The sequence below is a fragment of the Actinomyces sp. HPA0247 genome (assembly GCA_000411415.1).
Lineage (GTDB): Bacteria > Actinomycetota > Actinomycetes > Actinomycetales > Actinomycetaceae > Pauljensenia.
In genome coordinates this window covers 150,775-208,445 of record KE150452.1, presented here as the reverse complement: position 1 = coordinate 208,445, position 57,671 = coordinate 150,775, and the positions used below count along the sequence as shown (strand labels likewise).

Annotated in this window: 51 protein-coding genes and 1 tRNA gene (2 of these 52 only partly in view); 47 read left to right on the top strand and 5 right to left on the bottom strand. The window is 63.5% G+C overall.

Features of this window, described 5'->3' with window-relative positions:
• The 18 genes from HMPREF1478_RS09015 to HMPREF1478_RS08930 all read left to right on the top strand — a co-directional run.
• Window positions 1-262, top strand: the 3' portion of a protein-coding gene (locus tag HMPREF1478_RS09015; protein ID WP_016461763.1) for a SixA phosphatase family protein. Its footprint begins 221 nt before the window's first position; the window shows 262 of its 483 coding nt (coding positions 222-483); its start codon lies off the left edge, out of view; it ends in the stop codon at window positions 260-262.
• Window positions 263-408: 146 nt separating this feature from the next.
• On the top strand, window positions 409-1,170 hold the full coding sequence (locus HMPREF1478_RS09010) for a YebC/PmpR family DNA-binding transcriptional regulator (protein ID WP_016461762.1): 762 nt from the start codon (window positions 409-411) through the stop codon (window positions 1,168-1,170).
• A gap of 2 nt (window positions 1,171-1,172) precedes the next feature.
• Window positions 1,173-2,075 (top strand): pyridoxal 5'-phosphate synthase lyase subunit PdxS, encoded by a 903-nt coding sequence (gene pdxS, locus HMPREF1478_RS09005; RefSeq protein ID WP_016461761.1) that lies wholly within the window; start codon window positions 1,173-1,175, stop codon window positions 2,073-2,075.
• Window positions 2,069-2,662, top strand: a complete 594-nt coding sequence (gene pdxT, locus HMPREF1478_RS09000; protein ID WP_016461760.1) for a pyridoxal 5'-phosphate synthase glutaminase subunit PdxT — start codon at window positions 2,069-2,071, stop codon at window positions 2,660-2,662. Before pdxS ends, pdxT begins: the two co-directional genes overlap by 7 nt.
• Window positions 2,662-3,291 (top strand): crossover junction endodeoxyribonuclease RuvC, encoded by a 630-nt coding sequence (gene ruvC / locus HMPREF1478_RS08995; RefSeq protein WP_016461759.1) that lies wholly within the window; start codon window positions 2,662-2,664, stop codon window positions 3,289-3,291. Before pdxT ends, ruvC begins: the two co-directional genes overlap by 1 nt.
• Before the next feature lie 53 nt (window positions 3,292-3,344).
• Window positions 3,345-3,950, top strand: a complete 606-nt coding sequence (gene ruvA / locus HMPREF1478_RS08990) for a Holliday junction branch migration protein RuvA (RefSeq protein WP_016461758.1) — start codon at window positions 3,345-3,347, stop codon at window positions 3,948-3,950.
• A 4-nt stretch (window positions 3,951-3,954) separates the two neighbouring features.
• Window positions 3,955-4,995: a Holliday junction branch migration DNA helicase RuvB gene (gene ruvB / locus HMPREF1478_RS08985; RefSeq protein ID WP_193393968.1), complete on the top strand. Its 1,041-nt coding sequence runs from the start codon at window positions 3,955-3,957 to the stop codon at window positions 4,993-4,995.
• A 179-nt stretch (window positions 4,996-5,174) separates the two neighbouring features.
• The gene (locus HMPREF1478_RS08980; protein WP_034475673.1) at window positions 5,175-5,588 is read left to right on the top strand and encodes a preprotein translocase subunit YajC; all 414 of its coding nucleotides are present in this window, start codon (window positions 5,175-5,177) and stop codon (window positions 5,586-5,588) included.
• Between the two features lie 26 nt (window positions 5,589-5,614).
• Window positions 5,615-7,567, top strand: a complete 1,953-nt coding sequence (gene secD, locus HMPREF1478_RS08975) for a protein translocase subunit SecD (protein ID WP_016461755.1) — start codon at window positions 5,615-5,617, stop codon at window positions 7,565-7,567.
• 1 nt (window position 7,568) lies between these two features.
• Complete coding sequence (gene secF, locus HMPREF1478_RS08970) at window positions 7,569-8,657, top strand: protein translocase subunit SecF (protein WP_016461754.1); 1,089 nt, start codon at window positions 7,569-7,571, stop codon at window positions 8,655-8,657.
• On the top strand, window positions 8,654-9,193 hold the full coding sequence (locus HMPREF1478_RS08965) for an adenine phosphoribosyltransferase (protein ID WP_016461753.1): 540 nt from the start codon (window positions 8,654-8,656) through the stop codon (window positions 9,191-9,193). Before secF ends, HMPREF1478_RS08965 begins: the two co-directional genes overlap by 4 nt.
• 77 nt (window positions 9,194-9,270) lie before the next feature.
• Window positions 9,271-11,571, top strand: a complete 2,301-nt coding sequence (locus HMPREF1478_RS08960) for a RelA/SpoT family protein (RefSeq protein WP_232207464.1) — start codon at window positions 9,271-9,273, stop codon at window positions 11,569-11,571.
• A gap of 166 nt (window positions 11,572-11,737) precedes the next feature.
• A complete protein-coding gene (locus tag HMPREF1478_RS08955) occupies window positions 11,738-13,072 on the top strand; it encodes a DUF349 domain-containing protein (RefSeq protein ID WP_016461751.1) in 1,335 nt (444 codons plus the stop codon).
• Window position 13,073: 1 nt separating this feature from the next.
• The gene (locus HMPREF1478_RS08950) at window positions 13,074-13,793 is read left to right on the top strand and encodes an MBL fold metallo-hydrolase (protein ID WP_016461750.1); all 720 of its coding nucleotides are present in this window, start codon (window positions 13,074-13,076) and stop codon (window positions 13,791-13,793) included.
• Between the two features lie 29 nt (window positions 13,794-13,822).
• A complete protein-coding gene (gene hisS, locus HMPREF1478_RS08945; protein WP_016461749.1) occupies window positions 13,823-15,175 on the top strand; it encodes a histidine--tRNA ligase in 1,353 nt (450 codons plus the stop codon).
• Entirely contained in the window at window positions 15,176-16,828 is a 1,653-nt protein-coding gene (locus tag HMPREF1478_RS08940) for a dynamin family protein (protein WP_034475608.1), read from the top strand.
• On the top strand, window positions 16,825-18,414 hold the full coding sequence (locus tag HMPREF1478_RS08935) for a GTPase (protein ID WP_016461747.1): 1,590 nt from the start codon (window positions 16,825-16,827) through the stop codon (window positions 18,412-18,414). The genes HMPREF1478_RS08940 and HMPREF1478_RS08935 overlap by 4 nt, the downstream gene beginning before the upstream one ends.
• Window positions 18,415-18,645: 231 nt before the next feature.
• Window positions 18,646-20,826, top strand: coding sequence for a DEAD/DEAH box helicase (locus HMPREF1478_RS08930; RefSeq protein ID WP_016461746.1), 2,181 nt, complete (start codon window positions 18,646-18,648; stop codon window positions 20,824-20,826).
• Here HMPREF1478_RS08930 and HMPREF1478_RS08925 read toward each other — a convergent pair.
• Window positions 20,814-22,229: an MFS transporter gene (locus HMPREF1478_RS08925; protein ID WP_016461745.1), complete on the bottom strand. Its 1,416-nt coding sequence runs from the start codon at window positions 22,227-22,229 to the stop codon at window positions 20,814-20,816. The two genes, HMPREF1478_RS08930 and HMPREF1478_RS08925, sit on opposite strands and share 13 nt — an antisense overlap.
• Before the next feature lie 102 nt (window positions 22,230-22,331).
• On the opposite strand from HMPREF1478_RS08925, the gene aspS reads away from it, so the two are divergent.
• The 7 genes from aspS to HMPREF1478_RS08890 all read left to right on the top strand — a co-directional run bounded on the left by aspS (window position 22,332) and on the right by HMPREF1478_RS08890 (window position 30,012).
• Window positions 22,332-24,137, top strand: a complete 1,806-nt coding sequence (gene aspS, locus HMPREF1478_RS08920) for an aspartate--tRNA ligase (protein ID WP_016461744.1) — start codon at window positions 22,332-22,334, stop codon at window positions 24,135-24,137.
• 74 nt (window positions 24,138-24,211) lie between these two features.
• Entirely contained in the window at window positions 24,212-24,829 is a 618-nt protein-coding gene (locus HMPREF1478_RS08915) for an L-threonylcarbamoyladenylate synthase (RefSeq protein WP_016461743.1), read from the top strand.
• A 4-nt stretch (window positions 24,830-24,833) separates the two neighbouring features.
• A complete protein-coding gene (locus HMPREF1478_RS08910) occupies window positions 24,834-26,018 on the top strand; it encodes an enterobactin/ferric enterobactin family esterase (protein WP_034475606.1) in 1,185 nt (394 codons plus the stop codon).
• 87 nt (window positions 26,019-26,105) lie between these two features.
• The gene (locus HMPREF1478_RS08905; protein WP_016461741.1) at window positions 26,106-27,143 is read left to right on the top strand and encodes an ABC transporter substrate-binding protein; all 1,038 of its coding nucleotides are present in this window, start codon (window positions 26,106-26,108) and stop codon (window positions 27,141-27,143) included.
• 36 nt (window positions 27,144-27,179) lie between these two features.
• Window positions 27,180-28,175 carry a FecCD family ABC transporter permease gene (locus HMPREF1478_RS08900; RefSeq protein ID WP_016461740.1) on the top strand — a complete coding sequence of 332 codons (996 nt, stop codon included), beginning with the start codon at window positions 27,180-27,182 and terminating at the stop codon, window positions 28,173-28,175.
• Complete coding sequence (locus HMPREF1478_RS08895; protein ID WP_016461739.1) at window positions 28,172-29,221, top strand: FecCD family ABC transporter permease; 1,050 nt, start codon at window positions 28,172-28,174, stop codon at window positions 29,219-29,221. The genes HMPREF1478_RS08900 and HMPREF1478_RS08895 overlap by 4 nt, the downstream gene beginning before the upstream one ends.
• Window positions 29,218-30,012, top strand: coding sequence for an ABC transporter ATP-binding protein (locus HMPREF1478_RS08890; protein ID WP_016461738.1), 795 nt, complete (start codon window positions 29,218-29,220; stop codon window positions 30,010-30,012). The genes HMPREF1478_RS08895 and HMPREF1478_RS08890 overlap by 4 nt, the downstream gene beginning before the upstream one ends.
• Here HMPREF1478_RS08890 and HMPREF1478_RS10655 read toward each other — a convergent pair.
• Window positions 29,996-30,151, bottom strand: coding sequence for a hypothetical protein (locus HMPREF1478_RS10655; protein WP_156824705.1), 156 nt, complete (start codon window positions 30,149-30,151; stop codon window positions 29,996-29,998). The genes HMPREF1478_RS08890 and HMPREF1478_RS10655 overlap by 17 nt on opposite strands.
• Before the next feature lie 150 nt (window positions 30,152-30,301).
• On the opposite strand from HMPREF1478_RS10655, the gene HMPREF1478_RS08885 reads away from it, so the two are divergent.
• The 16 genes from HMPREF1478_RS08885 (at window position 30,302) to HMPREF1478_RS08810 (ending at window position 48,889) form a co-directional block, all read left to right on the top strand.
• Window positions 30,302-31,348, top strand: a complete 1,047-nt coding sequence (locus HMPREF1478_RS08885; protein ID WP_016461737.1) for a hypothetical protein — start codon at window positions 30,302-30,304, stop codon at window positions 31,346-31,348.
• Window positions 31,349-31,490: 142 nt separating this feature from the next.
• Window positions 31,491-32,819 (top strand): hypothetical protein, encoded by a 1,329-nt coding sequence (locus HMPREF1478_RS08880; RefSeq protein WP_016461736.1) that lies wholly within the window; start codon window positions 31,491-31,493, stop codon window positions 32,817-32,819.
• 10 nt (window positions 32,820-32,829) lie between these two features.
• Window positions 32,830-34,173, top strand: coding sequence for a replication-associated recombination protein A (locus tag HMPREF1478_RS08875; protein WP_016461735.1), 1,344 nt, complete (start codon window positions 32,830-32,832; stop codon window positions 34,171-34,173).
• 119 nt (window positions 34,174-34,292) lie between these two features.
• Window positions 34,293-34,916: a 30S ribosomal protein S4 gene (rpsD, locus tag HMPREF1478_RS08870; RefSeq protein WP_016461734.1), complete on the top strand. Its 624-nt coding sequence runs from the start codon at window positions 34,293-34,295 to the stop codon at window positions 34,914-34,916.
• A gap of 119 nt (window positions 34,917-35,035) precedes the next feature.
• Window positions 35,036-37,744 (top strand): alanine--tRNA ligase, encoded by a 2,709-nt coding sequence (gene alaS, locus HMPREF1478_RS08865; protein WP_016461733.1) that lies wholly within the window; start codon window positions 35,036-35,038, stop codon window positions 37,742-37,744.
• Window positions 37,741-38,229 (top strand): Holliday junction resolvase RuvX, encoded by a 489-nt coding sequence (gene ruvX, locus HMPREF1478_RS08860; protein ID WP_016461732.1) that lies wholly within the window; start codon window positions 37,741-37,743, stop codon window positions 38,227-38,229. Before alaS ends, ruvX begins: the two co-directional genes overlap by 4 nt.
• The gene (gene mltG, locus HMPREF1478_RS08855; protein ID WP_016461731.1) at window positions 38,226-39,686 is read left to right on the top strand and encodes an endolytic transglycosylase MltG; all 1,461 of its coding nucleotides are present in this window, start codon (window positions 38,226-38,228) and stop codon (window positions 39,684-39,686) included. Before ruvX ends, mltG begins: the two co-directional genes overlap by 4 nt.
• Window positions 39,683-40,543, top strand: a complete 861-nt coding sequence (locus tag HMPREF1478_RS08850; protein ID WP_016461730.1) for a shikimate dehydrogenase — start codon at window positions 39,683-39,685, stop codon at window positions 40,541-40,543. Before mltG ends, HMPREF1478_RS08850 begins: the two co-directional genes overlap by 4 nt.
• Window positions 40,540-41,232, top strand: coding sequence for a prepilin peptidase (locus HMPREF1478_RS08845; protein ID WP_016461729.1), 693 nt, complete (start codon window positions 40,540-40,542; stop codon window positions 41,230-41,232). The genes HMPREF1478_RS08850 and HMPREF1478_RS08845 overlap by 4 nt, the downstream gene beginning before the upstream one ends.
• Before the next feature lie 103 nt (window positions 41,233-41,335).
• Window positions 41,336-42,865, top strand: coding sequence for a chorismate-binding protein (locus HMPREF1478_RS08840; protein ID WP_034475605.1), 1,530 nt, complete (start codon window positions 41,336-41,338; stop codon window positions 42,863-42,865).
• A gap of 88 nt (window positions 42,866-42,953) precedes the next feature.
• Window positions 42,954-43,802: an indole-3-glycerol phosphate synthase TrpC gene (trpC, locus tag HMPREF1478_RS08835; RefSeq protein WP_016461727.1), complete on the top strand. Its 849-nt coding sequence runs from the start codon at window positions 42,954-42,956 to the stop codon at window positions 43,800-43,802.
• Window positions 43,802-45,097, top strand: coding sequence for a tryptophan synthase subunit beta (gene trpB / locus HMPREF1478_RS08830; RefSeq protein WP_016461726.1), 1,296 nt, complete (start codon window positions 43,802-43,804; stop codon window positions 45,095-45,097). The genes trpC and trpB overlap by 1 nt, the downstream gene beginning before the upstream one ends.
• A gap of 1 nt (window position 45,098) precedes the next feature.
• Complete coding sequence (gene trpA, locus HMPREF1478_RS08825) at window positions 45,099-45,908, top strand: tryptophan synthase subunit alpha (protein WP_016461725.1); 810 nt, start codon at window positions 45,099-45,101, stop codon at window positions 45,906-45,908.
• On the top strand, window positions 45,905-46,864 hold the full coding sequence (lgt, locus tag HMPREF1478_RS08820) for a prolipoprotein diacylglyceryl transferase (RefSeq protein ID WP_016461724.1): 960 nt from the start codon (window positions 45,905-45,907) through the stop codon (window positions 46,862-46,864). The genes trpA and lgt overlap by 4 nt, the downstream gene beginning before the upstream one ends.
• Window positions 46,865-46,988: 124 nt before the next feature.
• Window positions 46,989-48,434: a pyruvate kinase gene (gene pyk, locus HMPREF1478_RS08815; protein WP_082157768.1), complete on the top strand. Its 1,446-nt coding sequence runs from the start codon at window positions 46,989-46,991 to the stop codon at window positions 48,432-48,434.
• Between the two features lie 239 nt (window positions 48,435-48,673).
• Window positions 48,674-48,889: a hypothetical protein gene (locus HMPREF1478_RS08810; RefSeq protein WP_016461722.1), complete on the top strand. Its 216-nt coding sequence runs from the start codon at window positions 48,674-48,676 to the stop codon at window positions 48,887-48,889.
• Between the two features lie 131 nt (window positions 48,890-49,020).
• Here the strand turns inward: HMPREF1478_RS08810 and HMPREF1478_RS08805 are convergent.
• Window positions 49,021-49,094, bottom strand: a tRNA-Leu gene (locus HMPREF1478_RS08805).
• Window positions 49,095-49,157: 63 nt separating this feature from the next.
• Here HMPREF1478_RS08805 and HMPREF1478_RS08800 point away from each other — a divergent pair.
• Window positions 49,158-49,748, top strand: coding sequence for an ANTAR domain-containing response regulator (locus tag HMPREF1478_RS08800; RefSeq protein ID WP_007588074.1), 591 nt, complete (start codon window positions 49,158-49,160; stop codon window positions 49,746-49,748).
• Window positions 49,749-49,805: 57 nt separating this feature from the next.
• Here HMPREF1478_RS08800 and HMPREF1478_RS08795 read toward each other — a convergent pair whose 3' ends face one another.
• On the bottom strand, window positions 49,806-50,282 hold the full coding sequence (locus tag HMPREF1478_RS08795) for a hotdog fold thioesterase (RefSeq protein ID WP_016461721.1): 477 nt from the start codon (window positions 50,280-50,282) through the stop codon (window positions 49,806-49,808).
• Here HMPREF1478_RS08795 and polA point away from each other — a divergent pair.
• The 3 genes from polA to HMPREF1478_RS10650 all read left to right on the top strand — a co-directional run bounded on the left by polA (window position 50,281) and on the right by HMPREF1478_RS10650 (window position 54,922).
• Window positions 50,281-53,007, top strand: a complete 2,727-nt coding sequence (gene polA, locus HMPREF1478_RS08790) for a DNA polymerase I (protein WP_198008393.1) — start codon at window positions 50,281-50,283, stop codon at window positions 53,005-53,007. The genes HMPREF1478_RS08795 and polA overlap by 2 nt on opposite strands.
• Before the next feature lie 171 nt (window positions 53,008-53,178).
• Entirely contained in the window at window positions 53,179-54,615 is a 1,437-nt protein-coding gene (gene rpsA, locus HMPREF1478_RS08785; RefSeq protein ID WP_016461719.1) for a 30S ribosomal protein S1, read from the top strand.
• A 91-nt stretch (window positions 54,616-54,706) separates the two neighbouring features.
• On the top strand, window positions 54,707-54,922 hold the full coding sequence (locus tag HMPREF1478_RS10650) for a hypothetical protein (RefSeq protein WP_148332994.1): 216 nt from the start codon (window positions 54,707-54,709) through the stop codon (window positions 54,920-54,922).
• Window positions 54,923-55,138: 216 nt separating this feature from the next.
• Here the strand turns inward: HMPREF1478_RS10650 and brnQ are convergent, their stop codons facing one another.
• On the bottom strand, window positions 55,139-56,488 hold the full coding sequence (gene brnQ, locus HMPREF1478_RS08780; RefSeq protein ID WP_016461718.1) for a branched-chain amino acid transport system II carrier protein: 1,350 nt from the start codon (window positions 56,486-56,488) through the stop codon (window positions 55,139-55,141).
• 91 nt (window positions 56,489-56,579) lie between these two features.
• On the opposite strand from brnQ, the gene coaE reads away from it, so the two are divergent.
• Both coaE and uvrB read left to right on the top strand, forming a co-directional pair.
• Window positions 56,580-57,272 carry a dephospho-CoA kinase gene (gene coaE / locus HMPREF1478_RS08775; protein ID WP_016461717.1) on the top strand — a complete coding sequence of 231 codons (693 nt, stop codon included), beginning with the start codon at window positions 56,580-56,582 and terminating at the stop codon, window positions 57,270-57,272.
• A gap of 82 nt (window positions 57,273-57,354) precedes the next feature.
• Window positions 57,355-57,671 carry the 5' end (the start) of an excinuclease ABC subunit UvrB gene (gene uvrB, locus HMPREF1478_RS08770; protein WP_016461716.1) on the top strand. Its footprint extends 1,768 nt past the window's final position, so only the first 317 of its 2,085 coding nucleotides appear in the window; the start codon lies at window positions 57,355-57,357; its stop codon lies beyond the right edge, outside the window.

The following is a 57,671-nucleotide window of genomic DNA, read 5'->3' as shown; positions in this document are numbered from 1 at the left end:
CGACCGCGGTGTCTACAACGCCGACGAGGAAGACATCCTGACCCTGGCGCGTACTTTCGAGGGGGACAGCGCCCTCATCGTCGGCCACGAGCCCACCATCTCTGGCGCCGGTTACGTGCTGGCCCGCGAGAACGATCGGGGAGAGGTCGCTCAAGGTGTTCCCACCGCGACCGCGGTCATCCTTACGTTCGACGGAAGCTGGGAGAACCTGACCCCCTCGAGCTGTGCCCTGCGTGTCCTGCTGACGCCGCCTACCCGGTAGGTCCAGGCCCGCGCACGTGCCCCGGCCTCGTCCATTGTCCCTGTGACTGTGTTTACGTTTGTCCACGTGGGGCCCGCCCGGATGCGGATGGGGGCCGCAGACGCGTTAGAATGTGGCGGTATCTATCCACCCAACAGGGAGAAGTGATGTCGGGACACTCTAAGTGGGCGACCACCAAGCACAAGAAGGCCGCCATTGACGCCAAGCGCGGCAAGCTCTTCGCGCGCCTCATCAAGAACATTGAGGTTGCAGCTCGCACGGGCGGCGGCGACCCCGCTGGCAACCCGACCCTGTACGACGCCATTCAGAAGGCGAAGAAGAACTCCGTCCCCGCCGACAACATCGACCGCGCCGTCAAGCGTGGCTCCGGTGCCGAAGCCGGTGGCGCTAACTACGAGACCATCATGTACGAGGGTTACGGCCCGGGCGGTGTCGCTTTCCTGGTGGAGTGTCTGACGGATAACCGTAACCGTGCGGCTTCCGACGTTCGCCTGGGCTTCACCCGTCACGGCGGCTCGCTGGCCGACCCGGGTTCGGTGTCCTACCTGTTCTCGCGTCGTGGCATCGTCGAGGTGCCCGCTGCCGACGGTGTGGATGAGGAATCCATCATGATGGCCGTCCTGGACGCGGGTGCTGAAGAAGTCGAGGACGCCGGCGAGCTCTTCGTCATCGAGTCCGACCCCAAGGACGTCGTCGCCGTGCGTACCGCCCTGCAGGAAGCCGGCATCGATTACGACTCCGCCGAAGTCCAGTTCGTCGCCTCCACCGAGGTCGAGCTCGATCTCGAGGGTGCCCTCAAGGTCAACAAGCTCATCGACGCCCTCGAGGACTCCGACGATGTGCAGAACATCTACACGAACATGTCCCTGTCGGACGAGGTTCGTGCCCAGCTGGAAGAGCAGGAGTGAACATGAGCGATTCGACCGCTAAGCGCGAGGTCGGCACCCCGCAGGTCAAGCGCGGTATGGCCCAGATGCTCAAGGGTGGCGTCATCATGGACGTCGTCACCCCCGAGCAGGCGAAGATCGCCGAGGACGCGGGCGCCGTGGCCGTTATGGCTCTCGAGCGCGTCCCCGCCGACATCCGCGCGCAGGGTGGCGTGGCCCGCATGTCTGACCCGGATCTGATCGAAGGCATCATCGACGCCGTGTCGATCCCGGTGATGGCCAAGGCCCGCATCGGTCACTTCGTCGAGGCGCAGGTCCTGCAGTCCCTCGGCGTCGACTACATCGACGAGTCCGAGGTCCTCACCCCCGCCGACTACAGCCACCACATCGACAAGTGGAACTTCACCGTCCCCTTCGTGTGCGGTGCGACCAACCTCGGTGAGGCGCTGCGCCGCATCAACGAGGGCGCGGCTATGATCCGCTCCAAGGGCGAGGCCGGCACCGGCGACGTCTCCAACGCGACCACGCACATGCGTAAGATTCGCGACGAGATCCGCCACCTGACCTCCCTGCCCGAGGACGAGCTGTACGTCGCGGCCAAGGAACTGCAGGCCCCCTACGAGCTCGTCGCCGAGGTCGCCCGCGAGGGGCGCCTCCCCGTCGTGCTGTTCACGGCCGGTGGCATCGCCACCCCCGCCGATGCTGCCATGATGATGCAGCTCGGCGCCGAGGGCGTGTTCGTCGGCTCGGGCATCTTCAAGTCTGGTGACCCCGCCAAGCGCGCGGCCGCCATCGTCAAGGCCACGACCTTCTACGACGATCCGTCCGTCATCGCCGAGGTCTCCCGCGGTCTGGGCGAGGCCATGGTCGGCATTAACGTCGACGACCTTCCCGTCGATCACCGTCTCGCGGAGCGCGGATGGTGACCATCGGCGTTCTCGCCCTTCAGGGCGACGTCGCAGAGCATGTGCGGGCGCTGGAAAACTCCGGCGCCCGCGCGCTGCTTGTGCGAAGGGTTTGCGAACTGGAGCAGGTTGACGGCCTGGTCATCCCGGGCGGTGAGTCGACGACCATGTCGAATCTCCTCCTGTCTTTTGGGCTGTTTGACACGTTGAATGAACGCATCGGCTCCGGCATGCCCGTGTACGGGACGTGTGCGGGCATGATCATGCTCGCCTCGTCGATCCTGGACGGTCGAGCGGACCAGCGTTCTTTCGGTGCGCTCGACATGGTTGTGCGCCGCAATGCCTTCGGTCGCCAGGTCGACTCCTACGAGGAAGACCTGGATGTCGTCGGCCTTGAGGGCGGTCCTTTCCACGCCGTCTTTATCCGCGCTCCGTGGGTTGAGTCTGTGGGTGAGGGCGTCGAGGTGATCGCGCGTGCCGGTAACAGCGCTGACGGTCCAATCGTCGCGGTGCGACGCGGCAACGTGATGGCGACGTCTTTCCATCCCGAGGTGGGTGGGGACGACCGTATTCACGCGATGTTCGTCGATATGGTGAAGCGCGCCTGATGCGCGTCATGGGCATCGACCCGGGCCTGACGCGGTGCGGCCTCGGCGTCGTCGACGTCGATGCGTCGCGGCGCGCCTCGCTCGTGTACGTCGGGGTTGCCCGCACCGATAAGGACTTGGCGACGCACTTTCGCCTCCGTACCATCGCGGACGCGATCGATAGCGTCATCGAACGCTACGAGCCGGAGGTCGTTGCTATTGAGCGCGTCTTTGCACAGGATAACTTGCAGTCGGTCACGACCACGATGCAGGTCATGGGGGCAGCGATGACCTGCGTCGGTCGCGCCGGACTGCCGATGGCAGTGCATACGCCCTCCGAGGTGAAGTCTGCTGTTTCGGGAAATGGCAACGCTGATAAAGCGCAGGTGCAGGCGATGGTCGCGCGCATCCTCGGGCTCGCGAAAGCTCCCAAACCTGCCGACGCCGCCGATGCGCTGGCCATTGCGATTACGCACGCGTGGCGGGGGACAGGGCTCCTCGGTGCTCCCGAGGACTCGTCGGTGGCCGTTTCGATCTCGGGTCGCCTGACTGCTCGTGGATCGATGACGCCCGCTCAACGGGCGTGGGCCGAGGCCCAGGCCGCGCAACGCCGAACGGGTGCCGTCGATCCGAGGCGTAGGCGCGGCTAGAATCGTACATATGTTCGCCCGTGTGTGGGCGATCCATGAACGAAAGGAACGCAGTGATCTCCATTCTGCGCGGCACTGTCGCGAGCGTCGGCCTCGACCACATCGATATCCTCGTCGGTGGCATTGGTTTCCGCGTGCATGTGACGCCGGCTTTCGCGCAGGGTGCTTCCCGCGACGCGGAGATGACGGTGTTTACGTCCATGATCGTGCGCGAGGACTCAATGACCCTGTACGGCTTCGAGTCCGCGGATGAGCGCGACGTGTTCACGAAGCTCCTGTCGGTCTCGGGTATCGGCCCGAAGATCGCGCTGGCAGCCCTGGCGGTCTTGCGTCCCGATGACCTGCGCCGCGCCGTGCGTGACCAGGATCTGGCGGCTCTCCAGCGTATTCCCGGTGTGGGCAAGAAATCGGCCCAGCGCATGGCGCTCGAGATCGGCGATAAGCTTGGAACCCCTGCGGCCCTGCCGGGCGGAGAAACCGCCGCTGCTCCCGCGCCCACTGAGGATGCGGTGGCCTCCGAAGTGAGCGCCGCCCTGGTTGGTCTCGGATGGTCCGAGGCTCAGGCCGCCAAGGCGATCGAGAAGCTGGCGGGCAGTGGCCTCGGTGCTTCGGACATGCTGCGCGCCGCTCTCGTGAGCTTGGGAGGCGGACGTGGCTGATCAGATGGATTCGGGTTTCGACGTCGATGCGATGCGCATCGTCGCTCCCGACGCGGGGGAGCTGGAACGTGCGGCCGAGGCCGCGCTGCGCCCCAAGAAGCTCTCAGAGTTCGTGGGGCAGCGGGTCGTGCGAGGACAGCTCCAGCTCGTTCTCGATGCCGCGCGTATGCGTTCAGCCAGCCCCGACCATGTCCTGCTTGCGGGCCCTCCGGGGCTGGGCAAAACGACGCTCGCCATGATCATCGCCGCCGAAATGGGAACCTCCCTGCGCCTGACCTCCGGACCGGCGATCCAGCATGCGGGCGACTTGGCGGCGATCCTGTCTGGCCTCCAAGAAGGCGACATCCTGTTCATCGATGAGATCCACCGTCTCGCGCGCACAGCCGAGGAAATGCTCTACCTCGCAATGGAAGACTTCCGCGTCGATGTCGTCGTGGGCAAGGGGCCCGGAGCGACGTCGATTCCGCTGACGCTCCCGCCCTTCACGGTCGTCGGTGCGACAACGCGCTCTGGCCTGTTGCCCGCCCCGCTGCGTGACCGCTTTGGCTTTACGGCCCACCTTGAGTTCTACGAGACCGACGAGCTTCAGTCCGTCGTGACCCGTTCCGCTTCGCTGCTCGGATCGCCCATCGATGCGCAAGCCGCGCACGAGATCGCGTCGCGTTCGCGCGGCACCCCCCGTATCGCGAACCGTCTCCTGCGTCGCGTCGTTGACTACGCCCAGGTGCACGGTGACGGGCAGCTGACCCTCGAGGCCGCGCGTGGCGCTCTTGAGCTTTTCGAGGTCGATCCGTCAGGCCTTGATCGCCTCGACCGAGCCGTCCTCGACGCGATCTGCCGCCGTTTTGCGGGAGGCCCAGTTGGCCTCACGACCCTGTCCGTCACGATCGGCGAGGAAGCAGAAACGGTCGAAACGGTCGCAGAACCCTACCTCGTACGCGAAGGGTTCCTCGTCCGTACCAACCGAGGACGCATGGCAACCCCCAAGGCGTGGGCGCACCTCGGGCTCAACCCGCCCGCGCCGGACGGGGCGCTCTTCGACTAGGGGAGTGGGCCTCGTACTCATCGTGGCTGGCCACAGCCGCACCTGGCGGTGTCAAAGAGGCTCGGGTGATACGCGCGCCGCGCCACTCCTTGATCACTTAGGCTAAAACCCTCCTCGGGCATTAGACTGGCAAGGTGCGCTTCAAGCGCCTGACCGTCATCGAAAGTGAATCAGCCTTTATGAACAACTACACCCTCGTGATCCTGATCGTCGTCATGGTCGCTTTTATGTGGTGGACATCTTCCTCCCGCAAGAAGCAGATGGCGAAGATGGAGCAGGAAAAGCGCGACCAGCTTGCCGCCGTGAAGCCCGGAGAATGGGTTCGTACCCGCGTCGGCTTCTGGGGTCGTTTTGTTGACCTTGACGGCGACATCATCGTCCTGGAGACCACCGACGGGCACGAGATGTACTGGGAGCGTGAAATGATCGCCGAAATCGGCGGTCAGCCACCCCTCGCCGACACAGAGCAGAAGGACACGCTCGAGACCGCTGGCACGGACGAGACGACGGACGAGGACGAGACGGTCCTTGGCCTCGACGAGCCGACCAACGATGATTTCTTCAACAACGAGCCCGACGAGCAGCAGAAGTAAGTCAAGGCTGAACGGAAAGTAGAACCGTGGCATCACATAAGCGACGCCCCGTGCGCGCGCTCGTGACCCTCACCGTCTCCATCGTGGCGGCGTGTGCGGCACTTGCGATCGGGCACTTCACTGAGGGCGTGTCTCCGTATCCCGATCTCGCCCTCGATCTGAAGGGCGGTACTCAGCTCATCCTGACCCCGACCGTGACGGGCGACGGACAGCGCGAGATTACCGAAGAGGACATCACCCAGGCGATCTCGATTATTCGTAACCGTATCGACGCCTCCGGCGTGTCCGAGTCCGAGATTACCTCGATGGGTAACTCGAACATCATGGTGTCGATCCCCGGCACGCCCTCTCAGGAGCAGCTGGACCTGATTCGTTCGTCCTCGCAGATGAACTTCCGTCCTGTCCTGCGCATCGGCGCAGCCCAGGGCGTCATCCAGAACCAGCAGCCATCGCAGACGGGCACGCCGCAGTCCGGCGAACAGTCGGGTGCTCAGTCCGGTGAGCAGTCGGGTGCCCAGTCTGGTGCCCCGGCGACCGAAGCAGCCCAGTCTGGCGTGCAGTCCACCGCCCTGGATGCGTCGACCGCGATGGGCATTGCTGACACCAACCATGACGGTGTCCTGTCCGATACTCCTGCGACGACCCCGGAGAACGCGTCCGATCTGGCGTGGATCACCGAACAGGTCATGTACGACTTCCTGACGCTTGACTGCTCGGCTGCGGCCGACGTGAAGCACGTCGAGGGAGCATCCGACAAGCCCTATGCCGCCTGCGACGAGTCCGGCCAGATCAAGTACATCCTGGGCCCCGTGGCGGTGCCGGGTTCGGATCTGAAGACTGCGACGGCCGGCCTCGCGCGCAACAGCAACGGACAGACCACCGGCCAGTGGGCGGTCTCCTTGCAGTTCAACGACGCGGGCACGGAGAAGTTCAAGGACACCTCCACCATCCTCTACGGATTCCACGAGTCTGACCCCTCGGGTTCCTCGTTCTACCAGGGCCGTCCCGACCGTAACTCCTTCGCGGTCGTCCTCGACGGTACGGTCATCACGGCCCCCTCGATGAACGCGATCATCCCCAACGGACAGGCTGAGATCACCGGTAACTTCACCGCTCAGTCGGCGTCCACCCTCGCGAATCAGCTGAGTTTCGGTTCGCTGCCGCTGAACTTCGAGGTCGAGTCCGAACAGCAGATCTCGGCGACAATCGGTACCGATCACCTGACGGTTGGCCTGTGGGCAGCCCTCATCGGCTTCCTTCTCGTCATCCTCTACCTGATTTGGCAGTACCGCGGCCTGGCAATCATCTCGGCGGGCTCCCTGGTGGTGGCCTCGGTTATCACCTACCTGGTGATTACGCTGCTGTCGTGGGCGATGGGCTATCGCCTGTCGCTGGCGGGTGTCGCTGGTCTGATTATGGCAATCGGCGTGACGACTGACTCCTTTATTGTGTACTTCGAACGTGTTCGCGATGAAGTGCGTGATGGCCGACCGCTGCAGGCTGCTGTCGAAGAGGGTTGGGATCGCGCCAAGCGCACCATCCTCGTCTCCGACGCTGTCAACCTGGTCGCTGCCGTGGTCCTCTACCTGCTTGCTGTGGGTGGCGTTCAGGGCTTCGCCTTCACGCTCGGTGTCACGACGATCATCGATATTGCGGTGATCTTCCTGTTCACTCACCCGATGATGGAGCTGCTGATCCGCACTCGCTTCTTCGGCGAAGGTCACAAGTTCTCTGGCCTGGACCCCGAACACCTGGGTGCGAAGAGCTCCCTCGTGTACGCGGGCCGTGGGCGCGTCGTCGCTCGTGGCGATTCCGCCTCCAAGAACAAGGATGACGAGGCCGGGGACGGGCTGTCCATCGCCGAGCGCCGCCGTGCGGCGCGCCTTGCTGCCGCGAAGGCACAGGAAGAGGCAGAGGTGGCCTCGTCGAGTGAATCGACAGATGACACGACGGTCGCGACCGAGGAAGAGGAGAACTGACATGATGAGTTTTGCTCAGTGGGGCAACGCCCTGTACTCGGGCGACAAGTCCTACGCTGTCATTCCCAAGCGCAAGATCTTCGTTGGTCTGGCCGCGGGCGTGATCGTCGTGGGTTTCGCGCTCGTCGCGATCCTTGGCCTCAACCGTTCGATCGAGTTCACCGGTGGCTCCCAGTTCGATGTCGCTCACGTGAGCGACCAGAGCGAGTCCTTCGCACTGCGTGCGGTCAGCTCGAGCGGCCTCGTTGAGGGCAGCCCGAAGGTGACGCGCGTGGGTTCTGACTCCGTGCGCATCCAGACCACGTCTCTCGACTCCGCGCAGACCGCGCAGATGCGTGAGGCCCTGGCCGGCGCCTACGGCGTCGATGCCTCCGAGGTACAGTCCTCCTCGATCGGTCCCTCCTGGGGCTCGTCGGTCACCACCAAGGCCGCGCAGTCGCTCGCGATCTTCATGGCCCTCGTTGCCCTGCTGATGACCGTCTACTTCCGTTCGTGGCGCATGGCTGCCTCTGCGCTCCTGGCGCTGCTGCACGATATCGCTGTCACCGTGGGTGTCTTCGCGATCCTCCAGGTTGAGGTTTCGCCCGCGACTGTCATCGGCTTCCTGACGATTCTGGGCTACTCGCTCTATGACACCGTCGTCGTCTTCGACAAGGTGCGCGAGCTGACCTCGGACGTTTACCACCAGAAGCACTACACCTTCGCCGAGTACGTGAACCTTGCGGTCAACCAGACGATGGTTCGCTCGATCAACACCTCGGTTGTGGCGCTTCTCCCCGTCGGCGCGATCCTTATTATCGGTTCCGTGGCCCTGGGCCCCGGTACCCTGGTGGATATCTCGTTGGCTCTGTTCGTCGGCATGATCGCCGGTACCTACTCGTCGATCTTCATCGCGTCGCCGCTCCTGGTGACTTTCCAGGAGCTCTCGAACAAGACCCGCGAGCACAACGCGGCGGTCGCACATGAGCGCGACTACCGCACCGCCGCCGGCGAGGCTTCCACTCCGAAGTCCGTCAAGGTGGCTCCGATCAAGCCCGGACAGCGTCTGGGTAATGAGAACCAGCCCCACAGGAAGAAGAATCATCGATGATCGGTGAGCTTGGCGACCGCGTCGCCGCCCTGGTGCGTAGTAACCTTCTGGAGATTCCGGACTTCCCAGAGCCCGGTGTCCTGTTCCGTGACATTACCGAGCTGTTCGCGAACGGTCCGGCATTCAAGGAACTGGTCGAGCTGATCGGTGCGCGCTACGAGGGCCGTATCGACGCCGTCGCGGGCCTGGAATCGCGCGGTTTCATCCTCGGCGCCCCCGTGGCAGCCGAACTCGGACTCGGCATGCTGACGATCCGTAAGGCCGGCAAGCTGCCCGGCCACGTAATCGGCGTCGATTATGAGCTCGAGTACGGCACGGCCCGCATGGAAATGCATCCGGAGTCCGTCCACGAGGGCCAGCGTGTCCTCATTATTGACGACGTGCTCGCCACTGGTGGTACCGCAAACGCAGCGGTCAGGCTGCTGCGTCAGTGCGGTGCGTCCGTCGAGGCCGTCGCCGTTCTGCTGGAACTCGACGCGCTGGGCGGTCGCTCGGTGCTGTCGGACGTGACGGTGGAGAGCGCGCTTCACCTCTGAGTGTCGCTTCTTGACAATGAGCGGGTCCGGGGATCGTCTGATCCCCGGACCCGCTCGTTCGTCGCTATCATGGGGCCATGAGCAGCGACGACATGACAACAGGCTCCGCGCTTCCGGCGGCTGGTTCCCGGGTGCGCTCCGGCCTCGTGTGGTTTGGCTCGCGAGGGCGTGCCACGATCCCTGAGATTGAGCCGCTTGTGCGTGCGCTGCGCGCAAATCATCCGAAGGCGGATATCAGCGTCGTTGAGCGTGCGTACCGCACCGCTGAGGAACATCATCGCGGACAGATGCGCAAGTCTGGCGAGCCTTATATCACCCATCCGGTTGCTGTCGCGACCATCCTCGCAGAGATGGGTATGACGACGCCGACGCTCGTCGCCGCGCTGCTGCATGACACAGTCGAGGATACGGACTACACCCTCGAACAGCTGGCTGCCGAGTACGGAGAAGCCATTGCCAACCTCGTGGACGGTGTCACCAAGCTCGACAAGGTGCACTACGGGGCTGCTGCACAGTCCGAGACCCTGCGCAAGATGCTTGTAGCGATGAGTCGCGACATCCGTGTCCTCCTCATCAAGTTGGCGGACCGCCTGCACAACGCCCGGACGTGGCGCTTCGTACCTGCGAAGTCGGCGGCGAAGAAGGCCCAGGAGACCCTCGAAATTTACGCGCCGCTCGCTCACCGGCTCGGCATGAACATGGTGAAGTGGGAGCTTGAGGAGCTGTCCTTTAAGACACTGTATCCGGAGATTTACGAGGAGATCGACCGCCTTGTCACCGAGCGCGCTCCGCAGCGTGAGGAGTACTTGCGCGACATCATCGACCAGATCGAGGAGGATCTGCGGCGCTCGGGTACGAAGGGGACGGTGAGTGGTCGCCCGAAGAGCCACTACTCGATCTACCAGAAGATGATCGTGCGTGGGAAGGCATTCGACGAGGTCTTTGACCTGGTTGCGGTCCGGGTCCTCGTAGAGTCGATCAAGGACTGCTATGGAGTCCTGGGGTCGTTGCATGGGCGCTGGAATCCGATCCCGGGTCGCTTTAAAGACTACATCGCGATGCCGAAGTTCAATCTGTACCAGTCCCTGCATACGACGGTGATCGGTCCGGGTGGCAAGCCTGTGGAGATCCAGATCCGCACGTTCGACATGCACGAGCGCGCCGAGCATGGCGTAGCGGCGCACTGGAAGTACAAGCAGAACCCGAATGCTACCGGTGGCGATTCCGATCGGATGAGCTCGGACGAGCAGGCGAACTGGTTGCGTGCTCTGGTGGAGATGGAACGCGAGACGGGTGACCCCGAAGAGTTCCTGGATTCGCTGCGCTATGAGATTGCCGGCGACGAGGTGTACGTCTTTACGCCGAAGGGACAGGTCATCGTCCTGCCCGTGCGCGCGACTCCCGTTGATTTTGCCTACGCCGTGCACACGGAGGTCGGGCACCGCACCGTGGGCGCGAAGGTGAACGGACGTCTTGTCTCGCTCGATACGCGCCTGGAGTCGGGTGAGACGGTCGAGGTCGTGACGTCGAAGTCGGACAAGTCGGGTCCGTCTCGCGATTGGCTTGCTTTCGTTGCATCCCCGCGTGCGCGTTCCAAGATCAAGGCGTGGTTCTCGAAGGAGCGCCGCGAGGAAGCCATCGAGGCGGGCAAGGAAGCGTTGGCTCGCACGATGCGCAAGCAGAACCTGCCTCTTCAGCGCCTGATGAATCACGACTCGATTCTGTCGGTAGCGACGTCGTTCGGATATCCGGACGTATCCGGACTGTACGCGGCTGTCGGGGAAGGACATATTTCCGCGCAAAACGTTGTGACCCGCCTCGTCGACAACCTGGGTGGGGGAGACGGTACGGAGGAGACGCTTGCCGAGGGAGTGACGCCGGGCACGCAGAAGCCTCGCTCGGAGCATAGCGGCGATGCGGCGATTACGGTCGCCGGACTGAGTCCTAACGACATCTGGGTGAAGCTCGCCAAGTGCTGCACTCCTGTTCCCGGGGATGACATCGTCGGCTTCATCACCCGCGGCCAGGGCGTGTCGGTGCACCGCTCCACGTGCGCGAACGCGGTGCGTTTGGGCCAGCTGCAGCCTGAGCGTTTCGTTGATGTGTCGTGGAACGAGAAGGGGCTCGGGGCTCCTTTCCGCGTTCAGATCGAGGTACGTGCGCTCGATCGCGGCGGCCTGCTGTCGGATCTGACGCGCGTCCTGTCCGACTATCGCGTCAATATCCTCGCGGCCGCACTCAAGACCGACGGGGATCAGGTTGCTTCGGGAAACTTCTCCTTCGAGCTGGCTGATCTCGGTCATCTCAATGCAGTCCTCTCCGCCCTGCGTCGGGTCGACGGCGTCTTCGAGGCGGTGCGCATCGGCGCCGACTCATAGACGAGGCGGGGGTGGCCTGCGCCGGTCAGCGGGAAAAGGGTGTTACATCCGTCCCCTTTTCGGGTGATGCACTTTCCCCTCCTCGTTAGATGTGACACACTAGAAGCGTGTGTCACATCGGCACACACCCGCGCCGGGCGTAAGCCCTCGTCTTAGAAGGAATATCGTGACCACGACGCCGATTCCGAATAACGAAACTGCTCCCGAAGCTGCTCCCTCGACGCCTGAGGATGTTGCCTCCTCGACGACGATCGCAGCGTCCGAGGTGCCCGATCATCCCTTCGCCCGTATTGGCGAGGATGGGACCGTCTATGTCAAGGATGGAGACGAGGAGCGCGTCATCGGCGGCTTCCCCGAGGGCATTCCCGCTTCTCCCTACGCTCTCTACGAGCGCCGTTACGCCGACCTTGCAGCGACGATCAAGCTTTTCGAGGATCGGCTGGCGAGCCTGAGCCCGCGCGACATCGACCAGACCCTCGCGACGCTGCGCGAGCAGGTCGCCTCTCCGAACGTCATCGGTGATATCCAGGCGCTGCGCGAGCGCGTTGCGGCCGTCGAGAAGGCTGCCGAGGAGCGCAAGGAGGTGGCCCGCGAGGAACGTAAGGCTGCCAAGGCCCAGGCTCTTGCCGAACGCACCGCGGTGGTTGAGCGTGCCGAGGCGATTGTTGCGCAGGATCCCGCGAAGACGCACTGGAAGCAGTCCGGCCAGACGCTGCGTGACCTCCTTGAAGAGTGGAAGACCCTTCAGCGCCGCGGCCCCCGCCTGGAGAAGGCCGTGGAGGACGAGCTCTGGAAGCGCTTCTCCTCTGCGCGTACCCAGTTTGACCGTCACCGCCGTCAGTTCTTCTCCCAGCTTGACCAGGCTCAGTCTGAAGCAAAGCGTGTGAAGGAGGCTCTGATCGCCGAGGCCGAGGCCCTGTCTTCCTCCGAGGATTGGTCGCGTACCTCCGGCGCCTACCGCGAGCTGATGAACCGTTGGAAGGCTGCCCCGCGCGCCTCCCGCAAGGAAGACGATGCGCTGTGGGCCCGCTTCCGCGCCGCTCAGCAGGTTTTCTTCGACGCCCGTCGCGCCAAGGATGAGGCCACGGATGCTGAGTACCGCGAGAACCTCGTGGCCAAGGAAGCCATCCTCGTGGACGCAGAGGCGATCCTGCCGGTGACCGACATTGAACGAGCCAAGGCACAGCTGCGCCAGATTCAGGACCGTTGGGAAGAGGTGGGTCGCGTGCCTTCCTCCGACCTGCACCGCGTCGAGGGTCGCCTGCGCGCTGTCGAGGCCGCCGTGCGCGAAGCGGAAGAAAAGGAATGGCGTCGCACGAACCCGGAGACCCGCGCCCGTGCCGCCGGCATGGTTGGTCAGCTTGAGGAACAGATCGCTCAGCTCGAGCGGTCCCTCGCCGATGCCGAGTCCAAGGGTGATGAGAAGGCCGCGCAGAGCGTTCGTGAAGCCCTTGAGACCAAGCGGTCGTGGCTCGCGCAAATCTCCTCGTCCATGGAGTGACATGCGTCTTCACGTTATTCCGTCGCCCTTCTACGCGGCGAATGGGCTTGTGCTCGTCCCTTCCGGGGCGGGCACAGCCCTTGTCGTCGATCCGTCGGCCGGTATCCAGCACCTGATTCGTGAGGTCCTTGAGCGTGAGGGTGTGAGCGTGGGCGCGGTTCTGCTCACCCACGGCCATCCCGACCACGTCTGGGATGCCGCTGCGGTGTCCTCGTGGGGCCCTGATTGTTCGAGCGTGCCGGTCTACCTGCCGGGCCCCGACATGTACCGCATGGATGACCCGGCCTCGTTCCTGCCGATGCCCCTGCCCGACTTCGTGGGGGAGTGGGTTAAGCCCGCCGACCTGCGTGAGGTGCCCTCAGATTCGTTCGAGGTGTGCCCCGGCGTGTGGCTACGCATGGTTCCCGCGCCCGGTCACACTGAGGGATCGGCCGTCTTCCTGGGGGAGAGCCCGCTCGATATCCGGGTCAACAACCAGTCCTTCTACGCATCCGATGAGGCCATACCGTGGGCGCTGAGCGCGGACGTCCTCTTCAAAGACAGCGTCGGACGTACCGATCTGCCCGGTGGTGATGAAACGCAAATGCGTCATTCGCTGCGTACGATTTCCAACGCTCTTGATCCACGCACGGTCCTTGTGCCCGGACATGGTCCGGCCACGACGCTGGCGGATGAGATAACCTCGAATCAATATCTGATTCGCGCACGCCGTATCGGCTAACGCCTCCTCCCTCACAGAAAGAAAGCTTCATGGCTCGCACGTCCCTGTCAGGTTTCCCCGAATGGCTCCCGGAGGGCCGCATCATCGAGATGCACGTCCTTGACGAGCTGCGGCGCGTGTTTGAATTGCACGGGTTTGCGGGTATCGAAACCCGGGCGGTTGAGACCTTGGAGCAGCTGGAAGCCAAAGGTGAGACCTCCAAGGAGATCTATGTTCTGGATCGACTGCAGGCGCTGAAGGCCGCGGATTCGGGTGCGCGCGCTCCCAAGGATAAGGGAATGGGTCTGCACTTCGACCTGACCGTTCCTTTCGCCCGCTACGTGATTGAGAATGCGAACGAACTGGACTTCCCGTTCAAGCGCTACCAGATCCAGAAGGTGTGGCGCGGCGAGCGTCCTCAGGATGGTCGCTTCCGTGAATTCACGCAGGCGGATATCGACGTCGTAGGTAACGGTGAGCTGCCCTTCCACTTCGAGGTCGATCTGCCGCTCGTGATGGCCGAGGCCCTCAACAATCTGCCGATCCCGCCGGTGCGCGTGCTCGTCAACAACCGCAAGGTCGTCCAGGGCGTGTGCGAGTCCCTCGGCGTGACGGACGTTGAGGCTGCCCTGCGTGGCCTGGACAAGATCGACAAGATCGGTCCGGAGGGTGTGGCTGCCGGGCTCGCTGAATCCGGTATTGACGGCGATCAGGCGAACGTGCTGCTGCAGATGGCGCAGATTCGTACGTCCGATTCTGCTGAGATTCGGGATCGCTTGGCTGGCCTCGGCGTGAATGGGGAACTGCTCGAAGAGGGCCTGCGTGAGCTCACCGAGCTGCTCGACACTGCGAATAAGCGGATGCCCGGCGCAGTTGTTGCCGACCTGAAGATCGCGCGTGGCCTCGACTACTACACGGGTAGCGTCTATGAGTCGGAGATTGAGGGCCATGAGGACCTTGGCTCGATCTGCTCGGGCGGACGCTATGACTCCCTAGCAAAGGACGGAAAGCGCACCTACCCGGGCGTCGGTCTGTCGATTGGTGTCTCACGCCTCGTGTCTCGCATGATTTCTGCGCCGATGGTCAAGGCATCCCGTAAGGTGCCGACGGCGGTCGTCGTTGCGGTCATTGCGGAGGAACAGCGTGAGCGTTCGGAGGCGATCGCCGCCGTGCTGCGTTCGCGCGGTATCTCGACGGATGTCGCTCCCAGCGCCGCGAAGTTTGGCAAGCAGATTAAGTTTGCCGATAAGCGCGGCATCCCCTTCGTCTGGTTCCCGGGCGACGAGGGCGTGTCCGATACGGTGAAGGACATTCGCAGCGGCGAGCAGGTGGAAGCTGATCCCGCGACCTGGACGATCCCGGCGGCGGATGCGGTTCCCTCGGTCGAGAAAGTGATGGACTGAGTGCCGCTCACGTCGGTGGAGGCAGCCCGCGTGTGGGCGGGTGCCCTCGAACAGTCCTTGGAGGCTATGCCCCAGGGGAGCCGTGGTGACGCGCAGCGTGCACTGCGCCGTCTGCAGGACGTTGTTCTGCCTCGGCTCGAGGACGCCGACGCGCCGCTGCTGATCGTCGTCGGTGGGTCGACTGGGTCGGGTAAATCCACGCTCGTGAATTCGCTGCTGGGCCGCAATGTGAGTCGAGCAGGAGCGGTGCGTCCGACGACGCGTCGCCCCGTGTTGATCTGCTCCCCGCAGCAGCGCGATTGGTTCATGTCGGATCGTGTACTGCCGCGCCTGGCCAAGAGCGAGGGCTCGGGCGGGGACAGCCTCGATGCGATCACAATCGCGGTCGAGGAGACTCTGTGGCCGACCGTGGGCATCGTCGATGCTCCAGATATCGATTCCGTCGAGGACGGAAATCGGCGCTTGGCCTCAGAACTGCTCGATGGCGCCGACCTGTGGGTGTTTGTGACCACTGCGGCTCGTTACGCGGATGCGGTGGCTTGGAAACACTTGGAAGAAGCCGGGAGCCGCGGACTGCGCGTCGCGATCGTACTCAACCGCGTGCCCGTCGGGGCCGCAGAGGAGGTTCGCGAAGACCTGGCGTCCCTGGCGCGCCAGCGTGGCCTGGGCGAGGTCATGATCGTGACGGTCGAGGAGCAGCCGCTGACGGATGGACGCCTTCCTGCTGCAGCAATTGCGCCGATCGGTGCATACCTGGAGTCGATTGGGCGAGACGCGCAAGAGCGTGCGGCCATCGTGCGTCGTTCGCTCTCGGGTGCGGTGTCTTCATCGTTGCAGGAAACGGCTCACGCGCTTGAGGCTGCGAGAGAACGCAACCGTGAGTTTGAGGCTGCGAGTGAGGACGTGCGCCAGCTCATCTCCTCCTACGCTCGGGAAGCGTCCTCCTCGTCGAGTGATGACGTACTGCGTGGGGAGGTTAGTGCTCGCATTGCTGAGGTCCTCGGATCATGGGACATGACCAAGACCGTCTCGCGTGTCTTTTCCGGATTGAGCTCACGCCTCATGGGTGCTATTCGCGGCCAGGCTGCCCCGGACGTGCAGGTTCAGCGTGACCTGACGGGAGGCCTTGCTCAGCGGCTCGCTGATCAGTACCACCGCGCGTGGCAGGAGTCTGTTCGCAGGGCGCGTTCGCTCGTTGATACATCATCGTTCGACGAGTTTCTCGACGTCGATGCGGTGGCTCAGCGTGCGCGTCGCGTCGCTCAAGAGTGGACGAGCGAGGTTACGGAGCTCATTCGCGCGCAGGCGGAGTCCTCGCGTGTCAGCGGGCGCATGCTCGCTGGCGGCATCAACGTTGTCACTGTCTCGCTCATGGTGGCAGCTTTTACGATGACCGGCGGTCTTACTGGTGTTGAGGTTGGTATCGCGGGCGCATCGGCGGCTTTGTCACAGACGGTCCTGGAGGCATATTTCGGTGAGCGAACTGTCCGCTCTATGGCTGAGCAGGCTCGCGATGCGCTGGAGCGGCTCGCGGCCGCGTCCCTGAGTGATGTGGTGGAGCCCGTGTCCGCATTGCTGGATCGCTCCGACGAGGGCGTGCGGTTGGATGCGCTGGAGCAAGCGCTGGGGGATGCTCGGGAGGTCCTGGCATGAGGCGTTCGAAAGGCACTGTTGCGTCGGCGGCCTCAGAGCTTGATCACATTTGTACGCTGGCTTCTCCGGATATTGATGAGGCCACACTCTCCAAGATTCGTCAGTTGATCGACATTACCTCCGAGCGCAGCGAGATCGATCCGACGTGGTGCGTGATCGGTATGCTGGGCGGGACGGGTGCGGGTAAGTCGTCGCTGGTGAATGCTCTGAGCGGGGGAGAGGTCGTGACCGCTGGCGTTCGACGTCCGACGACGAACGAGCCGTGCGCTGTTCTTCCCGTCGGTCGTGCGCCGCAGGAATTGCTCGGGTGGCTGGGAATTGCCCGGCGGGTGGAGGCTCCCCGCGCTCTGCCTGGAGACACGGTTGTTATCGATATGCCCGATATTGATTCGATCGAGACCGGGCATGCGGATATCGCGGAGCGCCTCGCCTTGCGCGTTGATGCGCTCGTGGTTGTCGTGAACCCACAGAAGTATGCGGACGCAAGGCTGCATGACGAGTGGCTCGCCCGGCTGCGCTCCTCCCATGCGTCGGTGACTGTCGTGCTGACGCACATTGATACCGTCGGCGCCCCCGAGCGTGAGGCGATCGAGCGAGACCTGCGGCGTCTCCTCTCCGAGCGGGGAATGGAAGACGCGACGGTCCTGTCCGTTGCGTCAACGACCGGCGAGGGGATGCCTGCGCTCGTGAAGCATCTGTCGAAAGAGACGGAACGCGTGTCGCGCCAGGCCGCTCGGGCACGCCAGGGGCTCCGCGAGGCTGCGGTGCTGATTCGAGACGCTGTGGGGATCGACGGAACCGTCCGCGGCATTGAGACCGATGGCATGGCGTCGGACCTGTGTTCCGCTGCTGCGGACCTGGCGGGTGCGCCGATCATCGCCGAGGCAGTGGCCGCCTCCACGATGCGTGCGGGTCGGCGAGTGGGTGGTTGGCTTCCGCTTCGCTGGATTGCGCGTCTGGGTGCTGATCCGTTGCGTCGCCTCCACCTAGATGAGGACTCTCGTGAAGAGGGGGCGACGACGCCAACACTGCCCACACGTTCCCCGTCGGATGAGGCCGCGTTTGTTAATGCTGTGCGCCGCGAGGTAGGGGAGCGCTCTTCTGGACGCCCCCCGGCATGGCGCGCTCGGCTGGTGGAGCGGGCACTGGAGGGTGCGCGCGATGTTCCGGCTGCTGCTCACCGTGAGGTCGCGGATAACATGCAGGTGGCAACGGGTGCTCCTGCGGCCGCTCGTTTCCTCGGTGGGTTGCAGATGCTGGCCTGGGTCGTGTGTCTCGTTGGCGCCGCCTGGATCGGCCTCGTTCACCTGGGGCGCGCCGTGCTCATCGACTGGCAGGTTCCGGCGCTCGGTCCCGTTCCCGCTCCCACGGCGCTCGTCGGCGTGTCGCTTCTCGTGACCGTGATTCTCGCGGGTATTAATCGAGGAGTGGCTCGCTGGGCTGCGGGTCGCCGCCGACGGGCAGTCATTCGCGATCTGAGGGGACTGTGCCGTGATGAGGTGGAGCGTGCGGTCGTCGCACCGGTGCGCGCCGAAGATAGCCGGCAGGTGATGATCGCTTCCTTTATCGCGCGTTTGCACCTGTGAGTCGCGGGGTGCTCGCTGTCGTCTGACAGCAGTAGAACAGTGAATTGGCCGACCACGCGCTCCGTCGCGCCTGTCTGGCGAGTAAGCTAAACGTAGCGATGAGGCGCTGCCCCTTGTTATGGTGCCCGCGGGATGCGGGATTTGTTGTTATGGGTGAGGCCGCGCTGAGGAGCCGAGATGGCCCGCCCCGATGGTTTTGCTGACACCGATTGCACGACGCAAGGATGAATTATGCCCTCTGACGATTTCAAGGACCGCGCTGACGCCGAGCGCGAAATGACGGAGATTGCCGATCACATCGATGATTTCGATGACGATAGTACTCTCGACGATGACCGTGTTGATGAGCATACGGACGAGGAAGAGAAGAACACCGTGACCTTCGCGAGCCTCGGTCTGCCCGAGGAAATTCTTGCTGCGGTCACCGACATGGGATTCCGCGTCCCCACCCCGATTCAGGCAGCTGCCATCCCGCCGCTGCTGGAGCTGCGTGACGTCGTCGGCATTGCCCAGACGGGTACCGGCAAGACTGCGGCGTTTGGCCTGCCACTGCTGGCAATTGTCGATGCCGACGAGCGCGACGTGCAGGCTCTCGTTCTGGCGCCCACCCGTGAGCTCGCCATGCAGAGCGCCCAGGCGATTGAGGATTTTGCTGCTCGTACTGCCCGCCTCGACGTTGTTCCCGTGTACGGCGGCTCGCCCTACGGCCCCCAGATCGGTGCGCTCAAGCGCGGCGCTCAGGTCGTCGTTGGCACGCCGGGTCGCGTCATCGACCTTATCGAGAAGGGCGCGCTGGATCTGTCGCACGTGCGCATGCTGGTCCTCGACGAGGCCGATGAGATGCTGCGCATGGGCTTTGCCGAGGACGTCGAGACGATCGCGTCGAGTGCCCCGGATGATCGCCTGACCGCGTTGTTTAGCGCGACGATGCCCGCCGCGATTGAGAAGGTTGCGCGTGAGCATCTGAAGGATCCGGTGAAGGTTGCGGTCTCCACCGAGTCCTCCACGGTGGATACGATCCATCAGACGTATGCCGTTGTGCCTTACAAGCACAAGATTGGGGCGCTTTCTCGTGTGCTTGCCACGCGCGCTCAGCACATTAAGGAAGGCCAGGAAGAGGCCGACGCCGCCATCGTGTTCGTGCGCACCCGCGCCGACGTCGAAGAGGTCTCACTGGAGCTCTCGGGTCGCGGATTCCGCGCGGCTGGCATTTCCGGTGACGTCGCCCAGACCGAGCGCGAGCGCATGGTTGAGCGTCTGAAGAACGGTTCCCTTGACGTGCTGGTTGCAACCGACGTGGCTGCCCGAGGTCTCGACGTCGAACGAATCTCACTTGTCGTTAACTTTGATGTTCCTCGCGAGCCCGAGGCCTACGTGCATCGCATCGGCCGCACCGGCCGTGCGGGTCGTGAGGGCCGAGCGCTCACGTTCTTCACGCCGCGAGAGCACGGCCGCCTGCGCCGCATCGAGAAGCTGACGGGTACCGAGATGGAAGAGGTCGAGATTCCTTCGCCCGCGGCCGTCTCCGAATTCCGTGCCAGCCGCCTGCTCGAGGGCCTGTCCGCCCGCATTGAGCGCGGCCGCCTCGACATGTACAAGCGCCTGCTGGCCGAACTCGGCGATGAGGTCTCCGTTGAGGATATCGCTGCGGCGCTGATGGCCACGGCTGTCGGAGACGAGGGCCCGGCTCCGCGTGTCGCGAAGGATCGCCGTGGCAACGGCAAGATCCGCCGCGAGGAACAGCTCGATGAATCCGGTGAATTCGTTGGCGCCACTTTCGAGGCCGGCCGTGATAAGGACCGTCCGATCAAGGGCGGTGCCAATGGCGCTCGTCGTCGCGGAGGCGGCCGCCTGGCACCCGGCTCCGGTACGCGTTACCGCATCGAGGTCGGCAAGAAGGACCGTGTGAAGCCCGGTTCCATCGTCGGAGCGATTGCAGGCGAGGGCGGCATCGATGGCCGCGATATCGGCAATATCGAGATCTACCCAACCTTCTCGCTGGTCGACATCACGGCGGACCTGTCCGGCGAGCAGCTCTCTCGTATCTCCAAGGGATACGTGTCGGGCCGCCAGCTGCGCATCCGCGTGGACGAGGGCCCCGGCGGGCGCTCCCATGGTGATCGTGACGGTTTCGAGCGCCGCGACCGCCGCGACTACGATCGCGATAACCGTGGCCGCGGTGGCTATGGCGACCGCGAGGGACGTTTTGGGGACCGCGACGAGAAACGTCCGCACCGCTTCGAAAAGGGCGACGGGTCGCGTCCTCGTCGCAGCGTTCGCACCGAGCGCTGGGAGAAAGACATCAAGCGTGCCCGCCGTGAACGCGAGGGCGGCCGTGATGGCGGTTGGGACCGCGACGGAGGCCGCGAGGGCGGACGCCGCCACTTCGGCAAGCGTCGTTACGACGACTGAGTGCTAGCTGCCTCATCCGTGGAGCATCCCGGTGCGGGACGCACCCGCGTCACGGCGACCACGGTGAGGATCGCAAGCACAGCAGCAATTACCCAGTAGGGAGCGTAGGCCGCCCCGCCCACCATGGCGGTGGCGGCCCACGCGCTCATGGCTACTGAGACGAGGGCGAGTTCGAGTGCGGGTCCTGCTGAATCCGCGACCTGTAGCCACGATGAGACGCGCCCGTGCTTGGCCTCGGGCGTCACCTCGAGCGCCATGACGGACAGGGGAGCGTGAACGAGACCGACGCCCAGGCCGACGAGAAGCCAGCCGACGAGGGCCACCCACACCGGAATTGACGGAAGAAGCAGAGCACCCACGGGGATCGCTCCGACCGCCATCATTGCGCCGCCGACGACCGGGAGTCGGCGTCGCAGCTGCGGATCGTGAACGCGCGCTTGGCCGACCGCGCCGATGGCCCATGTGATCGATCCGAGGGTAACCCACCAGGCAGAAGAGGCCTCGGACCACCCGTGTACCCGCTGCAGAATCAGCGGAATCATGACTGCGAGACCCACCTGGGAAGCCATCGCGCACAGCCTTGCGAGGATTGCCGACGGCATACCCCGACGGGATCGGAACGTGCCGCGCGGGAGGAGTCGAGGCAGTGCCCACACCGTGATGCACGCGCCGAGGGCGAAGACCGCGAACTGTGCCAATCGCGAGGTAAGCGCACCCGCCAGCTGGAGCGCCATGACGCCGACTCCCACCAAACCGGCGTCACGCGAGAGCGCCGCAAGGACAGGGGAGCGCTGTCCTTGGGCAGTCGGCAGGGAGCGGAGAACGTAGGCGATGGGCACAGCAGCGATCGCAACAAACAGTGGAACGACACCGAACACGTAACGCCAACCCCATACTTCGGTGACGTGTCCTGCGATCGCGGGGCCAACCAGAGAAGGCAGGACCCATGCCAAGGAGAACGACGCGAAGAACGAAGGGCGATGACGGGCAGACGCAACCGCTCCAACAAGAACATAGAGCGGAACGATCAGGAGGCCGCCTCCTAGTCCTTGGAGGGCGCGCCCAATGACGAAAACCGTGACGTGGGAGCTGAACGCGCACACCACAAGACCAACGGCAAAGAGGGCCAGGCCCGCGAGCAACACCGGACGCGGTCCCTTCCAGTCAGCGAGGGCCCCTGCGACGACGGTCGCGCTGAGCTGCGTCGCCAAGGCGGCTCCCGAGGCGATCGGATACCACGCAGCGGCGTCGAAAGAGGCGACGACCGTGGGCATAATCGTTGTGGCTGCGAGTTCCTCGAAAGCAACGAGTGTGATGAGGAGAACCGAGCCGATTGCCAGTCCGATTTCAGCTGGAGTCCAGGTGGCGCGGGTAGTGGAAGGGGAAGAATCGTCGGCGGGCATGGTGACTATCCTACTCGCGGCACGCGCGACTCTTCGGTGGGCAGGCGTACAATAACAATGCCGCCGCCTGTCTCGCGGATGGTAACAACGAAAGGAATCACAGTGCTTCGCACTCACAACATTGGAACCCTCGGCACCGACCTGGTCGGTCAAACCGTGACGCTCACCGGCTGGGTGGATCGTCGTCGTGACCACGGTGGCGTGGCGTTCATCGACCTGCGCGACGCGTCCGGCATCGCCCAGGTTGTCGTCCGCGACGAGCGTGTCGCCCACGAGCTGCGCTCCGAGTTCGTCCTCAAGGTCACCGGCGAGGTCTGCGCTCGCCCCGAGGGCAATGAGAACCCGCACCTGGCCACCGGCGCCATCGAGGTCATGGGTGACGACATCGAAATCCTGAACACCAGTGCGCCTCTGCCGTTCCAGGTGTCCTCCAATGCTGAAGATTCCGGCAACGTCGGCGAGGAAACGCGCCTGAAGTACCGCTACCTCGACCTGCGTCGTGAGCCTGAGCAGTACGCGATCCGTCTGCGCTCGAAGGTTTCCCGCGCCGCCCGCGAGGCACTCTACGCCCGCGATTTCGTCGAGATCGAGACCCCGACCCTGACCCGTTCGACCCCCGAGGGTGCCCGTGACTTCATCGTTCCGGCCCGCCTCTCCCCGGGTTCGTGGTACGCTCTGCCCCAGTCGCCTCAGCTCTTCAAGCAGCTGCTCATGGTGGCCGGCATGGAACGCTACTTCCAGATTGCTCGCTGCTACCGCGACGAGGACTTCCGTGCGGACCGTCAGCCCGAGTTCACCCAGCTCGATATCGAGATGAGCTTCGTGGACCAGGACGACGTTATCGAGGTCGCCGAGGACGTCCTGAAGAACGTGTGGGCCCTGATCGGATACGACCTGACCACACCGATTCCCCGCATGACCTACAAGGATGCGATGGAGCGTTACGGTTCAGACAAGCCTGACCTGCGCTTCGGCCTGGAGCTGACCGAGCTCACCGAGTACTTCAAGGACACGACTTTCCGCGTGTTCCAGGCCCCCTACGTTGGTGCTGTCGTCATGCCCGGTGGTGGCTCGCAGCCGCGCCGTACGTTCGACAAGTGGCAGGAATGGGCCAAGGCGCGCGGCGCCAAGGGCCTGGCCTACGTCACGATCGCCGAGGATGGCACGCTGGGTGGCCCTGTTGCGAAGAACATCACCGAGGCTGAGCGTGAGGGCCTTGCTGCCGCTACCGGTGCCAAGCCTGGTGACTGCATCTTCTTCGCAGCTGGCAAGCCGACCCCGTCGCGTGAGCTGCTCGGCGCTGCTCGCCTTGAGATCGGCAAGCGCTGCAACCTCATCGATCCCGATGCCTGGGCGTTCACCTGGGTTGTCGACGCGCCGCTCTTCAAGCCCACCGGTGATGCCGAGGCCGAGGGCGACGTCGCACTGGGCCACAGTGCCTGGACGGCCGTCCACCACGCGTTCACCTCGCCCAAGCCCGAGTGGATCGACTCTTTCGACAAGGATCCGGGTAACGCGCTGGCCTACGCTTACGACATCGTCTGCAATGGCAACGAGATCGGCGGCGGCTCGATCCGTATCCACCGTCGCGACATCCAGAACCGCGTGTTTAACGTCATGGGTATCGGCGAGGAAGAGGCTCAGGCACAGTTCGGCTTCCTGCTGGATGCCTTCAAGTTCGGTGCTCCGCCGCACGGCGGCGTGGCCTTCGGCTGGGACCGCATCGTCTCGCTGCTGACGAAGTCCGAGTCGATCCGCGACGTCATCGCCTTCCCGAAGTCCGGCGGCGGCTTCGATCCTCTGACTGAGGCTCCGGCGCCGATTACGCCCGCGCAGCGTAAGGAAGCCGGCGTCGATGCGAAGCCGAAGAAGCGCGGTGAGGAAGCGGCCGAGGAATCCGAGAAGTAATTCTCGAGCCGTGACCTTGTCCACGGAACCCCCATTGGTCACCGACCGGTGGGGGTTTCGTGCACAATAGGGGTATGTCGTACGTCGAGATGCACCCGGTTAATCCGCAGGCACGTTTGGTCACCACGGTCGTTGATCTGCTGGAGCGCGGCGGCACGATTGCGCTGCCCACTGACTCCGGTTATGCGATCGCAACAAAGGTCGGCAACAAGGCGGGCATGGATACGATCCGATCGATCCGTAAGCTCGATGACAAGCATAATTTTTCGCTGCTGTGCCACTCGTTTGCGCAGCTGGGCGAGCTCGTGATCATCGACAACCACGAGTTCCGGACCATGAAGGCGCTCACCCCCGGACCCTACACGTTCATCCTGCGGGGGACCAAGGAGGTCCCGCGCATCATGTTGAACAAGAAGAAGCACACGGTGGGCGTGCGAATTCCCGATCATGTCATCACGCAGGCGATCGTCGAGGCGCTGGGCGAACCCCTGGCCTGTTCGACGCTCATCATGCCGGGAGAGGAAGAGCCTCTGACCGACGGTTTCGACGTGGATGATCGCATCGGACACCAGGTTGATCTGGTGGTTGTGGGCCCCGTGGGCGTCGCCGAGCCGACCACGGTGATCGACTTCGCGGGTGGGGATGCCGTCGTCGCTCGTGTCGGCGCCGGCGATATTTCGCTGTTCGACTGATCGCGTGGCTTTCGACCAAACGTCTTTTTCGCGCACCGGATTTTGTCGGCTGCGCTGGGAGGCGTCAGACGGAATTTATCGCTACGCCGACGGGCTCCCGATCGTCGGGCCTCGGCTCGTCGTCGATGGAGTTGACGCCGTACGTGTGACCTTCCAGTGGGGAGCACAGGCTGCAGCTGACTGCTACGTCGTCCTGAACACGATCACGGATCGGGCGCGCGAGCACCTCGACGACTTTTGCATGTCGATGGGGCCTGGGCACGGGGATGCTCGGGCGCTCGTATGCGCACTTCCTTCGGATGCGATCCTCAGCTACCAGAAGGTGATTGTGGGGCCGTGGGGCCTCGACCCCAGCGTGGGTACGGACATGGGGGAGTGGATCCGATTCCTCGACGATGCATCTCCCGATTCGTCGAATCCACTCAGGGTCGTGAATGGGCGCGGTGCCGCAGCCTCACTCTTCATTGGACCCGACGCGCAGGTGGTGTGGCCGTCGCAGGATCTGTCCGCTCCCGAGATGCGTGCGGTGCGTGAACATGACATCGCAGCGGATGTGAGTGCGCGGCTCTCAGTCACGCGCCAGCACGATGTGATCGTTCATGACGGCGAGGCGGATCCGACGTGCATGCTCATCCTCTTCGATGGCGAGATCTGGCGGGGTAACGGCGTCGGCTGGTTGACTCGGCGCTATCCCGGCCTGCGCGTCGTGACAATCGACGTGGGAGATCTGGACGAGCGCGAGGCGGAGTTGACCGACGTGGACAGTGTCGTGGCGCTGCTACGCGCAGTGTGCGACGAGGCTGGGGTGGGGCCTGTGATGGTCGCAGGCCAGTCGTACGGCGGTCTGGCTGTGTTGGAAGCGGCGCTGCGCAGTGATCTTCCCCTCGATTGTGCGGTCGCCCAGTCTCCGTCCCTGTGGTGGGGAGGTGCGCGGCGAGGCATCGGCGAAGGGATGCTGATGGGTGACCTGCGTGCGGGGTCGGTGAGGCCGCGCCAGGATGTGCGGCTACGGCTGCAGGTGGGCACGCTGGAACAGACGATGCGTCCGGTGGTGGACGACTGCGTCGAGCTCCTGCGGAGCCAGGGTGCAGCCGTGGAGCTCGACCATTATTGCAGTGGGCATGACGTGGCATGGTGGCGCGAAGGCCTCGTCCGCGCCCTTGATGGATGGGACCCTCTCACATGCTGACCAGCAGTGAGACAGAGTGAGTCACCAGCTCATCTATAGGTTAGGCTTACCTATGCACCTAACAAGATCGACTGAATTGAGACACCTGTGCACCTGTCGACGCGAATTCGCGCCATCGTCGGCGTCGCTCTGACCGCTCTCGCTCTGGGAGCATGCTCGTCCAACCAGCCCGCCCCGGCCTCGTCCCCCGAGGCATCCGCGACGTCCGAGACGTCTGCGACGCGCACCGTCACCGATGCGTCCGGCCAGGAGGTTACCCTGCCGTCGCACCCCAGCCGCGTTGTCACGCTCTCCGAGCCGACCACTGACAATGCCCTCGCGCTCGGCGTGACCCCGATCGGCGTCGTGTCCGGCCGTGGTCAGCAGACCGTCCCGAACTACCTGATCGATCGTGCCGGAGACATTCCGATCCTTGGATCGATTGGTACCCCGAACCTCGAGGCTATCGGTGCAGCCCATCCCGATCTCATCCTCGTCGACGGTACCTCTGTGAAGAATAACGACACGGAAACCCTGACTGCGCTTTCTCAGATCGCACCCGTCTTCTTCACCACTCAGTCCGGTGGTGACTGGCGGCAGACCTTTACGCTCACCGCGGATGCGCTGGGTCTGGCCGACCAGGCTGAGACCAAGCTTGCGGAGTTCGACCAGCATGTCGCATCGGTGAGCGCCCGCCTGAAGGACGCCGGCTACCTCGATCAGACGTACTCGGTCGTGCGTTGGCAGGGCGATAGCGCTGGCCTGATCCTCAAGGAGCTCCCCGCCGGACAGGCTCTGACCGCACTCGGCATGAAGCGCCCCGCGAACCAGGACCGTGACGGCGAAGGCCACTCCGAGCCCGTCTCCCTGGAGAACATTGACCAGATCGATGCGGACTGGATCTTCTTTGGCACGCTGGGCAAGTCCTCAGTGAACAACCCCTCCGCCGGTGGCAACACGGGCGTCGAGGCCTCTGCCGCAGCCCTCGAAGAGGCGAAGAACACCGTCGGTTTCGACTCGCTCGGCGCCGTCAAGGCGAACCACGTCATCCCCGTCGACGGTTCCCTGTGGACCTCGACCGGTGGCTACCTCCTGATGGACGGCATCGTCTCGAGCATCGAGGCCCAGTTCGTCCCGGCTTCCTGAGCCCGATAGTCGGACGATTCGGGTCGCTGACCTGACATGACGACACGTCGTATCGCCAGCGTCGCCATTGCTTGTGCAGTGGCGACGCTGGTGCTTGTCCTCGTCGCGATGGCCTCGCTCGCCCTGGGTTCCCGTTCCATCGCTCCCGATGTTGTGTGGGATGCTTTGGTTCGTGGTGGGGCGAGTCAGGATGCGCAAGTCGTCACCCAGCTGCGGGTGCCGCGCACGATTGCCGCGCTCATGATCGGCGGGGCGCTCGGTGTGGCTGGCTCCATCATGCAAGCGATGACTCGCAATCCGCTTGCGGATCCGGGTGTGCTTGGCATCAACGCAGGCGCTGCGTTCGTCGTCGTATCCGTCACAGCTGTGTCTGGGGTTGTGACGCGCGCCGGGACGCTCGGCGCTTCGTTCGTTGGCGCGGGGGTGGCTGCCGCTCTCGTATTTGCGATGTCGGGCCGCGGTGGCGGGTCTCGCTCCCGTCTCGCTCTTGCGGGCATTGCCGTGTCCGCTGCTCTCGCGTCCCTCACGCAGGCAGTCCTGGCGGCCAATCAGTTTGCTTTCAACGAGTTCCGTTACTGGGCCTCCGGATCGTTGGAGGGGGTCGATATGGGCTCGGTGGTCGCAGCGGGAATAGTTATCGTCTGCGGGGGTGTCCTCGCTGCTCTCATCTCGTCAGCTCTCGGCGTTCTCGCCATCGGTGAGGATACTGCCGTGAGTCTTGGCGTGCGTGTGCGACTCATTCGGGCTTTGGGAATTCTTGCCGTGACGGCTCTTGCTGGTGGAGCAACAGCGCTGGGTGGTCCGCTGACATTCGTCGGCTTGGCGGTGCCTCTCATGGTGCGACGTATCGTCGGTGCGAAGCAGGGAGCGGTTGCGATCTGGTCGATGGTCGCAGGCGCCGTGTGGGTGTGCATTGCCGATATTGCGTCACGTCTCGTCCTCGCGCCTTCCGAGGTGCCCGTGGGCGTCGTTGTCGCCCTGATCGGCGCCCCCTTCTTCATTATTGCTGCGCGCGGAAGGGGTATGTCATGACGCGAGATGGTCAGCGGTATATCACTGTGTCGCGAGCCGGTTTCTCCGTCCGTATTCATCGACGCAGCGCGGTGGTGGTCGTGTGTGGCCTCCTTCTTGTGCTCGGATTGTCCGTCTATTCGCTGACGCTCGGCGACTATGGGCTCAGTGCCGCGGACTCCTTCCGGCGCCTGCTGGGTGACGGCGGTCCTCGTGACGACTTCCTGGGGGTCTATTTCGTTCAGTCTGTGCGGCTGCCGCGGATGCTGGCCGCTGTTGCGGTCGGGTGCGCGCTCGGCATTTCGGGGCGTATCTTCCAGACGATCTCGGGTAATCCTCTGGGAAGCCCGGACATCGTGGGGCTGTCAACGGGGTGTGCCACCGGCGCGCTGATAGCGATTATTGTGCTGGGGTCGAGTCCGGCGGTGACCGGCCTCGGGGCCTTGGTCGGTGGCCTCGTCTCAGGTGCAGCGATCCTCGCCTGCGCAGGCGGTATGCGCGTGACGGGAATGCGTGTTGTCCTGGTCGGTATTGGTTGCTCTGCTGCGCTGCGCGCTATCAATTCGCTGCTGATTGTCAAGGCGCCGCTGGAGGCAGCGCAGCGAGCGCAACTGTGGAGTGCTGGGTCATTTTCGGGGGTTACGTTCGCTCGACTGACACCTCTCCTGATCGTGCTCGGCGTTGTCGCATGTGCGTGCGTCGCTGCTGCAGTTCCGCTGGGGCTTGTGGCGATGGGGGACGACGTTGCGACCGGGCTCGGCGTGCGCGTGCGCCGCATTCGTCTTCTGTCGATCGCTGTCGCCATCCTGCTCGTTGCCTGCGCCACGGCCGTCGCTGGTCCGGTCGCGTTCGTCGCATTGTCCGCCCCGCATATTGCGCATCGCCTGTGCGGTGGCGGGGGAGTGGGTTTTGCTTCGTCCGCGCTCGTGGGGGCGTTGCTGGTGTTGGCATCTGACGTGTGTGCTCAGCGTTTGATCGCGCCCGCTGAGCTTCCCGTGGGTGTTGTGACGGGTGTCGTGGGAGGCTTGTACCTCCTGTGGTTGTTGATTCGTGAGGTGAGGTCATGACTGGGGTAGGGACGAGGCCGGGGCTGGGTGCCCGCGATATCGTCGTTGGCTACGGGAAGAACGCTCCCATTCTGGATGGGTTGTCGCTGGATGTCCTCAACGGTGAGTTGACCGTCATCGTTGGCCCCAACGCGTGTGGGAAGTCGACCCTCTTGCGGTCGTTGGCTCGCGTGCTTGACGTTCGTAGCGGAGTGGTGGAATTGGACGGGCGCAGCGTTGCCGATATGAATCAGAAGGCGCTTGCACGCAGACTGGGATTGCTCGCGCAGTCGTCTGTGGCTCCGGGCGATATGCTCGTGGAAGATTTGGTTGCGAGGGGGCGTTACCCCTACCAGTCCCTTCTGCGTCAGTGGAGTCGTGAGGACGATGAAGCGCTCGCCCGTGCGATGGAGGATGCGGGTGTCGCGTCCCTTGTCGGTCGGCGTGTTGGTGAGCTTTCCGGTGGTCAGCGTCAGCGTGTCTGGATTGCGATGGCTTTGGCGCAGTCGACTGAGATCTTGCTGCTCGATGAACCGACGACCTATCTCGATCTCAATCATCAGCTGGAGGTGCTTCGTCTTGCCGAGCGGTTGCAGCGCGCGGGTACGACTGTTGTTGCCGTGCTGCACGATCTGCATCTTGCGTTCCGGTATGCCACCCACCTCGTCTTTATGAAGGACGGGCAGATCCTCGCTCAGGGTGAGCCTGCCCAGGTGGTCACGCCTGAGCTTGTGGAGCGCGTATTCGCAGTGCCCTGTCGCATCATCGAGGATCCGGAGACGGGGGCTCCTCTCGTCATCCCGCGTCGTTGACCGACGTTGTCTTTCTCAGCATCTCAAATGCTGACCAGCGGGTCACCAGCAGGTATGATTGCTCGATAATATTGCTCACAGTAATTGTGGCAAAATCGCGTAAATCCAGGTAAAATAAGGTTTTGAGCAGGTGTGCCATGAATTTGCTTGTTGCTCGCAATTACATCTCGCAAGCCAGGCAATAGTATGGTGCTGGTATCGAGTGGTTACTCAGGCACTGACATGCTTATTCTGAGCGTGACAGTGTCGATTGGTTGAGGCTATCCCAGACAGAAGGAAACGAATACGCATGACGACACAGGTGCGCTCGCAGAGCCGGGGCCTTCGCATGTCCCTGCTTGCACTGACCGCGTCTGCCTCCGTCGTCGGTGGAATGTTCGTGTCGGTCGCTCCCGCCTACAGTGCGGATGGCATTGGCGATCAGCCGGGGCAGTGTGTGACCGCTTCTGAAGAAGGGGCGTCGATCATAGCGTCGTCGGTCGTAGCAACCGGGGTGCCGCTGCATCTGGAAGGCTCTGGGTGGGGTCCGTCTTCCGAGGATGCCCTCGGTTTCGTGATTGTGACGCTCGATGATGGCCAGGAAAAGCGCTCTGATGACATGGTCCTCCCCACGTGGGTTCCGTCCTCGGTTGCACGTAATAGGTCTGCATGGGCGGTTGCGAAAGTTGGTGCGGACGGCACTTTCACGGCTGATATTGACCTGCCGGCTTTGTGGACGGCTGGGACGAAGCACCAGGTCATGATCGGTGACGGGGTGACGGGCAACTATGTTCAGGTTGAGGTGACGGTCGTCGAATCGGCAGCCGAGGCGCGCTCCTGTTCGCTGGCACCGACCGAACCGTCAGCGACCGATGGTACTGATCCGGTGACGGATGACAGTGCTGCCCCGACTCACGATCCTGGCTCCGATAGCACCTCCGTGAGCCCTACCGACGCCCCCTCTGTGCCAAGTGAGTCGTCGACCAGTGCGTCTGGACAGAATCGGACGTCCGAACGAACGCAGGCTGATGATGTGACATCTTCTGCGTCGACTCCGTCTCCCAGTTCGTCGTCTGCTAGTGGGGGATCGTCGACACAGTCGTCTACTTCGTCTGGTGGATCAGGTAACAGCGCGGATCCCACTCCGGAGCCTTCGACCTCATCCACTCAGCAAAGCGTGTCCGCATCGCAGATTGGTCCCAAAGCTCACTCGGAGCAGCAGGCCTCGAATCAGGCCGCCCGCGAGGAAGAGTCGCGGCTGAATGGTTGGATTCTCGCTGGTGGCGGTGCTCTTGCGTTGCTCGGTGCCATCGTGACGGTCAGTATTGTCCGCCGCTCCCACGGATTGGCGCGCTAATCACCTTTCATCTGGGCTAGCGCTCTGAGAAAATGTGCATTAACCGATTGGTGTGCGTTGGAATTTAGCATTCGCGCGCCACGCCTGTTACTCTAGTTTCAGAACAAATGCTTCTGAGGATTAAGTCACTAAGGAGAACGGTATGCAGCACGCACGGGCCGCTTCTGCCCTTGCCGCGCGCGGCCTCGGAGGGCGCAGTCGATTGATGAGCCTCCTGATGGCCCTGTGCCTGTTCGCTGCCATCGCGCTTGCGATCCCCGGATTTGCTGCTCGCGCAGACGGTAACGACGGGGCCATCCCCGTCCCGACCACCGCATTCACTGTTCGAATCGAACAGGGCTCCTCTTTTGAGAAGCAGTACGGGGATAAGGGCTACTGGGGCGTGATGCTCGACTCGGGTCGCGTGACGCCTGTTGAGCAGCCGACGTATGAGCGTGATGGCGAAACGGTACCCGTGACCGCTGATGATGTGTGGGTTGCCACCAGTCCGCACAACTACACCCTGAAGGTCCCTGTGCCCAATGGACAGAACAATGTCGAGGGCATCACGTGGGAGCCTGGAACGAAGCACACCGTCACGGTGCTCATGTTCAAGGAAGGGCGAGATCTCGTTGAGGGTGAGCCTGTGACCTACACCGTGAGCGTGTATCAGCCTGTTGGTAACGACGACACGCGCAGACCTGAACCGACGACGGACCCGACGGCCGATCCCGCGCCTCAGCCCACGGCCGAGCCGACGACCGATCCTGCACCGGAACCGACTTCCGATCCCGCGCCCGCACCGACGAGCGAGCCCAGTGCCGATCCCGCGCCTGCTCCCACCACTGAGCAGCCCGCGCCTGCGCCCGATGATCCACAGCTCCCCGCCGTCCGTCCGACCCCGACGCCTTCCGAGGCGCCGAGTCCGACACCATCTGCGAGTGCTTCTGCTGCATCCGCGCAGCCTTCCGACACCCCGGTGTCGCCTATTTCTGACGTGTCGCAGCTGACTGATGCGAACAAGGGTGGCGTGAGCGCAGCTTTCACCGGCGGACAGCTGACGATTAACGTTCCTTCGGATAAGGCCGTTGCTGGCGACTGGGTGAGCGCGAATATCATGCAGACCGGTGAGGCCCGCTGGCTTCAGGTCGAAGACTCCAATCAGGTGTCGATGGAGGTTACGGGCCTTCCGATGGGCGACTACAAGGTCGTCGTCGCGAACCGTCAGCATGAACTGGTCGGTTGGGCTGAGTTCAAGGTCGCTTCGACGGTTGCCGCAGCCGGTGCTGGGTCGTCTGTTGACGCCTCGGGCGGCGTGAAGCTGCACGCTGAAATGCTGTCTTCCTCCCTGTCCGGTAATGAGTCTGAAGGACTGAATGGCTATCTCCTGGGTGCCGGTGCCTGCATGCTGATCCTCGGAGGCCTCGTGGTCGTCCAGGTTCTCTCCGGTCCCAAGATTGGCTCTTCCTCGAATGGAGTCACATTGTCCTAAGCTAGGGCTCATGGATCTGTTTGATTCTGAATCTATCGACGAGTCGGGCGTGCCTGCATTCAATGCGGGCGCGCCCCTCGCCGTTCGTATGCGTCCTACGACACTTGCACAGGTCGTTGGACAGTCGCACCTGCTCGGTGAGGGGGCGCCGTTGCGGCGCCTTCTCTCGCCTGGAGCCAGCGACGGTGTTGCAGTGTCCTCCGTTGTGCTCTGGGGTCCTCCGGGTACTGGTAAGACGACGCTCGCGTATTTGATCGCGCGCGCATCCGGACGGCGGTTTATCGAGCTCTCCGCCGTTTCCTCGGGCGTCAGTGACGTGCGGCGTGTTGTCGATGATGCGCGTCGAACTCTCGCCAGCGGGGGAGAAGAAACCATTCTGTTCGTCGACGAGGTGCATCGCTTCTCGAAGTCGCAGCAGGACTCGCTCCTTCCTGCCGTCGAGAATCGGTGGGTCGTCCTCGTTGCAGCGACGACTGAAAATCCATCGTTCTCGGTGATTTCTCCGCTCCTGTCGCGCTCGCTCCTCTTAACCCTGCGTCCTCTTGACGCGGATGCAATCGAGGGGCTCATTCGCCGTGCGTTGGCGGATGAGCGCGGCCTTGGTGGGCGTTTTTCTATTACGGACGAGGCCGTGGCCGGACTTGTGCGCCTGGCGGGCTCGGATGCTCGTAAGTCTTTGACGCTCCTCGAAGCAGCTGCGGGTGTTGCCAGCGATGATGGATCCGGTGAGATTACGGTCGCGAGCGTTGAGGCGGCGGCCAATCAGGCCCTCGTTCGCTGGAGTAAAGATCAGCACTACGATGTGGCAAGCGCGTTTATTAAGTCGATGCGCGGTTCTGATGTGGACGCAGCTCTTCACTACCTCGCCCGTATGATCGAGGCCGGTGAGGACCCGCGTTTTATCGCGCGACGCATCATGATCGCCGCTTCGGAGGAAGTGGGAATGGCCGCTCCCGAGGTGCTGACGACCTGCGTGAGCGTCGCCCAGGGAGTCGCGCTGATCGGTATGCCCGAGGCGCGTCTGCTCCTCGCTCAGGCAGTCGTTGCCGTGGCGACAGCCCCGAAGTCGAATGCGACGTACCTGGCGATCGATCGTGCGATCGCCGATGTGCGCGCCGGGCGTGGGGGAGCGGTGCCCGAGCATCTGCGCGATGCGCACTATTCCGGCGCCAAGTCTCTGGGACACGGTGACGGGTACCTGTACGCGCACGATCATCCGCACCACGTCGCGGCGCAGCAGTACCTGCCGGACGACCTCGAAGGTACGCATTACTATGAGCCCACGGAAAACGGCCATGAGGCGATGCTCACGAAGCGGCTCGGTGTGATTCGCAATTTGCTGAAAAGACGCTAGGATGGAACAGTTGTCCGCATCAGCGGGCACCTGGGGCCTTAGCCGACGGGTCGATGTGATCCTGGAGTTGGCCCCATGCCGGGATCTCCGGCATGACACGAGAAACAGGAAGAAGAAACATGGCAACGAATCGTTCCCGCAAGCAGGTGCGCGAGTCCCGCGCCCTCGGTCTGGCCCTGACCCCCAAGGCTGTTCGCTACTTCGAGAAGCGTCCCTACGGCCCCGGTGAGCACGGCCGTACCCGCCGCCGCCAGGATTCCGACTACGCCGTTCGTCTGAAGGAAAAGCAGCGTCTGCGCGCCCAGTACGGCATCCGTGAGTCGCAGCTGCGCCGCGCCTTCGAAGAGGCTCGTCGTACCGCTGGCCTGACCGGTGAGAACCTGGTTGAGCTGCTCGAGATGCGTCTGGACGCCCTCGTCCTGCGCGCCGGCTTCGCCCGCACCATCCAGCAGGCTCGTCAGTTCGTCGTTCACCGTCACATCCTCGTTGACGGCAAGATCGTCGATCGCCCCTCGTTCCGCGTGAAGCCCGGCCAGACCCTGCAGGTCAAGCCCAAGTCGCAGACCACGGTTCCCTTCGAGATCGCTGCCGAGGGTATCCACCGCGACGTGCTGCCCGCCGTCCCCGAGTACCTGGACGTTGACCTGGCTCGCCTGAAGGCGACCCTGGTGCGTCGCCCGAAGCGCGCTGAGGTCCCCGTGACCGTCGACGTTCAGATGGTCGTTGAGCACTACTCGCGCTGACACAATTCATTCCCGCGCCCCCGAGCCATGCTCGGGGGCGCGGTTTTTCTTTTATCCCACTGTCCGCTTGCGCGTGCCGACGTGCCGCGACCGGCGCAGAGCGTCTAACATGGGGGACTATGCGTACGTCTGAAATCCGCACCCGCTGGCTCGAATACTTCAAGAAGCAGGGGCATGAGATTCGTCCTTCCGTTTCTCTCGTCTCCCCGGAGCCCTCGATTCTGTTCACGATCGCGGGCATGGTTCCGTTTATCCCCTACATCACGGGTGTTGAGCCCGCGCCGTGGCCTCGTGCCGCGTCGGTGCAGAAGTGTATTCGCACGAACGACATCGATAACGTCGGTAAGACGACCCGTCACGGCACGTTCTTCCAGATGAACGGCAACTTCTCGTTCGGCGACTACTTCAAGGAAGGCGCGATCAACTACGCCTGGGAGCTGCTGACGGGTTCGCGCGACGAGGGAATGTATGGCCTCGACGGTGATCGCTTCTGGGTGACGCTGTGGGACCAGGACGAGGAAGCCTTCAACGTCCTGACCAAGCAGATCGGCATGGATCCCAAGCACATCGTGCGCCTGCCTCGTGAGGAAAACTTCTGGGACACCGGCCAGCCGGGTCCCGCCGGCCCCTGTGCGGAGTGGCACTATGATCGCGGCCCCGAGTACGGTCCCGAGGCCGTGGGCGGCACTGTTGACCCGGGTGGCGACCGCTACCTTGAGGTCTGGAACCTGGTCTTCGACCAGTACATGCGCGGTGAGGGGACGGGTAAGGACTACCCGCTGCTGGGCGAGCTCGACAAGAAGGCGATTGATACGGGCGCAGGCCTCGAACGTCTGGCCTTCGTCATGCAGGACAAGCCCAACATGTACGAGATCGACGAGGTGTTCCCCGTCATCGACGCTGCCATGCAGATGAGTGGCAAGCGCTACGGTCTGGGCGCTGCGGGTCCCGAGGCCGGTGCCGCCTATGACGATGACGTGCGCATGCGTGTCGTGGCCGACCACGTGCGTTCCTCTCTCATGCTGATCGGCGATGGCGTGCGTCCCGGTAACGATGGCCGCGGCTACGTGCTGCGTCGTCTGATCCGTCGTGCTGTTCGCTCCATGCGCCTGCTGGGCGTCGACGAGGCAACCATGCCAACCCTCCTCACCGCTTCCAAGGACGCGATGAAGGCGTCCTACCCCGAGCTCGAGACCAACTGGAAGACGATCTCGGAGGTCGCCTACGCGGAGGAAGACGCCTTCCGTCGCACGCTGAGCGCCGGTACGACGATCCTGGACGCTGCGGTTGCCAGTGCGAAGGAATCGAAGGGCGCCCCCGTTATTTCCGGTGCCTCTGCGTTCTCGCTGCACGACACCTACGGATTCCCGATTGACCTGACCCTCGAGATGGCTGCCGAACAGGGCGTGTCCGTCGACGAGGAGGGCTTCCGCAGCCTCATGGCCGAGCAGAAGGAACGCGCACGCGCCGACGCCCGTTCGAAGAAGACTGGACACACTGACGTCCGTGTCTTCCACGAGATTGAGAAGGCGATGGGTGGTGGCTCGACGTTCCTGGGCTACACGGAGCAGGCCGCCGAGGCCACTGTCGAAGCGCTGCTCGTTGACGGTGTTGCGGCACCCGCGGCAAGCGCGCCCGCCGAGGTCGAGGTGATCCTTGACCGCACGCCCTTCTACGCTGAAATGGGTGGCCAGCTGGCCGACCACGGTACGATCCGTCTCGCTGGCGGTGGCGTTGTTGAGGTTCACGACGTTCAGGCACCGATCCGTGGCCTGAGCGTTCACCGCGGCACTCTCACCGAGGGTGGCATGACGGTGGGCGAGAAGGCATACGCCGAGATTGATGGCGAGCGCCGTCTGGCGATCGCTCGTGCCCACACTGCCACGCACATGGTGTACGCGGGCCTGCGCAACGTCGTGTCGAAGGATGCGACGCAGGCCGGTTCTGAGAACTCGCCGTCGCGACTGCGCTTCGACTTCCGTCACGGTGCGGCGCTTGACGGCTCTCAGATCAATGATATTGAGGCGCTCGTCAACGAGAAGCTCGCCCAGGATCTGGCCGTGACGACCGAGGTGATGAGCCTCGACGAGGCAAAGGCCGCCGGCGCCATCGCGCTGTTCGGAGAAAAGTACGGATCAGAGGTCCGCGTCGTCACGATTGGCGATGGCTTCGACCGTGAGTTGTGCGGTGGCACCCACGTGCCGACGACCGGACACATCGGTCGCATTACGGTGCTCAGCGAAGGCTCCGTTGGGTCCGGCGTACGCCGTATCGACGCGCTCGTCGGCGACGGTGCATACGAGTTCCAGGCCAAGGAGCACGCGCTCGTTGCCCAGCTGTCTCAGCTCGTTGGTGGTCGTGCGGATGAGCTGCCCGATCGCATTGAGTCCCTTCTGTCCAAGCTGCGCGAGTCCGAGAAGGAACTGGAGAAGATGCGCACCGCTCAGGCTCTCAGCCGCGGTGCCGATCTTGCGGCTTCCGCCTCGGCTATTGGCGCCGTCAGCGTCGTGGCTGCCGCCGTTGGCGACATGCCGTCGGCCGACGCCCTGCGTACCCTTGCGCTCGACGTCCGTGACCGCCTCGGTAATGAGCGCGGCGTCGTCGTTGCCCTCGGTGGTCTCGTTGGCGGTAAGCCCTCGCTTGTTGTTGCGACGAACGAGGCCGCGCGTGAGCAGTCCGTGAAGGCAGGCGCCCTTGTTCGCGCCGTTGGCAAGTACATGGGCGGTGGCGGTGGTGGCCGCGATGACATTGCTCAGGGTGGCGGCACGAAGCCCGAGGGCATCGCGGACGCGATCGACGCGATCCGCAAGGAAATCGAGGCTCTGTGAGCATTCGTCGGGGTATTCGCATCGGCGTGGACGTCGGCACCGTGCGTGTCGGCGTCAGCCGGTGCGACCCTGACGGTATTCTCACGATGCCCGTCGAAACCCTGCACAGGGCCCCTGACCTGTCTGATCTCGATCGCCTCGCCGACATTGTCCGTCGTCATGACGCGATCGAAGTGATCGTTGGGCTGCCCCGTCATCTGCGCGGGGGAGAGGGCGTTTCTGCGAAGGGAGCGCGCAAGTATGCGCGCCGCATCAAGAAGCTTGTTCCCGGTGTTCGGGTCGCGATGGTCGATGAGCGCATGACGTCCAACCAGGCGCATGCGCGACTGCGCGCCTCCGGCATCCCGGAAATCGACCATCGCAGTGTCATCGACCAGGTGGCCGCCCAGATCATCTTGGAGCAGGCGCTCGAGCTTGAACGCATGGGCGGTCGAGCCCCCGGTGAGGAGATCATCCTCGAACCCAACGAAGGAGTACACACGTGAGTACGCCTCCCCCTTACCCCTTCCGTTCTCGCCGTGAGATTCACTCCGGCGAACCCAAGGTCTACTCCGACGCTCCACGTGATAACTCCAGCGTCGAGTCCTCGAAGAACTCCGTGTCGACCTCCGCGTCGACCCCGCTTCACGGCACACCTGCGGTGGCCCCGGCCTCGGCCGACACAGAGGCTGTACCTGCGCGTGGTGCGAGTCGTCGTCAGCGCTCGGCGCCGATCCCGTCCTTCGATGAGGTGACTGACAGCGCTGCGGCACCGCGTGTTCCCGCTTCGACCGCCCGCACAAGCAGTGTTGCGACGGTCGTTGAGACGGCGTCTGAAACGACAGGTATGCGCTCGCGCAGGCTCGCCAGCGAACGCCGCGCAGCCCGTAAACGCAAGCGTCGTCGTCGCATTCGTTCGTTCTTCATCATCGTTCTCGTGCTCGGCTTAGTCGCCGGTGCAAGCTACGTTGCCTACGATCAGCTCTTCAACTCATCGACAACCTCGTCGGATGACTATCCGGGCCCCGGTTCCGGCTCGGTCGAGGTGACCATTGATGAGGAGGCCTCGGGCCGTGCGATCGGCCAGACCCTGGTGGAAGCGGGCGTCGTGAAGTCCGTGGGTGCTTTCGTGCGCCAGTTCGAGAAGACTTCGGCGGCAATGTCGATTCGCCCTGGTACGTACCGTTTGAAGCAACAGATGAGCGCCTCTGCAGCGCTCGCCGCTTTGCTGGACGAGACGAATCGTGTGGACTCGACGGTGACTATCGGTTCCGGCCAGAAGCTGTCGGAAGTGAAGCAACGCATCATCGATATCATGGGCGTTTCCGAGGCCGACGTCGATGCGGCATTCGCCGATACCGAGGCTATCGGTCTGCCCTCTGAGGCCGGCGGTAACGCCGAAGGATGGCTCCTTCCCGGCTCCTATGAGGTCGGCGAAACAGACACGCCGACCACCCTTATCGCGCGCATGGTCAAGGGCACGATCGATGAACTCGACCGTCTGGGTGTTGCTCCCGCAGACCGCGAAACCGTCCTCATCAAGGCGTCTATCGTTGATGGTGAGATGAACATCGACAGGTATATGCCGATGGTCGCCCGCGTGATCGATAACCGCCTGGCGGATACAAACGGTGAAACGAAGGGCATGCTGGGCATGGACTCAACGGTCCTGTACGGCGTTGGGAAGACCAGCGGTGTGCCCGATCAGGCGGATCTCGATAATGACAACCCGTATAACACGCGCCTGCACCCGGGACTGCCACCCACTCCGATTGGCCAGCCGAGCGAAAAGGCCATCAAGGCCGTGCTGAATCCGGCCGATGGAACATGGCTGTACTTTGTGACGGTCAACCTGGACACAGGCGAGACCCTGTTCGCCTCCACTCTGGAAGAACAGGAGAAGAACCGCGAGAAGTTCAAGGCGTACTGCGCTGCGAATCCGAAGGTCTGCACGGCATCATGACGTGGGCCGCCGTGATCGGCTCGCCGATCGAGCATTCTCTGTCGCCGGTCATTCACCGCGCGGCATGGGCGCAGCTTGGCATCGAGGGGTGGGAGTACCGTCGGCTTGAGCAAGACCGCGAGTCACTTCCCGGTTTCGTTGGTGGCCTGGGTGCTGACTGCGCGGGCTTGTCGGTGACAATGCCCTGCAAACAGGCGGTGATGCCGCTCCTGGATGCGATTGATCCGTTAGCGAGCGCGGTTGGCGCGGTCAATACGGTTGTTCCGTCCTCGGGCATTCTTGCGGGTTTCAATACCGACGTGACGGGGATCGCGTCGGCTGTCCGCCGCGCATGTTCGATTCAGGGGCGCTCGCTTCCGTCGAGTGCTCTGATCCTCGGTGCCCGCGCCACGGCTTCGTCTGCCCTCGCCGCGCTTGGCGAGCTGGGGATGACGACGTCGACTGTCGCTGCGCGCCGCTTCGGCGGTCCCGGATCGGTTGTTGCTGCTGCCTCGCGTCTGGGCGTGGCCATCGAACAGGTTCTGTGGTCCGACGTCGAGGCCGTGTCGAAGGCGGCGCGCGAGGCTGACCTCATCATCTCAACCCTGCCCGCTGGTGTTGCGGATCCGCTCGCGCAGTGTCTCGATGTGCGCGAGCGGCAGGTCCTCCTCGATGTTGTCTATTCCCCGCGCAATACGGCGTTGCGCGCTGCCTATGAGGCAGGCGGTGGCATTGTTGCTGAGGGCACGGATATGCTGGTCTATCAGGCAGGTGCACAGGTCCAGCTGATGACCGGGCGCAGCCCCGATATCGACGTGATGCGCGGGGCTCTCGAGGAGGAGCTGGAACGGCGCTCACAGGAAGGCCGGGCGTCGTGATCGTCGGTTGGCTTCCCCAGCGCATCAGTGCGGATCTGTCGCTCGTCTCGGGATTTCTCACATGGATCATTGTGCTGGTGTGGCTGTGGAGGTCCGGGTGGAAGATCCAGCGGCGGTATTTTATTGAAGCGACTCGTACCCCGCTGACGCGCAACGCGATTGTGTGGAGTTCTGCGATCGTTGGGGCGATCCTATTCGTGGCGGCGCAGATGCGTCCCGGCATGCCCTCGGTCATGACGGTTGCGATGATCGGGGCGCTGAGCGCCTACGTTGATGCTCAGACTCATCGTCTGCCCAACGCGTATACAGTGGCGATGGGTATCGGCGTGACGGTGGGCGTTGTCGTCGGTGCCATCATTTCGCCCCTGTGGCAGCAGCGCCTCATCGGATGCGTTGCTGGGGCTCTCATCTGGACGATTCCGATCGCACTGCTCAACCGTCTGCCCGGCGGTATGGGTGGGGGAGACGTGAAGCTCGCACCCGTTCTGGGCGCGATGGCAGGATCCGTCGGTATCGAGGCTGCGGTCTCCTCCCTGGCTTTGTCGTTTGTGTTGGCCGGGTTTGCTGCGCTCTGGAAAATCGTGATCGGCTCGGCCGGGACGAAGTCACGTGTGCCGATGGGGCCTTGGATGATCGGATCCGCACTGATGGCTGCGATTGCCTGGGGTGTCGTTCCGGACTGGCTGTAGCACTATTGTTCGGTCTCATTGTGGACCCCACTGGGACGAGTCCGCTTCCGGATGGGACAATGGACTGGTGACTATTTCGACGCCTTCGTATCAGTGTGAGCCTGTGAGCCTCGAGTGGGGCCAGACCTGGCCCCCGCGCGACGTCTTTGTCGATCTTGCAGCCTCACGGCGCGTGATCCCCGTCGTTCGGCGAGTGCTCGCTGATGAGCTGAGTGCGGTGGGCGTCTACCGACAGCTCGCCCATGGCAACTACGGCAGCTTCATTCTTGAGTCTGCGGAGCACGGTGGTTCGTGGGGGCGCTGGTCTTTTGTGGGAGCGTCGAGTGCCGGTGCCATCGTCGCACGCGACGGCCATGCACGATGGATCGGTTCCCACCCGGAAGGTGCTCGTGAGGAGGGAACGTTCCTGGAGGTCGTTCACTCCGCTCTCGAGGAGCTGGCTGCGCCGCCGATTCAAGGCTTGCCTCCGCTGACGGGCGCTCTCGTTGGTTCTCTCGGTTGGGGCATCATTCCTGAGTGGGAGCCGACGCTCGCCGCGACAGCCCCGAAGGAGTCGGATATTCCGGACGCGACGCTCGTGTTGGCGACAGAGGTCGCTGCCCTCGACCATGCGACGGGTTCGGTGTACCTGATGGCGATCGCCTGGAACCTCAACGGTTCGGCGGACGGCGTTGACGGCGCGTACGACCGTGCGATTGAGCGTCTCGATGCGATGACGCAACAGCTCGCAACCCCGATCGCGCCGGCGGTCCTGGGTACCAGCGACGCGACGCCGCCTCAGGTACGTCAACGGACGACCCGTGCTGATTTCGAGTCTTCCGTCCATGCAGCCAAACGCGCCATTGAAGACGGTGATGCGTTCCAGATCGTGGTGTCGCAGCGCCTCGACGTGTCGACGTCGGCCAGTGGTATCGACGTCTACCGCGTCTTGCGTACGGTCAATCCGTCGCCCTACATGTATTTCCTGGACCTACCCGATGAAAAGGGAGGCCATTTCGAGGTTGTCGGTTCGTCTCCGGAGACCCTCGTCAAGAGTGAGCGACGCCGCGTCTGGACGTATCCGATCGCCGGCTCGCGTCCCCGCGGTGCGGATTCTGCCGAGGATCACCGACTGGCGGCTGAGCTGCTCGAGGACCCCAAGGAACTGTCGGAGCACGTGATGCTCGTCGACCTGGCACGCAACGATCTGTCGAAGGTGTGTGATCCCGCGTCAGTTGAGGTTTCGACTCTTATGGAGCTGAAGCGTTTCTCGCACATTCAGCACATTTCGTCCACGGTAACGGGGGTGCTGCGCCCGGATGCTGATGCTCTTGATGCCCTGGTTGCGACGTTCCCCGCGGGTACCCTGTCGGGTGCGCCCAAGCCTCGTGCCATCCAGCTGATCGATGACTTCGAGCCCGCTGCGCGAGGCGTGTACGGTGGCGTCGTCGGCTACTTCGACCTGTCCGGTGACGCTGATCTGGCGATCGCTATTCGTACGGCATCGCTGAAGGATGGTGTTGCCTCGGTGCAGGCGGGTGCGGGACTCGTTGCTGATTCGGTCCCGGCGCTTGAGTACGAGGAGTCCCGTAACAAGGCCGCTGCCGCAGTCGAGTCCGTCGTGCGGGCATCGACCCTGGTCCCCCTGTCCTGACCCGCCCTGCGGGATGCCTCACCCGCCGTCGGCCATTTTTCGCTAGCCTAGGTGAGGAATGATCGTTTCTGCCTGAAAGGGGAGCGTCGTGAGCGTTCTCAATGACATTATCGCCGGGGTCCGGCAGGACCTGAAGGAGCGTGAAGACCGCGTCCCTTTGGCTCGGATCAAGGAGATGGAGACTCAGGTTCCGGAGGCGAAGGATGCGCTTGGTGCTCTGCGGGGCCGAGACGGCGCCGTCAAGATCATCTCCGAGGTGAAGCGCTCGTCGCCGTCGAAGGGCGCGCTGGCGGCGATCCCGGATCCGGCCGCGCTCGCCTCAACGTACGAGGCCGGGGGAGCCTCGGTCATTTCGGTGCTCACTGAGCAGCGTCGCTTTCACGGTTCGCTCGCCGATCTTGATGCGGTACGCGCAGCCGTTGACATTCCGATCCTTCGCAAGGACTTCATCGTGACGCCCTATCAGATTCACGAGGCGCGTGCTCACGGCGCTGATCTCGTGCTCCTGATCGTTGCGGCGCTTGAACAGAACGTGCTCGTGTCCCTGCTGGAGCGTACCCGCTCGCTGGGTATGGAAGCCCTGGTGGAGACGCACTCGCGCCTTGAAGCCCTCCGTGCGATGGAGGCAGGTGCCTCGATTATCGGTGTGAACGCGCGCAATCTGAAGACGCTGGAAGTTGACCGCTCGACCGTTGAGCAGGTCATCGACGTGATTCCCCAGGATGTTGTCGCTGTCGCCGAGTCTGGCGTCGCCAGCGCCCACGACGTCTTTGAATACGCCAAGTGGGGTGCGGATGCGGTGCTCGTTGGCGAGGCCCTCGTGACCTCGGGCGATCCCATGGCGAGCATTCAGGACATGGTGAGTGCCGGACAGCATCCCGCTCTGCGGACGGATCGTAAGGCTCGCGTCGCTGCGGCGCGTCAGGAAGGACAGTGATGGCATCCGATAACTTTGTGGAGGGACCGTACTTCGGTGATTTTGGCGGCCGCTTCGTTGCCGAGTCCCTCATGGGTCCCCTCGAGGAGGTTGAGGCAGCGTGGAAGCGCCTGTGGCGTGACCGGTCGTTCCAGCGCCGCCTGCGCGATCTGTTCCTGAACTACGCGGGACGTCCCTCCTTGTTGACGGAGGCTCCCCGTTTTGCTGCCGACTTGGGTGGCGTGCGTGTCTTCCTCAAGCGCGAGGACCTGAACCATACGGGCTCGCACAAGATTAACAACGTGCTTGGGCAGGCGTTGCTCACCAAGGAGCTGGGAAAGACTCGTGTCATTGCGGAGACCGGCGCGGGACAGCACGGCGTGGCCACGGCGACGGCCGCGGCGCTTCTTGGCCTGGATTGCACGATCTACATGGGCCGCGAGGACACGGAGCGCCAGGCCCTGAACGTCGCACGCATGCAGATGCTTGGCGCCGAGGTCATCGCTGTCACTGCGGGTTCCGCGACCCTCAAGGATGCGATCAACGAGGCTTTCCGTGACTGGGTGACGAACGTCGAGACGACCAACTACATCTTCGGTACCGCCGCGGGTCCGCACCCGTTCCCTGAACTCGTGCGTGACCTCCAGCGTGTTATTGGCGATGAGGCGCGTGCTCAGCTGCTCGCCGCTGAGGGACGCCTGCCCGACGTGGTGGTCGCTTGCGTGGGTGGTGGCTCCAACGCCATTGGCTCGTTCACCGCGTTCATCGATGATCCGAGTGTCGAGCTCCTTGGCTGCGAGGCTGCGGGCGATGGTTTTGAAACGGGGCGTCATGCCGCTTCTATCACGGCCGACGAGGTGGGCGTGCTTCACGGCGCGCGTACGTTCGTCCTCCAGGAGCGCGACGGCCAGACGAAGGCCTCGCACTCGATTTCCGCCGGCCTCGACTACCCGGGTGTCGGCCCGGAGCACGCCTGGTTGGCGCGGACGGGGCGCGCCTCGTACATGCCGATTTCTGACGCCGAGGCGATGGAGGCGTTCCTGCATCTGTCCCGCACCGAGGGCATCATTCCCGCCATCGAGTCCTCCCATGCCCTTGCTGGTGTCCGCAAGTGGGCGTTGGCCAAGGTCGAAGCGGAAGGACCCTTTGAACCGGGGGAGGAGCCAATCGTCATCGTGACCGTGTCTGGGCGCGGCGACAAGGACGTGGATACCGCATCGCGGTGGTTCGGCTACGGACAAGCGAAGCTGCAGGTCATCGACCCCAGTGCCGGGCCGTCGGGCGTCGCCGTCCTGGATCAAAACGAGGAGAAGTGACATGACGCGTGCACCCCATTCAGCCGTTGCCATTGATGCTGCCCGTCAGCGTGGCGACGCGGCTCTCATCGGCTACCTTCCCGTCGGCTTCCCGTCTGTTGAGGATTCGATTCGCGCGGGCAAAGTTCTGGCGGATTGCGGCGTTGACGTCATCGAACTCGGCTTCCCCTACTCGGATCCCGGAATGGATGGCCCGACGATCCAGCGAGCGACCGTTGCTGCTCTCGAGCGTGGTACCCACCTCGAGGACCTCTTCCACGCGGTGGACGAGCTGACCTCGTACGGAATTTCGACCTGCTCGATGACCTACTGGAATCCGGTTGAGTGGTGGGGCGTTGAGCGTTTCGCGAAGGATTTTGCTGCCGTGGGCGGTTCCGGCCTCATTACCCCCGACCTGCCGCCCGAAGAGGGCGCACAGTGGGAGGCCGCGTCGGATAAGTATGACCTGGAACGCATCTACCTGAGCGCCCCCTCCTCTCCCGAGCACCGCCTCAAGCTGATCGCCGAGCATTCGCGTGGCTGGGTGTATGCAGCCTCGTCGATGGGCGTCACGGGCGCGCGTGCGGCTGTTGGCGCGCATGTCGCTGACGTTGTCGCGCGTACTCGCGCCGCTGGCGCCGAGCGCGTGTGTGTGGGCCTGGGCGTCTCCAATGGCGCGCAGGCCCGTGAGATCGGCGCATATGCGGACGGAGTCATCGTCGGTTCCGCGCTGGTGAAGACGCTCTTCGACGACTCGATCGACCGTGGTCTGAAGGCTCTCGGTGAGCTTGCCACCGAACTGAAGGCCGGCGTTAGCGGGGCCCGCGCGTGAACACCCTCGTCGCTGTCGGCATCCCATCGCCTTCGCAGGGCGTCTGGCACCTCGGCCCGATCCCGCTGCGCGCCTACGGCATCATTATTGCCGTCGGCATGATCATCGGCGTCTGGTGGACCGCTCGCCGTTACCGTGCTCGCGGAGGAAATCCTGACACGCTCTACGACGTGGCCCTCTGGGCGATTCCGCTCGGAGTTGTGGGTGCGCGGATTTATCACGTCGTCACGTCCCCGGATGCCTACTTTGGCCCGGGTGGTGATCCGATGCTCGCCTTCCAGATTTGGCGCGGTGGCCTCGGAATTTGGGGTGGCGTCGCCTTCGGTGCGCTGGGTGCATTTATTGCCGTCAAGCGTGCAGGAGTGCGCTTCGGCCCGATTGCTGATTCTTTGGCCCCGGCGCTGCTCGTTGCGCAGGCCATCGGGCGGTGGGGAAACTGGTTTAACCAAGAGCTCTTCGGCGCTCCGACAACAATGCCGTGGGGACTTCAGATCGACGTAGCCCACATGCCCGCCGGGTATCCGGCGGGAACCTTATTCCACCCGACGTTCCTCTACGAGTGCCTGTGGAACCTTGCCGCAGCCGCCATTATCGTGTGGCTCGATCGTCGTCACCGCTTCGCCGGTGGCCAGGTGTTCGGTCTGTACCTGATGGCGTACACAGCGGGACGCAGCTGGATCGAAATGCTGCGCATCGATGATGCGCACCGAGTTCTCGGTCTGCGCCTCAACGTGTGGACGTCCCTGCTCGTGTTCGTGCTCGGTGTGCTTGTGTTCGTCGTCGCTGGTCGGCTGGGACGCCCGACGACCGTCGATGCACACGACGCCGAATCCGCGGCGGATGACGAGCAAGCGGAGGACCAGGCTGCCCCCGAAGACAGTGACGCTGACGATATCGTCGGTGCTGGGGTGAGTGAAGAAAAGTCCGCTAACGAGAGCACTCTCGAGTCGTTCTGATCCCGAGCTTCGTCGTTTTTCTCCGCGCGGAGGTCCTACCACAGGCGGATTCATGGGAATGATCACGTCGACCCGGAGCGGATCCTCCTCGTTTCAACTGTGATTGGGCGGTAAACTCTTATCTATGCGTCGAGCTAAGATTGTCTGCACTATTGGACCTGCTACTGATTCTCCTGAGCAGCTCCAGGCACTGGTGGACGCCGGCATGGATGTCGCGCGTATTAACCGGTCGCATGGAAAGGCTGAGGAACACGAGGCCGTTATTGAGCGCGTGAGGAAGGCGTCTGCGACGTCCGGTCGCGCGGTCGCTGTCCTGGTTGACCTCCAGGGCCCCAAGATCCGCCTGGAAACCTTCCAGGATGGCCCCCAGGAGCTCAAGATCGGTGACACGTTCACCATCACCACCCGTGATGTTCCCGGCACGAAGGAACTGGTCGGGACGACCTTCAAGGGGCTTCCCGGCGACTGCGCTCCCGGTGACCGCTTGCTGATCGACGACGGCAACGTCGCGGTCCGCGTCGTCGAGGTGACGGATACTGACGTCGTGACCCGCGTCGAGGTTCCCGGCATGGTCTCGGACCACAAGGGCCTCAACCTTCCCGGCGTTGCCGTGTCCGTCCCCGCCCTGTCTGAAAAGGATAAGGAAGACCTGCGCTGGGGCATTGAGCAGGATGCCGACTTCATCGCGCTGTCCTTCGTGCGTTCCGCGCAGGACATCAAAGACGTCCACGAGATCATGGACGAGATGGGCAAGCGCATCCCGGTCATCGCCAAGATCGAAAAGCCGCAGGCCGTTGAGGCGCTGGAAGAGATCGTCGAGGCATTTGACGGCATCATGGTCGCCCGCGGTGACCTCGGTGTTGAGATGCCCCTGGAAGCCGTGCCGCTGGTTCAGAAGCGCGCGATTGAGCTTGCTCGTATCGCCGCCAAGCCGGTCATCGTCGCGACGCAGGTTATGGACTCGATGATCAAGAACCCGCGCCCCACGCGTGCCGAGGCCTCCGACTGCGCGAACGCCATCCTTGATGGCGCCGATGCGGTCATGCTGTCCGGTGAGACGTCGGTCGGTGCTTTCCCGATTGAGACCGTCCGTACGATGGCCGCCATCATCGAGTCGACGGAAGAAAACGGTGGTGAGCGCATCGCCTCGATCCCCGGTTTCTACGCTGATCGTGCGGGTGTTATCTGCGAAGCTGCCGCTCGTATCGCCGAGCACCTGGATGCCCGTTACCTGGTGACGTTTAGCCAGTCCGGCACGTCGGCGCGTCTGCTCTCACGCATGCGCCGTCCGATCCCGATGCTGGCGTTCACGCCGCTCGAGTCGACGCGTCGTCGCCTCGCGCTGTCCTGGGGTATTCAGACCTACCGTGTTCCCGAGGTACAACACACGGACGACATGGTGTGGCAGCTCGATCAGGTCGTGCAGTCCTCGCACCTGGCGGACATCGGTGATCAGCTCGTGATCGTTGCCGGTATGCCGCCGGGCATCGCTGGCTCCTCGAACATGCTGCGTATCCACGAAGTCGGAGATGAAGCCGACTATGCGATTGGCGGTCTGCGCCACGCGTGAGATGCGTGAGTAGTGGGGGCCCTGGCGATGAGCCAGGGCCCCCACTGTTTTTGTTTCGTCACGTGGACAAAACGGGATTCGTGGAATAAAGTACACGGATACACGTTGAGACACGTGGACGCCGCACCAACGACGGCGCGGCACACGCAGCAAAGTGCTGCTCGGCGTGCTCAGAAATGCCTGTGCGATCAAAGCATGTTTTCTGGGGCGCCCGAAGAGAAGAAGATGGAGGAAGAAAAATGAATACGAACATCCGGACCGTGTCGGTCCACGACACTCTGTTTGGTCGTGTGGCCAACAACCTGGAGGTCGGCCAGCTCTCGCGCGCCGTTGAGCCCTGGTTTGCTGACTTCCACGATTCGAGGGTCAAGCAGGCTATCGCCGATCTTGACGAGCCGGCCCGCAGGGGCGCGGCTGCCGAATACCTCGGTCTCGAACTGAGCGTCGTGGCCTGAGTCGACAGGGGCCGACAAGCATTGCTTGTCGGCCCCTTTTCCGTCTGCGGTTTTGATGTATCAATTGTGGTGCGCACGTCGCATATGCGCTGAAATGCCGGTACCATTAGGAGCACGTACTCCACTGGCGGTACCCCGAGTGGGATTCGAACCCACAACAAGCCGGGTTTGAGCCGACCGCCTCTGCCAGTTGGGCTATCGGGGCTTCGCGTGTGCGAGACCCACAATAGAGCAGCTGAGCAAACCGATCAAATTGAGGAATATGACAATGAGTGAAGAGCAGGCTGAACCGCGTCGCGTCCTCGTCGCAGAAGACGAGGGGTTGATTCGTCTCGATATTGTTGAGACGCTCACCCAGGCGGGGTTCGAGGTCGTCGGCGAGGCCGCCGACGGTGAGGAAGCTGTCGAGCTGGCACTCGAGCTCGAACCCGATCTGTGTGTGATGGATGTCAAGATGCCGAAGATGGATGGCATCACAGCAGCGGAAAAGATCTTGCAGGAACTGTCGTGCGCCGTCGTCATGCTCACCGCCTTCTCGCAGACGGAGCTTGTCGAGCGCGCGCGTGACGCCGGTGCGATGGCTTACGTCGTGAAGCCGTTTAGCCCGGCCGACCTGATTCCCGCCGTTGAGATTGCTCTGTCGCGTCACGCTGAGATCGAGTCGCTTGAGGACCAAATCGCCGATCTGTCTGATCGCTTCGAGACTCGTAAGCGCGTTGACCGCGCCAAGGGCCTGCTGATGAAGAACATGGGAATGAGCGAGCCTGAGGCCTTCCGCTGGATCCAGAAGACGTCGATGGATCGTCGTCTGTCGATGCGTGAGGTCGCTGACGCGGTCATCAACCAGGTTGACGACTGAGAGTCGCGCATGCGAATGGGGAGGGTCATGACCCTCCCCATTGCTGTTTCTTGACCCTCAGTCGTGGCTAGAGCGCACGAGGATTCGGTTAGTGACGCGTGCGACTGAGATAAGGCGGTCGGCCTCGTCCCTGATCTCCACAGTGTGGACGGTTGACGAGCGCCCCAGGTGGACGGCGGTTGCGGTCGCGGTGATGATCCCTTCCCGTCCAGCGCTGATATGCGATGCGTTGAGTTCGGTGCCGACGGCGTAGGCCTGCTTGCCGGGGTTTGTCTCGCGCGCATGAATCTGGGCCGCGAAGGATGCAGCCGTCTCGGCAAGTGCTGCGGAAGCACCTCCGTGCAGAATGCCAGCGCTCTGGCGGTTTCCGTCGATCGGCATCGAGATGACGGTGCGCACAGCACTGTGCTCGACAACCTCCATGCCGGTGGCTTCCATGAGGGTTCCGGGCCAGTGTGCACCGACCCAGCCACCGCGGGCGAGGGGATCGGGTGAGGAAGACTGCGTGTGTTTCGTCTGGTGATCATGTGTCATGGCATCTAGGGTGGCATGTGTGAGTGACACTGTGCTGATTATTGATGGCCATTCCATGGCGTTTCGCGCCTTCTATGCGCTCCCGCCGGATAACTTTGTGACGGCCACTGGCCAGCACACGAACGCTGTTTATGGCTTCGTTTCAATGCTGACGCGCCTGTTGGAGACCGAGCGGCCGACGCATATCGCGGTCGCTTTCGATGTGTCGAGGCACTCATTCCGTACTGAGGAGTACCCGGAGTACAAGGGCACGCGTGACGCGACGCCCGAAGAATTTAAGGGGCAGGTGGAGCTCATCCGCGAGGTGCTTGATGCGATGGGTATCGTGTCTCTGTCCCGTGAGGGTTTTGAGGCCGACGATATCCTTGCGACTCTCGCGTATCGCGCAGGTCACGAGGGATCGACTGTTCTGGTGGTGTCCGGTGATCGTGACTCGTTCCAGACGGTGACCGACAACGTGACTGTGCTCTATCCCGGTACGGGGCCTGGTGATCTGCGCCGTATGACTCCGCAGGCAGTCGAAGACAAGTACGGCGTACCGCCGCATCGTTACCCCGAGATCGCTGCAATCGTGGGGGAGACGTCGGATAACCTGCCTGGTGTGCCAGGTGTGGGACCGAAGACCGCCGCGCAGTGGATCAACAAGTTTGACGGTCTCGATAACCTGCTGGCGCGTGCCGATGAGATCGGTGGAAAGCGCGGCGCTGCACTGCGTGAACACATGGACGACGTGGCGCGCAATCGTCGTCTCAATCGTCTGCTCACCGACATGGACCTTGAGGTGTCGCTGAGCGATCTCGCGCGTCGTCCAACGGATATTGCCGCCGTCGACCGTCTCTTCGACTCTCTCGAGTTTGGGCGTCTGCGCCAGAAGGTGCGCGAGGTCGCCGGTGTCGGCATGGGGGAGGGGCGCGTCGACGAGGCGCCCGAGGCTGTGGCCGAGGTGGAGATCTCGGTGTCCCTCGCGGATGCTTCCTGCGACATCGCCCAGTGGGCTCGCGCCCACTCGACGCTCGCTGTGCTCGTTGAAGGCGACATGCGGCCGACTCGTGGCGACGTCACCCGTCTTGTCCTCGCCTCTGACAACGAGGCGCTCGTGATCGACCCCGTCGAACTGAGTCCCAAGCAGGAGGAAGCGCTCGGTGACGTTCTTGCCACGGCCTCGTCCCTGATCGTGCATGACGCGAAGGGCACACGTCATGCGCTCGCTTCGCGCGGCTGGACTCTCGGCGGCGTCGCGTTCGATACCATGCTGGCTGCCTATCTCGCGCATCCCGATCAGCGCTCCCACAAGCTCGAAGATGTTCTGTCGCGTGTCCTCGGCGTCGTCATCGACGAGGAGGAGGGTGATTCGGATGCTCTCTTCGGCCTGGGGGACATCGGTGCTGGTCCAAGCGCTGCCGCGTTGCGCGCCGGGAAACTAGCGGCCCACCTGCACCCGCTTGCCTCCACTCTGCGCTCGCGTCTGGAGGAAAGCTCCGAAGCCTCTCTTCTCACCGACATGGAGATGCCCCTGTCGGTCCTGCTCGGTCAGATGGAGGACATCGGCATTGCCGCAGACACGTCCGTGCTCGATGGGCTCTCCGACGAGCTCGGCAAGGCCGTCGATGCCGCGCGCGAGGGAGCGTGGGCCGCGGCGGGACGCGAGGTCAACCTATCGAGCCCCAAGCAGCTCCAGGAGCTACTTTTCGATCACTTCGGTCTGCCCAAGACGAAGAAGACGAAGACCGGGTACACGACGAACGCCGAGGCCTTGGCTGATTTGCACGCGAAGACGGCGGATGAAGGGGGAGCGGGGCATGACTTCCTCGGGTTCCTGCTGACCCACCGCGACCGCATCAAGCTCAAGCAGATGGTGGACTCCCTGTCCGCCACCGTCGCCTCGGATGGACGCATCCACACGACGTTCTCTCAGGTTGCGGCGGCCACGGGTCGCCTGGCGTCCTCCGACCCGAACTTGCAGAACATCCCCGCGCGCAGCGCCGACGGTATGCGTATCCGTGGCGCCTTCGTTGCGGGTGAGGGCTTTGAGTCACTGATGAGCGCGGACTACTCGCAGATCGAAATGCGCCTGATGGCGCACCTATCCGGAGATGAGGCGCTCATTGAGGCGTTCAACTCCGGTGAGGACCTGCATCGGACCATGGCGTCAATGGTGTTCGGCACTCCAGTCGCCGAGGTGACAGGTGAGGAACGCTCGCGAATCAAGGCCACCTCATACGGACTGGCCTATGGTCTATCCTCCTACGGCCTCGCCGCTCAGCTCGGTATTCCCGTGCCCGAGGCCGCCGCCCTGCGTGATCGCTACTTCGAACGCTTCGGGAAAGTCCGCGACTACCTCGAAGGACTCGTTGCGCAGGCGCGAGCTGACGGATACACCCAGACCATGTTTGGCCGGCGCCGCTACCTGCCCGACCTGCGCTCCTCGAACCGCCAGCGTCGTGAGATGGCTGAGCGTGCCGCCCTGAATGCACCCATTCAAGGCAGCGCGGCAGACATCGTGAAGATCGCGATGATGAACGTTGCGACCGCATTGGCCGAGGCGGGACTCGCGTCGCGGCTCCTCGTCCAGATTCACGACGAATTGCTCCTCGAAGTCGCTCCTGGTGAGGCAGCGGACGTCGAGAACATCGTCCGAGACAAGATGGCCACCCCCGTCGAGCTTTCCGTGCCGCTTGATGTCGCTATTGGGATCGGCGCGTCTTGGCAGCTCGCGGCGCACTGACGGTCAAGACGACGCGACGCACGCCACGGAAAGTGTCGCCAAATTCGTCACATTTGCCCGTCAAAGGCTGCTAAACTAAACCCCAGTGTCTGGGGACAGGTGCATCCGCATCGGTCTTCAGGCGCTGGAACTGTCCATCTACTATCCAGTCCGTTTCGGAGAAACTACTACATGACCACCAACACGCCGCAGGTCGCTATCAACGACATTGGTTCGGAAGCAGACCTGATCGCAGCCATCGACGAGACCATCAAGTACTTCAACGATGGTGACATCGTCGAGGGCACTGTCGTCAAGGTCGACCACGACGAGGTCCTCCTCGACATCGGCTACAAGACCGAGGGTGTCATCCTCTCTCGCGAGCTGTCCATCAAGCACGACGTCAACCCCGACGACGTTGTCGCCGTGGGCGACCAGATCGAGGCGCTCGTCCTCCAGAAGGAAGACAAGGAAGGCCGCCTCCTCCTGTCGAAGAAGCGTGCGCAGTACGAGCGCGCGTGGGGCCAGATCGAGAAGATCAAGGAAGAGGACGGCGTCGTTACCGGTACCGTCATCGAGGTCGTCAAGGGCGGCCTGATCCTCGACATCGGCCTGCGCGGCTTCCTGCCCGCCTCCCTCGTCGAGATGCGTCGCGTCCGCGACCTCGCCCCCTACATCGGTCGCGAGATCGAAGCGAAGATCATCGAGCTCGACAAGAACCGCAACAACGTGGTCCTGTCCCGCCGCGCATGGCTCGAGCAGACCCAGTCCGAGGTCCGCACGAACTTCCTGCACACCCTCCAGAAGGGCCAGGTGCGCACCGGCGTCGTCTCCTCCATCGTCAACTTCGGCGCATTCGTCGATCTCGGTGGTGTCGACGGCCTGGTTCACGTCTCCGAGCTGTCTTGGAAGCACATCGACCACCCGTCCGAGGTCGTCGAGGTTGGCCAGGAGGTCACCGTCGAGGTTCTCGACGTCGACATGGATCGCGAGCGCGTCTCCCTGTCGCTCAAGGCCACCCAGGAAGATCCGTGGCAGGCATTTGCCCGCACCCACGCCATCGGCCAGGTTGTGCCCGGCAAGGTCACCAAGCTGGTCCCCTTCGGTGCGTTCGTGCGCGTCGAGGACGGCATCGAGGGCCTCGTCCACATCTCCGAGCTGGCTCAGCGTCACGTCGAGCTGCCCGACCAGGTCGTCAAGGTCGGCGAAGAGGTCTTCGTCAAGGTCATCGACATCGACCTCGAGCGTCGCCGCATCTCCCTGTCCCTCAAGCAGGCCAACGAGGGCGTGGACCCGAACTCTGAAGAGTTCGATCCCTCGCTCTACGGTATGGCCGCCGAGTACGACGAGAACGGCAACTACAAGTACCCCGAGGGCTTCGATCCGGAGACCCAGGAGTGGATGGAAGGCTTCGACGCTCAGCGCGAGGCTTGGGAAGCCCAGTACGCCGAGGCTCAGGCCCGCTGGGAGGCCCACAAGGCTCAGGTCCGCAAGGCCCTCGAAGAGGACGCCGAAGCGGCTCCCTCCATCGAGGAGCAGGCCTCCTACTCGACCCCGGTCGACAACGAGGGCACCCTTGCTTCCGACGAGGCCCTGGCCGCGCTGCGTGAGAAGCTGACGAACAACTGAACCAGTCTTTGTGACTGACCTTCAACTCGTCAGTTCACGTTTGTGAACACATAGGTGGTGGCCCCCGGGTTTTCCTGGGGGCCACCACTTTTTGTCTAATTTTGGCCGCCGCCAGATCTCCGACCGCCGCGAGGCCTGCCCGCCCGCTCGCCGTCCGCGCCGCGAGCTTCGCTCGGCGCGTCGTCTCGAAGCCCGGCCGGGCCCCGCAGTCCTCGCGGCGGCCTCCAATCGGGCGGCGCTAGGCATGCTCTGGCCAGGCCCCGCCGCGGCCCACGTGCGCCGCAGCCAGGCCCCCTCGGTCTTGTGATGACGGGTTACTCAACAATGTCGCACGTAATTCCCTTGCGTGTCTTTCACACGTTGAAGTTGCATCGTTGGAATTGCAACGTTTTGAGAGGGGCTTGAAAACTGACCGTTGGAAATTATGTGCGACTTTTGTTCTGGCTGACGTCGTGGCCTCGTCGCACAGACAACGAGACCCCGCTCAACAATGATGCTGTGCGGGGTCTGACGCTGACAGTGATTAGGTCGCCGAGCGTTTCATCACTGCCAGGTCGACGCACGCGCCGATCATCGCCGCGATGACGGTGGGCGCGATCCAGCCGAGCTGATTTGCTTGGAGCGGGCTCAACATGAGCACGGAGTTGAAAGCGTCTGTCGCTACGCCGACATGTGCCAGCGTCGTTGCCGCAGACCAAGCCGCTGCCATCCATGCGCTCAGACGGAACGTCCACAGTGCCGACGTTGCGAGGCGCATGGGGTGAGTGATGATCGTGACGAACACGACCGTGATCGCGACGGGGTAGAGGAACGTGATGATGGGGACCGCGATTGCGAGTACAGAGCTGAGGCCTGCAGAGGACAGTGCGAAGGAAATAATCGTAAAGACGATCATCCATGCGCGGTAGGAGACCTGCGGGAGGAGGCGGTGGAAGAACTCCGATGTCGCGGCGATCAAGCCGACAGCCGTCGTCATGCAGGCCGTCAGAACGATCAGGCCGAAGACAATCTGCCCGGGCCACCCCATCGTCATCTGGGCAGCATCGGCGAGCAGGGTTGCACCGTCGCTGTAGCTTTGAGCATTCGGGATCACGTGGCCGATGAGGCCCAGCCCCACGTAGACGACGCCGAGCAGCGAACCTGCGATAATCGCCGCCGTCGATGTACGACGAACGACCTTCGCGCCGATGCCTCCACCCGTATGTCCCAGCGACGTGACGACGATGATGCCGAAGGCCAGAGCGGCGATCGAGTCCATCGTCATGTAGCCTTCCAGGAGACCCGCGGCAAGGGGAGACGCCGTGTACTCCCCGGTCGGCGCATCGTGCGAGGCTGGCAGGGAAGCCAGGCAGAGGAACACCAGGAGCACAAGGAGCCCGAGCAGAATCGGTGTGAGCACTTTGCCGAGCGCATCGATGATGTGGCCGGGATTCCAGCACAGATAGAAGGCGATGGCGAAGAAAATAAAACTGAAGATGATTGACGCGGTGAGAGACTTCGTCCCAATAATGGGCGCGACAGCCGTTGAGAAAGACACGGCACCCGTACGGGGCAGCGCGTAGAAAGCGCCGATCGACAGATACACCATGACGGAGAAGACGAGTCCGAAGGGCTTTCCCGCACGACTGACAAGATCGCGGATATCCGTCCCGGACAGGGCAATCGTAATGATCGAGATGACGGGCAGAGCGACTCCGCCGATGAGGAAGCCGATCATCGCGGGGGTTAAGTTGGTGCCGGCCGACGCGCCCATGATCGGCGGGAAGATCAGGTTGCCTGCACCGAAGAACATGGAGAAGAGCGTCAGGGAGGTCGCGATGAGGACCGCGATGCCTGAACGCTCAGTGGAATCGTCGTTGACTGTCTGCGTCACTGCTACTCACTTGATGATGTGGGTTCTCTAACAGCTCCAATTCTTGCATGGGGGCATATAAGCGCAACCGCAGGAGCGATAGGCTGGGCGAGTGAACACTGCTCTTCGCTCCGGGTCTTGTACGGCCGCGCTCATCCGTCCGCCCGCCGCGCCTCGCAGTCAAGGACCACGCCGCATCATCGCGGTCAGTGGTGGCATCGGCTCTGGCAAGTCAACGGTGACGCGCGTCTTCGCGTCCAAGGGAGCTGTCATCGCCGACGCCGATGCCATTGCGCGACAGATACTCGAGCCGGGAGAACCAGCGCTTGCCGAGGTCGCACGGGCTTTTGGGGATGACCTCATCGGGGACGACGGCAGCTTGGACCGGGCGCTCCTGGCAGCTCGGGTATTTGGAGGCGAAGGGGCCGACGAACGGGTCGCCCGGCTGAATGCCATCACGCACCCCGTTATCGAGGCCCGAGCGTGGTCAATCCTGCGTGGAGCCCCTGAGGGCACCCTCGCGGTCTACGACATTCCGCTCCTCATCGAAGGAGACCAGGCGGATCGCTTCGACGCGGTTGTCATTGTGGATGCGCCCATCGAGGCGCGCATCAAGCGACTGGAGGGCAGGGGAGTGGCCCCCGAGGATGCGCGTGCACGTATCCGCGCCCAGGCCTCGTCGCAGGAGCGCCGTGCCATCGCGTCCATCTGGATCGACAACGAGGGCAGCGCCGACGACCTCGAGAAGGTTGCAGGCCTCGTCTACGAGTACTGGCTGACCCCGGACGTTCCCGTCACTGATTGACGAGGCCGGGGCGCTCCACGCTCCTCGCGAACCCATGTGCTTTGTGCGCGCAGCTCCAGTGCCTGGACGGTAGCGTAGGAGGGTGAGCGAAACCCCCGTCATCCGCCAAGACAAGCCTTTCGAGGTCATCTCCCCCTACACGCCGTCGGGTGACCAGCCCAAGGCGATCCGAGAGCTGGCTGCGCGCATTCGCGACGGCGAGCAGGACGTCGTCCTCATGGGTGCGACGGGCACGGGCAAGAGCGCGACCACGGCGTGGCTCATCGAGGAACTGCAACGCCCCGCGCTGGTCCTCGAGCCCAACAAGACCCTCGCCGCCCAGCTCGCCGCCGAGTTCCGCGAGCTGCTGCCCAATAACGCGGTCGAGTACTTTGTGTCCTACTACGACTACTACCAGCC

Bases quoted from the DNA above. Each gene is read 5' to 3' on its own strand.
- HMPREF1478_RS09010 (WP_016461762.1), top strand. From the start codon at position 409: ATGTCGGGACACTCTAAGTGGGCGACCACCAAGCACAAGAAGGCCGCC.
- pdxS (WP_016461761.1), top strand. From the start codon at position 1,173: ATGAGCGATTCGACCGCTAAGCGCGAGGTCGGCACCCCGCAGGTCAAG.
- pdxT (WP_016461760.1), top strand. From the start codon at position 2,069: ATGGTGACCATCGGCGTTCTCGCCCTTCAGGGCGACGTCGCAGAGCAT.
- ruvC (WP_016461759.1), top strand. From the start codon at position 2,662: ATGCGCGTCATGGGCATCGACCCGGGCCTGACGCGGTGCGGCCTCGGC.
- ruvB (WP_193393968.1), top strand. From the start codon at position 3,955: ATGGATTCGGGTTTCGACGTCGATGCGATGCGCATCGTCGCTCCCGAC.
- HMPREF1478_RS08980 (WP_034475673.1), top strand. From the start codon at position 5,175: ATGAACAACTACACCCTCGTGATCCTGATCGTCGTCATGGTCGCTTTT.
- secF (WP_016461754.1), top strand. From the start codon at position 7,569: ATGATGAGTTTTGCTCAGTGGGGCAACGCCCTGTACTCGGGCGACAAG.
- HMPREF1478_RS08965 (WP_016461753.1), top strand. From the start codon at position 8,654: ATGATCGGTGAGCTTGGCGACCGCGTCGCCGCCCTGGTGCGTAGTAAC.
- HMPREF1478_RS08960 (WP_232207464.1), top strand. From the start codon at position 9,271: ATGAGCAGCGACGACATGACAACAGGCTCCGCGCTTCCGGCGGCTGGT.
- HMPREF1478_RS08950 (WP_016461750.1), top strand. From the start codon at position 13,074: ATGCGTCTTCACGTTATTCCGTCGCCCTTCTACGCGGCGAATGGGCTT.
- hisS (WP_016461749.1), top strand. From the start codon at position 13,823: ATGGCTCGCACGTCCCTGTCAGGTTTCCCCGAATGGCTCCCGGAGGGC.
- HMPREF1478_RS08935 (WP_016461747.1), top strand. From the start codon at position 16,825: ATGAGGCGTTCGAAAGGCACTGTTGCGTCGGCGGCCTCAGAGCTTGAT.
- HMPREF1478_RS08930 (WP_016461746.1), top strand. From the start codon at position 18,646: ATGCCCTCTGACGATTTCAAGGACCGCGCTGACGCCGAGCGCGAAATG.
- HMPREF1478_RS08925 (WP_016461745.1), bottom strand. From the start codon at position 22,229: ATGCCCGCCGACGATTCTTCCCCTTCCACTACCCGCGCCACCTGGACT.
- HMPREF1478_RS08915 (WP_016461743.1), top strand. From the start codon at position 24,212: ATGTCGTACGTCGAGATGCACCCGGTTAATCCGCAGGCACGTTTGGTC.
- HMPREF1478_RS08900 (WP_016461740.1), top strand. From the start codon at position 27,180: ATGACGACACGTCGTATCGCCAGCGTCGCCATTGCTTGTGCAGTGGCG.
- HMPREF1478_RS08895 (WP_016461739.1), top strand. From the start codon at position 28,172: ATGACGCGAGATGGTCAGCGGTATATCACTGTGTCGCGAGCCGGTTTC.
- HMPREF1478_RS08890 (WP_016461738.1), top strand. From the start codon at position 29,218: ATGACTGGGGTAGGGACGAGGCCGGGGCTGGGTGCCCGCGATATCGTC.
- HMPREF1478_RS10655 (WP_156824705.1), bottom strand. From the start codon at position 30,151: ATGGCACACCTGCTCAAAACCTTATTTTACCTGGATTTACGCGATTTT.
- HMPREF1478_RS08885 (WP_016461737.1), top strand. From the start codon at position 30,302: ATGACGACACAGGTGCGCTCGCAGAGCCGGGGCCTTCGCATGTCCCTG.
- HMPREF1478_RS08880 (WP_016461736.1), top strand. From the start codon at position 31,491: ATGCAGCACGCACGGGCCGCTTCTGCCCTTGCCGCGCGCGGCCTCGGA.
- HMPREF1478_RS08875 (WP_016461735.1), top strand. From the start codon at position 32,830: ATGGATCTGTTTGATTCTGAATCTATCGACGAGTCGGGCGTGCCTGCA.
- rpsD (WP_016461734.1), top strand. From the start codon at position 34,293: ATGGCAACGAATCGTTCCCGCAAGCAGGTGCGCGAGTCCCGCGCCCTC.
- alaS (WP_016461733.1), top strand. From the start codon at position 35,036: ATGCGTACGTCTGAAATCCGCACCCGCTGGCTCGAATACTTCAAGAAG.
- HMPREF1478_RS08850 (WP_016461730.1), top strand. From the start codon at position 39,683: ATGACGTGGGCCGCCGTGATCGGCTCGCCGATCGAGCATTCTCTGTCG.
- trpB (WP_016461726.1), top strand. From the start codon at position 43,802: ATGGCATCCGATAACTTTGTGGAGGGACCGTACTTCGGTGATTTTGGC.
- trpA (WP_016461725.1), top strand. From the start codon at position 45,099: ATGACGCGTGCACCCCATTCAGCCGTTGCCATTGATGCTGCCCGTCAG.
- pyk (WP_082157768.1), top strand. From the start codon at position 46,989: ATGCGTCGAGCTAAGATTGTCTGCACTATTGGACCTGCTACTGATTCT.
- HMPREF1478_RS08810 (WP_016461722.1), top strand. From the start codon at position 48,674: ATGAATACGAACATCCGGACCGTGTCGGTCCACGACACTCTGTTTGGT.
- HMPREF1478_RS08800 (WP_007588074.1), top strand. From the start codon at position 49,158: ATGAGTGAAGAGCAGGCTGAACCGCGTCGCGTCCTCGTCGCAGAAGAC.
- polA (WP_198008393.1), top strand. From the start codon at position 50,281: ATGGCATCTAGGGTGGCATGTGTGAGTGACACTGTGCTGATTATTGAT.
- HMPREF1478_RS08795 (WP_016461721.1), bottom strand. From the start codon at position 50,282: ATGACACATGATCACCAGACGAAACACACGCAGTCTTCCTCACCCGAT.
- rpsA (WP_016461719.1), top strand. From the start codon at position 53,179: ATGACCACCAACACGCCGCAGGTCGCTATCAACGACATTGGTTCGGAA.